This window comes from Bacillus sp. F2HM, assembly GCF_019266135.1.
Lineage (GTDB): Bacteria > Bacillota > Bacilli > Bacillales > Bacillaceae > Bacillus > Bacillus safensis.
In genome coordinates this window covers 57672-113633 of record NZ_LRMO01000026.1, presented here as the reverse complement: position 1 = coordinate 113633, position 55962 = coordinate 57672, and the positions used below count along the sequence as shown (strand labels likewise).

The 55962-nt window shown below is 39.3% G+C and carries 64 protein-coding genes and 3 pseudogenes (2 of these 67 running past the window's edge); 39 read left to right on the top strand and 28 right to left on the bottom strand.

All coding sequences use genetic code 11. The features are described 5' to 3' along the window. On the top strand, nt 1-106 hold the final stretch of the coding sequence (gene ku / locus AWT60_RS16615) for a non-homologous end joining protein Ku (RefSeq protein ID WP_073979997.1). Its footprint begins 743 nt before the window's first position; 106 of the gene's 849 nt are visible here — the last part of the coding sequence; its start codon lies off the left edge, out of view; it ends in the stop codon at nt 104-106. A gap of 23 nt (nt 107-129) precedes the next feature. Here ku and AWT60_RS16610 read toward each other — a convergent pair whose 3' ends face one another. After that, nucleotides 130-573: a DUF2188 domain-containing protein gene (locus AWT60_RS16610; protein ID WP_073979996.1), complete on the bottom strand. Its 444-nt coding sequence runs from the start codon at nt 571-573 to the stop codon at nt 130-132. Nucleotides 574-733: 160 nt separating this feature from the next. Between AWT60_RS16610 and AWT60_RS16605 the strand changes: the two genes are divergently transcribed. The 7 genes from AWT60_RS16605 (at nt 734) to AWT60_RS16575 (ending at nt 6746) form a co-directional block, all read left to right on the top strand. After that, entirely contained in the window at nt 734-1207 is a 474-nt protein-coding gene (locus AWT60_RS16605) for a VOC family protein (protein WP_218677502.1), read from the top strand. Between the two features lie 48 nt (nt 1208-1255). Next, nucleotides 1256-1669 (top strand): Rrf2 family transcriptional regulator, encoded by a 414-nt coding sequence (locus tag AWT60_RS16600; protein ID WP_025093258.1) that lies wholly within the window; start codon nt 1256-1258, stop codon nt 1667-1669. Between the two features lie 101 nt (nt 1670-1770). Then, nucleotides 1771-2622, top strand: a complete 852-nt coding sequence (locus tag AWT60_RS16595; RefSeq protein WP_218677501.1) for an SDR family oxidoreductase — start codon at nt 1771-1773, stop codon at nt 2620-2622. Nucleotides 2623-2811: 189 nt separating this feature from the next. Continuing rightward, nucleotides 2812-3534, top strand: a complete 723-nt coding sequence (locus tag AWT60_RS16590) for a (Fe-S)-binding protein (protein ID WP_041109202.1) — start codon at nt 2812-2814, stop codon at nt 3532-3534. 15 nt (nt 3535-3549) lie between these two features. Further along, nucleotides 3550-4971 (top strand): LutB/LldF family L-lactate oxidation iron-sulfur protein, encoded by a 1422-nt coding sequence (locus AWT60_RS16585; RefSeq protein WP_197202479.1) that lies wholly within the window; start codon nt 3550-3552, stop codon nt 4969-4971. After that, nucleotides 4971-5693 carry a LutC/YkgG family protein gene (locus AWT60_RS16580; protein ID WP_218677500.1) on the top strand — a complete coding sequence of 241 codons (723 nt, stop codon included), beginning with the start codon at nt 4971-4973 and terminating at the stop codon, nt 5691-5693. Before AWT60_RS16585 ends, AWT60_RS16580 begins: the two co-directional genes overlap by 1 nt. A 144-nt stretch (nt 5694-5837) precedes the next feature. Next, nucleotides 5838-6746 (top strand): DMT family transporter, encoded by a 909-nt coding sequence (locus AWT60_RS16575; protein WP_218677499.1) that lies wholly within the window; start codon nt 5838-5840, stop codon nt 6744-6746. A gap of 12 nt (nt 6747-6758) precedes the next feature. Here AWT60_RS16575 and AWT60_RS16570 read toward each other — a convergent pair whose 3' ends face one another. Further along, nucleotides 6759-6950, bottom strand: a complete 192-nt coding sequence (locus AWT60_RS16570; RefSeq protein ID WP_024427071.1) for a hypothetical protein — start codon at nt 6948-6950, stop codon at nt 6759-6761. A gap of 110 nt (nt 6951-7060) precedes the next feature. Here AWT60_RS16570 and AWT60_RS16565 point away from each other — a divergent pair, with 110 nt between their 5' ends. From AWT60_RS16565 to AWT60_RS16535, 7 genes are all read left to right on the top strand, one after another. Further along, nucleotides 7061-9277 carry an RNA ligase gene (locus AWT60_RS16565; RefSeq protein WP_218677498.1) on the top strand — a complete coding sequence of 739 codons (2217 nt, stop codon included), beginning with the start codon at nt 7061-7063 and terminating at the stop codon, nt 9275-9277. Nucleotides 9278-9341: 64 nt separating this feature from the next. Next, complete coding sequence (locus tag AWT60_RS16560; protein ID WP_076839725.1) at nt 9342-10052, top strand: DUF421 domain-containing protein; 711 nt, start codon at nt 9342-9344, stop codon at nt 10050-10052. Nucleotides 10053-10279: 227 nt separating this feature from the next. Next, nucleotides 10280-10858 carry a TetR/AcrR family transcriptional regulator gene (locus AWT60_RS16555; RefSeq protein ID WP_041109214.1) on the top strand — a complete coding sequence of 193 codons (579 nt, stop codon included), beginning with the start codon at nt 10280-10282 and terminating at the stop codon, nt 10856-10858. Nucleotides 10859-10880: 22 nt separating this feature from the next. After that, nucleotides 10881-14024, top strand: a complete 3144-nt coding sequence (locus tag AWT60_RS16550) for a bifunctional cytochrome P450/NADPH--P450 reductase (protein ID WP_076839727.1) — start codon at nt 10881-10883, stop codon at nt 14022-14024. 193 nt (nt 14025-14217) lie between these two features. Next, nucleotides 14218-15126, top strand: coding sequence for a trypsin-like serine peptidase (locus AWT60_RS16545; protein WP_218677497.1), 909 nt, complete (start codon nt 14218-14220; stop codon nt 15124-15126). 258 nt (nt 15127-15384) lie between these two features. Continuing rightward, a complete protein-coding gene (locus tag AWT60_RS16540; RefSeq protein WP_051149980.1) occupies nt 15385-15765 on the top strand; it encodes a NucA/NucB deoxyribonuclease domain-containing protein in 381 nt (126 codons plus the stop codon). 145 nt (nt 15766-15910) lie between these two features. Then, entirely contained in the window at nt 15911-16759 is an 849-nt protein-coding gene (locus tag AWT60_RS16535; RefSeq protein WP_025093249.1) for an STAS domain-containing protein, read from the top strand. Between the two features lie 32 nt (nt 16760-16791). Here the strand turns inward: AWT60_RS16535 and AWT60_RS16530 are convergent, their stop codons facing one another. Continuing rightward, on the bottom strand, nt 16792-17334 hold the full coding sequence (locus AWT60_RS16530; protein WP_218677496.1) for an IseA DL-endopeptidase inhibitor family protein: 543 nt from the start codon (nt 17332-17334) through the stop codon (nt 16792-16794). Between the two features lie 295 nt (nt 17335-17629). On the opposite strand from AWT60_RS16530, the gene AWT60_RS16525 reads away from it, so the two are divergent. After that, nucleotides 17630-18076 (top strand): hypothetical protein, encoded by a 447-nt coding sequence (locus AWT60_RS16525; protein ID WP_024425128.1) that lies wholly within the window; start codon nt 17630-17632, stop codon nt 18074-18076. A gap of 45 nt (nt 18077-18121) precedes the next feature. On the opposite strand, the gene lexA is transcribed toward AWT60_RS16525, so the two are convergent. After that, a complete protein-coding gene (gene lexA / locus AWT60_RS16520; protein ID WP_034283422.1) occupies nt 18122-18742 on the bottom strand; it encodes a transcriptional repressor LexA in 621 nt (206 codons plus the stop codon). Between the two features lie 158 nt (nt 18743-18900). Between lexA and yneA the strand changes: the two genes are divergently transcribed. The 6 genes from yneA to AWT60_RS16490 all read left to right on the top strand — a co-directional run bounded on the left by yneA (nt 18901) and on the right by AWT60_RS16490 (nt 23316). Further along, nucleotides 18901-19212: a cell division suppressor protein YneA gene (gene yneA, locus AWT60_RS16515; protein ID WP_024425130.1), complete on the top strand. Its 312-nt coding sequence runs from the start codon at nt 18901-18903 to the stop codon at nt 19210-19212. 17 nt (nt 19213-19229) lie between these two features. Then, nucleotides 19230-19877, top strand: a complete 648-nt coding sequence (locus AWT60_RS16510) for a YneB family resolvase-like protein (RefSeq protein ID WP_218677495.1) — start codon at nt 19230-19232, stop codon at nt 19875-19877. Between the two features lie 69 nt (nt 19878-19946). Further along, nucleotides 19947-20177 (top strand): DUF896 domain-containing protein, encoded by a 231-nt coding sequence (locus AWT60_RS16505; protein ID WP_024425132.1) that lies wholly within the window; start codon nt 19947-19949, stop codon nt 20175-20177. A 187-nt stretch (nt 20178-20364) separates the two neighbouring features. Further along, nucleotides 20365-22368, top strand: coding sequence for a transketolase (tkt, locus tag AWT60_RS16500; RefSeq protein WP_041085134.1), 2004 nt, complete (start codon nt 20365-20367; stop codon nt 22366-22368). A 198-nt stretch (nt 22369-22566) separates the two neighbouring features. Beyond that, nucleotides 22567-23013, top strand: coding sequence for a sporulation inhibitor of replication protein SirA (gene sirA, locus AWT60_RS16495; protein WP_024425134.1), 447 nt, complete (start codon nt 22567-22569; stop codon nt 23011-23013). An 84-nt stretch (nt 23014-23097) separates the two neighbouring features. Continuing rightward, a complete protein-coding gene (locus AWT60_RS16490) occupies nt 23098-23316 on the top strand; it encodes a YneF family protein (protein ID WP_003212379.1) in 219 nt (72 codons plus the stop codon). A gap of 263 nt (nt 23317-23579) precedes the next feature. Here the strand turns inward: AWT60_RS16490 and AWT60_RS16485 are convergent, their stop codons facing one another. Next, nucleotides 23580-23753, bottom strand: a complete 174-nt coding sequence (locus AWT60_RS16485; RefSeq protein WP_369810454.1) for an aspartyl-phosphate phosphatase Spo0E family protein — start codon at nt 23751-23753, stop codon at nt 23580-23582. A gap of 209 nt (nt 23754-23962) precedes the next feature. On the opposite strand from AWT60_RS16485, the gene AWT60_RS16480 reads away from it, so the two are divergent. Together AWT60_RS16480 and AWT60_RS16475 are read left to right on the top strand one after the other, a co-directional pair. Then, complete coding sequence (locus AWT60_RS16480; protein ID WP_075611440.1) at nt 23963-24670, top strand: cytochrome c biogenesis CcdA family protein; 708 nt, start codon at nt 23963-23965, stop codon at nt 24668-24670. Between the two features lie 94 nt (nt 24671-24764). Then, nucleotides 24765-25247: a CcdC family protein gene (locus AWT60_RS16475; protein WP_024425136.1), complete on the top strand. Its 483-nt coding sequence runs from the start codon at nt 24765-24767 to the stop codon at nt 25245-25247. Between the two features lie 21 nt (nt 25248-25268). On the opposite strand, the gene AWT60_RS16470 is transcribed toward AWT60_RS16475, so the two are convergent. The 4 genes from AWT60_RS16470 to sspO form a co-directional block, all read right to left on the bottom strand. Continuing rightward, nucleotides 25269-25697 (bottom strand): DUF2621 domain-containing protein, encoded by a 429-nt coding sequence (locus AWT60_RS16470; protein ID WP_024427086.1) that lies wholly within the window; start codon nt 25695-25697, stop codon nt 25269-25271. A 262-nt stretch (nt 25698-25959) separates the two neighbouring features. After that, a complete protein-coding gene (locus AWT60_RS16465) occupies nt 25960-26361 on the bottom strand; it encodes an Hsp20/alpha crystallin family protein (protein WP_039178919.1) in 402 nt (133 codons plus the stop codon). Nucleotides 26362-26463: 102 nt separating this feature from the next. Beyond that, nucleotides 26464-26610 (bottom strand): small acid-soluble spore protein P, encoded by a 147-nt coding sequence (locus AWT60_RS16460; protein WP_003211331.1) that lies wholly within the window; start codon nt 26608-26610, stop codon nt 26464-26466. Nucleotides 26611-26626: 16 nt separating this feature from the next. Next, nucleotides 26627-26773, bottom strand: coding sequence for a small acid-soluble spore protein O (gene sspO, locus AWT60_RS16455; protein WP_039178922.1), 147 nt, complete (start codon nt 26771-26773; stop codon nt 26627-26629). A gap of 220 nt (nt 26774-26993) precedes the next feature. On the opposite strand from sspO, the gene acnA reads away from it, so the two are divergent. The 7 genes from acnA (at nt 26994) to AWT60_RS16420 (ending at nt 31791) form a co-directional block, all read left to right on the top strand. Beyond that, on the top strand, nt 26994-29723 hold the full coding sequence (acnA, locus tag AWT60_RS16450; protein ID WP_039178925.1) for an aconitate hydratase AcnA: 2730 nt from the start codon (nt 26994-26996) through the stop codon (nt 29721-29723). 66 nt (nt 29724-29789) lie between these two features. Further along, nucleotides 29790-30293 carry a TlpA family protein disulfide reductase gene (locus AWT60_RS16445; RefSeq protein WP_041085136.1) on the top strand — a complete coding sequence of 168 codons (504 nt, stop codon included), beginning with the start codon at nt 29790-29792 and terminating at the stop codon, nt 30291-30293. 75 nt (nt 30294-30368) lie between these two features. Further along, nucleotides 30369-30494: an FbpB family small basic protein gene (locus AWT60_RS16440; RefSeq protein ID WP_003211002.1), complete on the top strand. Its 126-nt coding sequence runs from the start codon at nt 30369-30371 to the stop codon at nt 30492-30494. 51 nt (nt 30495-30545) lie between these two features. Then, a complete protein-coding gene (locus AWT60_RS16435) occupies nt 30546-30689 on the top strand; it encodes an acid-soluble spore protein N (RefSeq protein ID WP_008357830.1) in 144 nt (47 codons plus the stop codon). 14 nt (nt 30690-30703) lie between these two features. Further along, the gene (tlp, locus tag AWT60_RS16430; protein ID WP_024427090.1) at nt 30704-30946 is read left to right on the top strand and encodes a small acid-soluble spore protein Tlp; all 243 of its coding nucleotides are present in this window, start codon (nt 30704-30706) and stop codon (nt 30944-30946) included. Nucleotides 30947-31053: 107 nt separating this feature from the next. Beyond that, nucleotides 31054-31476: an acyl-CoA thioesterase gene (locus AWT60_RS16425; RefSeq protein ID WP_024425143.1), complete on the top strand. Its 423-nt coding sequence runs from the start codon at nt 31054-31056 to the stop codon at nt 31474-31476. Between the two features lie 3 nt (nt 31477-31479). Then, entirely contained in the window at nt 31480-31791 is a 312-nt protein-coding gene (locus AWT60_RS16420; protein WP_039178934.1) for a hypothetical protein, read from the top strand. 39 nt (nt 31792-31830) lie between these two features. Here AWT60_RS16420 and AWT60_RS16415 read toward each other — a convergent pair whose 3' ends face one another. After that, entirely contained in the window at nt 31831-32118 is a 288-nt protein-coding gene (locus AWT60_RS16415; protein WP_024425145.1) for a HesB/YadR/YfhF family protein, read from the bottom strand. A 98-nt stretch (nt 32119-32216) separates the two neighbouring features. After that, nucleotides 32217-32798, bottom strand: a complete 582-nt coding sequence (plsY, locus tag AWT60_RS16410) for a glycerol-3-phosphate 1-O-acyltransferase PlsY (protein ID WP_024425146.1) — start codon at nt 32796-32798, stop codon at nt 32217-32219. A 155-nt stretch (nt 32799-32953) separates the two neighbouring features. Here plsY and AWT60_RS16405 point away from each other — a divergent pair, with 155 nt between their 5' ends. The 3 genes from AWT60_RS16405 to parC all read left to right on the top strand — a co-directional run bounded on the left by AWT60_RS16405 (nt 32954) and on the right by parC (nt 38193). Next, nucleotides 32954-33367, top strand: coding sequence for a CoA-binding protein (locus tag AWT60_RS16405; RefSeq protein WP_041085137.1), 414 nt, complete (start codon nt 32954-32956; stop codon nt 33365-33367). A gap of 417 nt (nt 33368-33784) precedes the next feature. Next, entirely contained in the window at nt 33785-35752 is a 1968-nt protein-coding gene (gene parE / locus AWT60_RS16400; RefSeq protein WP_039178939.1) for a DNA topoisomerase IV subunit B, read from the top strand. A gap of 2 nt (nt 35753-35754) precedes the next feature. Then, nucleotides 35755-38193, top strand: a complete 2439-nt coding sequence (gene parC, locus AWT60_RS16395; protein ID WP_041085138.1) for a DNA topoisomerase IV subunit A — start codon at nt 35755-35757, stop codon at nt 38191-38193. A 54-nt stretch (nt 38194-38247) separates the two neighbouring features. Here parC and AWT60_RS18585 read toward each other — a convergent pair whose 3' ends face one another. The 3 genes from AWT60_RS18585 to AWT60_RS16385 form a co-directional block, all read right to left on the bottom strand. Further along, on the bottom strand, nt 38248-38373 hold the full coding sequence (locus AWT60_RS18585) for a hypothetical protein (protein WP_254966705.1): 126 nt from the start codon (nt 38371-38373) through the stop codon (nt 38248-38250). A gap of 43 nt (nt 38374-38416) precedes the next feature. Next, nucleotides 38417-38752 carry a hypothetical protein gene (locus AWT60_RS16390; RefSeq protein WP_039178946.1) on the bottom strand — a complete coding sequence of 112 codons (336 nt, stop codon included), beginning with the start codon at nt 38750-38752 and terminating at the stop codon, nt 38417-38419. Nucleotides 38753-38946: 194 nt separating this feature from the next. Then, complete coding sequence (locus AWT60_RS16385; RefSeq protein ID WP_218677494.1) at nt 38947-40119, bottom strand: MFS transporter; 1173 nt, start codon at nt 40117-40119, stop codon at nt 38947-38949. An 848-nt stretch (nt 40120-40967) separates the two neighbouring features. Between AWT60_RS16385 and AWT60_RS16380 the strand changes: the two genes are divergently transcribed. Next, nucleotides 40968-41687 (top strand): DUF421 domain-containing protein, encoded by a 720-nt coding sequence (locus AWT60_RS16380; RefSeq protein WP_073979987.1) that lies wholly within the window; start codon nt 40968-40970, stop codon nt 41685-41687. Nucleotides 41688-41880: 193 nt separating this feature from the next. Here AWT60_RS16380 and AWT60_RS16375 read toward each other — a convergent pair whose 3' ends face one another. Beyond that, a complete protein-coding gene (locus tag AWT60_RS16375) occupies nt 41881-42546 on the bottom strand; it encodes a potassium channel family protein (RefSeq protein WP_035700953.1) in 666 nt (221 codons plus the stop codon). Between the two features lie 130 nt (nt 42547-42676). Here AWT60_RS16375 and AWT60_RS16370 point away from each other — a divergent pair, with 130 nt between their 5' ends. After that, nucleotides 42677-44014 carry a TrkH family potassium uptake protein gene (locus AWT60_RS16370; RefSeq protein WP_218677493.1) on the top strand — a complete coding sequence of 446 codons (1338 nt, stop codon included), beginning with the start codon at nt 42677-42679 and terminating at the stop codon, nt 44012-44014. A 63-nt stretch (nt 44015-44077) separates the two neighbouring features. Here AWT60_RS16370 and arsC read toward each other — a convergent pair whose 3' ends face one another. The 3 genes from arsC to AWT60_RS16355 are packed head-to-tail and all read right to left on the bottom strand — an operon-like array spanning nt 44078 to nt 46137. After that, on the bottom strand, nt 44078-44497 hold the full coding sequence (gene arsC, locus AWT60_RS16365) for an arsenate reductase (thioredoxin) (RefSeq protein ID WP_041085143.1): 420 nt from the start codon (nt 44495-44497) through the stop codon (nt 44078-44080). Nucleotides 44498-44511: 14 nt separating this feature from the next. Further along, nucleotides 44512-45816: an arsenic transporter gene (locus AWT60_RS16360; protein WP_373272925.1), complete on the bottom strand. Its 1305-nt coding sequence runs from the start codon at nt 45814-45816 to the stop codon at nt 44512-44514. A gap of 6 nt (nt 45817-45822) precedes the next feature. Then, entirely contained in the window at nt 45823-46137 is a 315-nt protein-coding gene (locus AWT60_RS16355; RefSeq protein WP_218677512.1) for a metal-responsive transcriptional regulator AseR, read from the bottom strand. Between the two features lie 239 nt (nt 46138-46376). Between AWT60_RS16355 and AWT60_RS16350 the strand changes: the two genes are divergently transcribed. Both AWT60_RS16350 and AWT60_RS16345 read left to right on the top strand, forming a co-directional pair. Continuing rightward, the gene (locus AWT60_RS16350; RefSeq protein ID WP_218677492.1) at nt 46377-46700 is read left to right on the top strand and encodes an ArsR/SmtB family transcription factor; all 324 of its coding nucleotides are present in this window, start codon (nt 46377-46379) and stop codon (nt 46698-46700) included. 64 nt (nt 46701-46764) lie between these two features. Continuing rightward, nucleotides 46765-48063 (top strand): NAD(P)-binding domain-containing protein, encoded by a 1299-nt coding sequence (locus AWT60_RS16345; protein WP_218677491.1) that lies wholly within the window; start codon nt 46765-46767, stop codon nt 48061-48063. A gap of 376 nt (nt 48064-48439) precedes the next feature. Here AWT60_RS16345 and AWT60_RS16340 read toward each other — a convergent pair. Next, a pseudogene (locus AWT60_RS16340) lies at nt 48440-48684 on the bottom strand (aldehyde dehydrogenase family protein); the annotation flags it as partial. 3 nt (nt 48685-48687) lie between these two features. Here AWT60_RS16340 and AWT60_RS16335 point away from each other — a divergent pair. Further along, nucleotides 48688-48951, top strand: a pseudogene (locus tag AWT60_RS16335) (MFS transporter); the annotation flags it as partial. A 116-nt stretch (nt 48952-49067) separates the two neighbouring features. Here the strand turns inward: AWT60_RS16335 and AWT60_RS16330 are convergent. The 9 genes and pseudogenes from AWT60_RS16330 to AWT60_RS16295 all read right to left on the bottom strand — a co-directional run. After that, nucleotides 49068-49781 carry a LutC/YkgG family protein gene (locus tag AWT60_RS16330; protein ID WP_218677490.1) on the bottom strand — a complete coding sequence of 238 codons (714 nt, stop codon included), beginning with the start codon at nt 49779-49781 and terminating at the stop codon, nt 49068-49070. Further along, nucleotides 49781-51205 (bottom strand): LutB/LldF family L-lactate oxidation iron-sulfur protein, encoded by a 1425-nt coding sequence (locus AWT60_RS16325; RefSeq protein ID WP_218677489.1) that lies wholly within the window; start codon nt 51203-51205, stop codon nt 49781-49783. The genes AWT60_RS16330 and AWT60_RS16325 overlap by 1 nt, the downstream gene beginning before the upstream one ends. Nucleotides 51206-51225: 20 nt before the next feature. After that, nucleotides 51226-51942, bottom strand: a complete 717-nt coding sequence (locus tag AWT60_RS16320; protein WP_041085150.1) for a (Fe-S)-binding protein — start codon at nt 51940-51942, stop codon at nt 51226-51228. A gap of 257 nt (nt 51943-52199) precedes the next feature. After that, a pseudogene (locus AWT60_RS16315) lies at nt 52200-52679 on the bottom strand (L-rhamnose isomerase); the annotation flags it as partial. Next, nucleotides 52672-52917, bottom strand: coding sequence for an FGGY family carbohydrate kinase (locus AWT60_RS18670; protein ID WP_041085151.1), 246 nt, complete (start codon nt 52915-52917; stop codon nt 52672-52674). The gene AWT60_RS18670 and the pseudogene AWT60_RS16315, both read right to left, overlap by 8 nt. Nucleotides 52918-52942: 25 nt before the next feature. Continuing rightward, nucleotides 52943-53113: a hypothetical protein gene (locus AWT60_RS18665; protein WP_306299203.1), complete on the bottom strand. Its 171-nt coding sequence runs from the start codon at nt 53111-53113 to the stop codon at nt 52943-52945. A gap of 138 nt (nt 53114-53251) precedes the next feature. Next, nucleotides 53252-54220 carry an AraC family transcriptional regulator gene (locus AWT60_RS16305; RefSeq protein WP_218677488.1) on the bottom strand — a complete coding sequence of 323 codons (969 nt, stop codon included), beginning with the start codon at nt 54218-54220 and terminating at the stop codon, nt 53252-53254. Between the two features lie 281 nt (nt 54221-54501). Further along, entirely contained in the window at nt 54502-55365 is an 864-nt protein-coding gene (locus tag AWT60_RS16300; RefSeq protein ID WP_041085153.1) for a sugar phosphate isomerase/epimerase family protein, read from the bottom strand. 28 nt (nt 55366-55393) lie between these two features. Beyond that, nucleotides 55394-55962: the final stretch of a Gfo/Idh/MocA family protein gene (locus AWT60_RS16295; RefSeq protein WP_073979981.1), read on the bottom strand. The gene runs 601 nt beyond the window's last position; only the last 569 of its 1170 coding nucleotides appear in the window; its start codon lies off the right edge, out of view; the stop codon is at nt 55394-55396.

Here is a 55962-nt window from a genome sequence, read left to right as displayed (position 1 = left end):
AATGGCCGCACTACAGGCATCAATCGACCGATCAAAACCAGCCAAAGCGAAAAAAGCAGCGCCTAAGAAAAGAAAAACACCAACGAAAAAAGAAAAGAATGCATAAAATAAGACCGCTGACGAGCGGTCTTATTGCGGGTTTAACACATCCTGAATCGTCCCATCTTTTCGGTGAATGACAACGGATGTTCCTTTATTAGCTGAAATCTCTTTTGCCCGGTCAATTGCTTCTTGTTTTGTTTCTTTGACCTCACTTGCTCGTTTCGCTTTCTCTGTTTGAACCGCCCAGCCTTCCTCGTGTTTTACTACATGCTGCGCATGATCCATGAGCTCTGGTCTTGCGGAGCTGCTGCCTTCAGAAGGTTTGACAGAACCATGAGATAAGAAATTCTCTACCTCTTTCTCCGTTGCGTTCTTTTTCCACTCTTTCGCTTGACTAATTGCAATTGGAATGGCTCTATTTTCATCATAGCCTTCCTGAATCATTTTATTGGCAATCTCAAGCGCTTTTTTTCGAATGACGTTGTCTAATGATTTAAATGAAGCTGGATAATCGTTCATCGTCCAAGGCATATGGACCGCTCCTTTCTTTTATTTGAACATGTTCCCCCATCTGCAAAGGGTCAAACATACAAGGTCTCTCAAACTAATGTTAGGGATAAAATACATCGTTTTGCTGAGGCAGAATATCATCAACTCCTGCAGAATAGAAGGTAGAAAAGGAGTGATTTTGATGATGATGAAAGGTTTATATGAAGCACATTTACCTGTGAGTGACTTGAAGGCATCTATTGCGTTTTATGAAAAATTGGAATTGACACTTGCTCATGAAAATGAACGAGTTGCTTTTTTATGGATTGAGAAAGGAAAGAGCTGGCTTGGCCTGTGGAAAGTAGATATGAACAATTTTCCATACCATCCCTCGACTCGGCACGTTGCCTTTCAAATTACAACGTCTAGTATTGAACAGATCAAGACTTGGCTGATCGAAAGAGGCATCAGCATTCACCCAATGTTTGGTTTTTCAGAAGAAAAGCAGCCATTAGTTCTCGATAATCCGCCGCAATTTCATGCAGCGATCTATTTTCTTGACCCAGATGAGAATCTGCTTGAATGCATTGCTCCACTTGAACTTGATACAGGAGAAGACTACGATATCATGACATATCAGGATTGGGAACGAAAGAAAAATCCGTTTATTGATTGACAAAATCACTTATTGTAACTATATTGATTACAACGGTGGTGAAAGATTGTGAAACAAATTAGCAGCAGGTATCCAATTGCTGTTCATATTGTGTCATTTATTGCAGGTGTTCCAAAAGAGTGTACTAGTGATTTTATTGCAGAGAGCGTGAATTCAAATCCAGCCATTGTTCGAAAAATGATGGCAATGCTCAAACGGGCGGGTCTCATTGAGATTCGCCGCGGTGTGGGCGGTGCTTATTTAAAAAGACCGGCTGAGGATATTACGCTGTTAGATGTGTACCGCGCTGTGGATGTAAGCGAAGATGAAGAATTATTTAACTTTCATCAGCCCGTCATCGCATGCCCGATTGGTCAAGCGATGGACACGAGACTTCGGCATGAACTAAAAGAAGCACAAGCTGCACTTGAGAATCACCTCAAGCAAGTGACAATTCAGCAATTATTAACAGAGGCGGAATAAAAAAAGCTCGTACTTTGGAGCTTTTTTACACCTTTGTTGTAACCATTTTGATTATAACGAATGTACATCACCGTTGAACGAAAAATGAGGAGGTCAAACAAATGAAATTATTAGTAACAGGTGCAACAGGACAACTTGGATCGCTCGTCGTCAAGCATTTGCTCACAAAAGTACCGGCTGAACAAGTTGCAGTCAGTGTTCGAAATCCGCAAAAAGCAGCACATTTGAAGGATGCTGGGGTGGATGTACGCCGTGGAGATTTTACTCAGCCAGACACCCTGACATCAGCATTTGAGGGCATTGACCGTCTGTTGATCATTTCAACGGCGGATGGAGACCGCGTGCAGCAGCATAAAGCGGCAATCGAAGCGGCGAAAGCAGCAAATGTGAATTTTATTGCTTATACAAGTGTTGTCAATGCAAGAGAGAGTCAGCTTGTCCTTGCAAATGACCATGCCAAAACAGAAGAAGCCATTTTGGCCTCTGGCATTCCTCATGTATTTTTAAGAAATAACTGGTATGTTGAAAACGAAAAAGATACGATTCTGGCGTCAGTCAGCGGCGCACCATTTTTAAGCCCTATTGGCGAAGGAAAGGTTGGCTGGGCAACAAGAAATGACTACGCCGAAGCGGCAGCAAATGCGTTAACACTTCCCGTACATGATCAGGAGATATATGAACTGTCAGGCCCGCTTCGGACACATAGTGAACTTGCACAAATTGTTAGTAAGGTGAGTGGAAAAGAAATCAAAGTAGAAAAAATAGATGTAGACACATTTGGAGACTTTTTAGCTTCAAATGGTGTACCAAAAGAAGCAGTGCCATTTGTCAAAGCCATTCAAAGCGGCATACGCGATGGTGCTTTAGCTGTCGAAAGTGAAGATTTCGAAACATTACTAGGCCGGTCGGTAACACCTATTGAAGAAAGAATTCGTGAATTGATTTCAAAATAAACATCAAAAAACGCCCTACGAAAAGGGCGTTTTTTTCATTTAGTCACACAGCATAAGTACAAATTTTAGACAAATCACTTCGTTGAAATTTCAGAAATTTGGGATTAAAATGAAATTAAGGCCTGTTATTTAATCATCAGATGATCAGAATGATGAATCAAAATGCAGCAATAGAAGGGAAGTTCGCCGATGAAAGTCCATTTATTCGTTACTTGTTTAGTTGACACGATGCAGCCAAATGTAGGAAAGGCGACAGTGGAAGTATTGGAAAGACTCGGTGTTGAAGTGGAATTTCCAGAAGCACAAGTGTGCTGCGGACAGCCAGCCTTTAACAGCGGCTATACAAAAGAGACAATCAAAGCAGCGAAGAACATGATCAAAGCCTTTGAATCAGCTGAATATGTTGTGACACCATCAGGTTCGTGCAAGGCGATGTTTTTAGAATATCCTCATCTTTTAAAAGAAGATCGAGTGTGGTCGGCCAAGGCTGAGGCACTTGCCGCAAAAACATATGAATTAACAGAGTTTATTGTTGATATATTACACGTGACAGATGTAGGGGCAAGCCTGAAAGGAAACGCAGCCTATCACACCTCTTGTCATATGACGAGACTGCTGCGTATTAAGGAGGCGCCTTTTACGCTGTTGTCAAATGTCAAAGATTTGACGATGAAACCATTGCCCCGCGCAGAAAATTGCTGCGGATTTGGAGGAACCTTTTCAGTGAAAATGACTCCTATTTCTGAGCAGATGGTTGACGAAAAAGTACAAAGCATAGAGGAGACAGGCGCTGACTATATCATTGGTGCTGACTGCGGCTGCCTGCTGAATATTGGCGGGAGGCTGAACCGTCTTGATAAACCCATCCAGGTGATGCACATCGCAGAAGTATTAAACAGCCGCGGACTTTAAGAGGGGGAACGGCACATGAGTATGAAAATTGGAGAAAAGGCCTTTAAAGAACGAATCGGGGAAGGTTTAGAAGACGCTGTTATGAGAGGTGCTGTTTCCTCAGCACAGGAACGTCTGTATAAAAGGCGGCTGACTGCAAGCGAGGAGCTTGGCAATTGGGAAAAGTGGCGTGAGCTTGGTGAGGAAATCCGGCAGCATACGCTGAAGCATCTTGATGACTACTTATATCAATTAAGTGAAAGTGTAAGTGCACGCGGAGGTCATGTCTTTTTTGCAAAAACAAAGGAAGAGGCATCAGCATATATTCAAGAGGTGGCACAGAAAAAAGCAGCCAAAAAGGTTGTCAAATCAAAATCAATGGTCACAGAAGAAATCGAGATGAATCAAGCGCTTGAAGAGATCGGCTGTGAGGTGGTAGAGAGCGATCTTGGTGAATATATTCTGCAAGTGGATGACCATGAACCGCCTTCACATATTGTGGCACCTGCTCTTCATATGACGAAAGAGCAAATCCGGGAAGTATTTCATGAGAAGCTAGGGTATGAGATGTCAGAAACACCTGAAGATATGACGAGTTTTGTGAGAGCCATCTTACGTGAAAAATTCCTCGAAGCTGATATTGGTGTGACCGGCTGTAATTTTGCAGTGGCCAACACAGGATCCATCTGCCTTGTGACAAATGAAGGGAATGCGGATCTTGTCACGGCTATACCGAAGACGCATATTGCCGTTATGGGAATGGAGCGGCTTGTCCCAACGATGGAGGAACTGGATGTCCTTGTGGGTCTTTTGTGCAGAAGCGCAGTCGGCCAGAAATTAACTAGTTATATTTCTGTTGTGGGACCAAAAGGAGAAGGTGAAGTGGATGGACCAGAAGAATTCCACTTGATCATTGTGGACAATGGGCGGTCAAATATATTAGGAACCGCCTTTCAGCCTGTTCTCCAATGTATCCGGTGCGCAGCCTGCATCAATGTCTGCCCCGTTTATCGGCATGTTGGTGGACATTCGTACGGTTCAATTTATCCAGGACCAATCGGAGCTGTTCTTTCGCCTCTTCTTGGCGGCTATGATGACTATCAAGAACTCCCCTTTGCATCAAGTTTGTGCGCAGCCTGCACGGATGCTTGTCCAGTGAAGATTCCACTTCATGAGTTATTGATTAAACATAGACAGGTGATCGTTGAAAAAGAGGGGAGAGCGCCTAAAGCTGAAATGATGGCGATGAAAATGTTTGGCATGGGGGCATCGACTCCTGGGGTGTATCAATTTGGAACAAAAGCAGCCCCTGTGCTGATGAATCGGATGGCTTCAAACGGACAAATTTCAAAAGGAATAGGCCCTTTAAAGAATTGGACAGATATTCGTGATCTGCCAGCTCCAAATAAAGAAAGATTCAGGGATTGGTTTAAAAAGAGACAAAAGGAGGAGCAGTGATGAAGGGGACCATTTCTCACCGAGAGTCGTTTTTATCTCATATCCAGCATCAATTAGGTAAAAACTCTTGCCCATCTGCATCTATTCAACGGCCGGCATGGAAGCATCAAGTCCAGTGGGAAACAAACGGAAGTTTGTCTAAAGATGAATTAGTCGAGCAATTGAAAAAGCAATGTCAGCAAATTCATACAAGAGTAGTCGAAACAACACCGGAGAAAGCGCCCTCGGTATTACGATTGTTGATGACAGAATATGGTGAGGGTGCTGTGATGACATCGCGTGATCATCGCTTTGAACAATATGGTTTCCGCTCTATGTTTGACCGTTTGCAACAAGAAGGGATTTCCATCGCCTGCTGGAATACAGATGTATCAAGAGAAGAAAACATAAGGCAGGCAGAACAAGCGAAATATGCAGTTGTGTTCAGTGATTATACCCTTGCAGAATCAGGTACAGTTGTCCTTTCATCCCACCAAGGTCAAGGGAGAGCGCTGCATTTTTTGCCGATGATGTATATCGTGTGTATAGAGAAAAGCTCGATTGTTCCGCGAATGATTCAGGCTGTTTCGGATCTTAATCGCTCAGTAGAAGAGGGGGAGCAGCCGAAAGGCGCCATCCATTTTATATCAGGTCCAAGTAATTCTGCCGATATTGAAATGAATTTAGTGGTAGGGGTTCATGGTCCAGTTCAGGCCGTTTATCTGTTAATAGATGATGAATGAAGGCTTTCGTAATGAAAGCTTTCTTCATCCAATAAGCTGACGCCAGTTTTAAAAAATCATCTTGCCACTAGGTGAATGGACATAGTAAGATGACGACATATAAGATGTACTGCTCATCTACTGCTGATGTAAAGGAAGCTGCTAATGGAACTCAAGACAACTGCTCAAACGAAATCAATTGCACTGCCGCTTGTGATTTCAATTATTGCTATTTCGTTTTCTGCAATCATTGTGAAATGGTCAAATGCACCTGCTGCTATTTTAAGTATGTATCGAATGATTTTTGCGGCGGCTCTCATGCTGCCGTTTATCTTGCCAAGAAAAAAAGAATTTCTCTCGATAAAGCGCAGAGACTGGTTTTTCTTATGTATGTCAGGATTCTTTTTAGGCCTCCATTTTGTGCTGTGGTTTGGCTCCCTGAAGCTGACGACAGTGGCAAGCTCTACCATTATTATCGCCCTTCAGCCGATGGTGTCCTTATTAGGCGGATTCCTCATTTTCCGTGAACGAACGACGATGTCTGCTCTATTGACGATGTGTGCAGCGATTGTTGGTGCCCTCATGATAGGCTGGGGAGATATTGGTCATAGCAAGGAAGCCATCTTAGGAGATATTTTATCCTTTTTAAGTGTGATCGCTGTTGTTTGTTATTTGTTAATAGGCCAACAGGCTGTAAGAAAAATATCTCATTGGATTTATAGTTTTTGTGTATTTGGCTTTGCCGGTCTTTTTTTAATTTTATTCAACCTGCTTCAGCAAACCCCTTTTATAGGCTATCCGGGTAAAGAGTGGGGAATCTTTTTATTGCTCGCTATTATTCCCACGATGTCTCATGTCATTAATAATTGGCTATTAACCTATGTGAATGCGACAACCATTTCAATGAGTATTCTAGGTGAACCTGTTGGGGCAACGATCCTTGCTGTATGGCTGCTTGGAGAGAAAGTCACACTGCTTCAAATGCTTGGCGGTCTGCTTGTTCTTTTAGGCGTCTTTTTCTTTTTGATGCAGCAGCGTCAAGGTATCGTGATGAAAACAAAAAAATCCGGTTAGCTTCCGGATTTTTTACTCTTTTAAATCGTTTTTTTCAATTACTTTGTTTAATCTTGCCTCGATTTTTTTCAATTCCATTCGTTTTCTTCTGATCATGCGAAACGCGATGACAATGATTGTCACAATAAAGGCAATGAATAGAAGAGAGAACACTTGAAATAGAAGATCTCCCATGTTGAATGCCATATTCTTTCCATTAGACATACGTAAAACCTCCTTTTCTACCTATATATTACCATAATCAATAAAAGATTGAGATTTATCCATAATTTATCTATAATAGGTAAAATATCACTCATTAAAGGAGAACCAATATGAGAACTTTAGTCCTTTTACGAGGTCTCCCAGGCGTAGGTAAATCAACATGGATCAAAGAACAAGGCTTAGAGCCTTACACTTTATCAGCGGATCAAATCCGGCTGTTAACTCAGCCGCCGCAGCTATCAGTCAATGGGAAACTAGACATTTCAAGCAAGCATGACCACAAAGTTTGGTCTTTATTATTCGATCTACTCACAGCCCGTATGGAGCGCGGAGACTTTACTGTGATTGATGCGACGCATATTTCAAGTAAATCGATTTCTCAATATAAGTCTTTAGCGACATCTTATCGTTACAGGGTGTATGTGGTCGATTTCACGCAGGTACCCCTTGAAACAGCTCTTTTGCAAAATCGCTCACGTGAATCTCACAAAGTGGTGCGGGAATCTGTTTTGTATCAAATGAACGAGCGGTTAAAAACAGAAAAGGTCCCGTCATGGGTGACTGTTTTGCAGCCGGAGGATTATCCGCAAGTGATGACTTATCAGCCTCGATCCTTTGATCAATATGAGGCCATTCATGTTTTCGGAGATATTCACGGTTGTTACACCGCACTTACCACCTATTTGCAAGGAGACATCAAAGAAAACGAACTTTATATTTTTGCAGGTGACTTGCTTGATAGAGGAATAGAAAACAAAGAAGTATTAGAATGGATGCTCGCCCATAGAGAATGCCGGAATGTCATCGTCATTGAAGGCAATCATGATCAGCATTTATACCGGTTTGCACATGGTGAAAAAGTTAGTAGCAATATGTTTAATCGTCATACTGTGCCTGAAATCGAAGCAGCAAACTTTGATTTGAAGGAAGTACGAAAGTTTGTTAGAACCTTTCATCAGCTTACTTATTTTACGTACCATGATCAGACATTTCTTGTTACACATGGCGGGCTCGCTCATTTGCCAGAAGAACTTCTGCATGTCTCAACACAGCAGCTCATTCACGGCGTAGGAGAATATTCAGATGATATTGATCACTTATTTGTTCAAAATACGGCTGGGCTGGATATCATCCAAATTCACGGGCATCGCAATTTATACAGACTGCCTATTCACGCAGCGGAAAGGTCTTATAACCTAGAAGGTCAGGTTGAATTTGGGGGGCAGCTGCGGGTGTTGAAAATCACAGCTGACGGGATTGAGACTCATGAAATAGACAATCCAGTCTACAGAGCGTCTGAGAAAAAACAATCGGCTGCTGTTCAGCCAGATATTTCACTGGATGATTTTTTAGCTCATTTAGATCAGCATGAATACGTACAGGAATTAAAACTTCCGCACCATATTTCATCTTTTAATTTTACGAAAAAGGCTTTTAGTGAACGGCACTGGGATGATGTGAATGTGAAGGCAAGAGGTTTGTTTGTCAATATGGTTTCTAAGCAGATTGTGTCTAGAAGCTATAATAAATTTTTTAACATTGATGAGCGTCCGGAGACAAGAATGCAGCATTTAGTGAATCATCTTCAATTCCCTGTCACCGTATATGATAAAGCAAATGGATACTTAGGAACTGTTGGGTATAATGAAATGGAAGATGAATTGGTGTTTACATCCAAATCGTATACATCACATGTGAAACAAAATCAGCATTCTTCATGGGTCGAAGAGCTATTTGAAAAGACCTTCAGTGACGTGCAGGCTGATTACATTAAATCATATGTCCGTGAGCACCATGTATCTCTTGTGTTTGAAGTCATTTTGCCAGAAAAAGATCCACATATTATCACATATGAACAAGATCAACTCATTTTACTTGATATTGTGAAGCGGCAGTTAAGCTATGAAAAAGCACCTTTCGCTGAAGTGAAAAGATTAAGTGAACAGCTTGGAATATCCTGCAAGCAGGAAGTGGCTGTTTTCCATGATTGGACGTCTTTTTATAAATGGTATCAGGCAGTCTCTCATGATAACACAATTAAAGAAGAGGGGTATGTCATTGAGGATGCTCGCGGCTTTATGACCAAACTCAAGCTCCCTTATTATCAATTTTGGAAGCAGATGCGCGGGATGAAGCAGCGTGTTGCAGAGAAGCGTTCCTCGCAAAAATATATGCAGGCTTTGCAGACAGCGGAGCAAGCAAGATTTTATACATGGCTTCTTGAGCAAGAAGCAGATCATGTGAGGAATAGCTCAATTATTGAACTGCGATCACAATTTGAACAAAGCGGTACTGCCCAATTGAATAATGATGAAATAAATGCATAGTCTAACAAAGAGTCTTTTCTAAGGAAAAGGCTTTTTTTGATGCAATTGAAAGGTGGACACTTGCATGCCTGACCATATTGAAGTCATTCTTCGGACGATGTTTGCTTTTGCGATTTTATTTGGAGGAGCACGTCTTTTAGGGAAACAAACCATTGCGCAAATGAATATTTTTGATTTTATAGCAGCCATCAGTTTAGGTTCAATTGCAGCGAACCTGGCGTTTAATACAACGCTCCCGCTTCAGCACACAACGATTTCCTTTGTGTCACTTGTCATGATTATTTATGTGATTTCCCTGCTTGCATTAAGAAGCCGGAAGATGAGAGGGTTGATGGCGGGTAAACCAACACTTGTCATACAAAATGGAAAAATTCTTGAAGGAAATATGAAAGGGATGAGATATACCCTTGATTATTTAAATCAGCAGCTGAGAGAAAAAGACATCTTTGATATTAGCGAAGTTGAATTTGCAATGATTGAAACAGATGGGCATATGTCAGTGAAAAAATACCCTTCGTTTGAAAAAGTCACGCGGAAGGACCTTCATTTATTCATGAAGGCAGAGCGTTACATGCCGATTGAAGTCATCATGGACGGGAAACTCATCCAAAAAAACATACAAGAAAATCAATTAACAGAGCAATGGATAGAAGAAGAGCTTAAAAAAAGGCAGCTGTCCTTAAAGGATATTGTTTATGCTGTCCGTTCAAGTAATGGAAGCTTATATATTGATACATATGACGACCATATTCATTCCCCAATCGATCAGGAATGAATGTGTAGTGCTGATGACACCTGCATGACACACATTTGACAATCTTTATAAGTCCTTTGGATGTCATGTGACTAGGTATCATTTCTCAATTATTATTATTTTCAGAAAATGTAGTGACGGAGTAAAATAAGTATGTTTAAGTATAAATAGATGAAATTAAAATATTAATATAATATGCCACAAGCGGAATGAACGTTCATTCCTATATTTTAAAAGGAGGGGATGAAATGCCAGCAGTGACTGATAAACAAGAACAGATTATGAAAGCTTCGCTGGAACTATTTATTGAACGAGGCTTTGATGGCACCACAATGCCGATGATTTCAAAAAGAGCAAACGTCGGAGCGGGCACCATTTACCGTTATTTTGACAGCAAGGAGGCACTCGTCAATATTTTGTACCAGCGCAGCCTCTCGGCATTTATCGAAAAAATGAACACAAACAGTCCAGATCCAAAGTTAAGTATTCGGGCGTACTTTAAGCATGTATTTTATTGCTTGGTTTTGTTTACAAAGGAGAATCCAAGCGGGCTGTATTTCTTAGAGATTGATAAACGGTCCCATTACTTAGACGAGACGAGCAAAGAGAAAATGCAGCATTTGTTACATGAGCTATTCCTTATCTTTGAAGAAGGGAAAAAGGATGGGATTCACCCAAACCTCTCAGGCAGAACCATTTTATCTATTGTATTTGGTGCTTTTGTGCAGCTGCATAAACAAATTCTTGCAGAAGAAATAGAGCCAACGATTGAATTTTTGGAGGAAATTGAGCAATGTTTATGGCGCGCCATCAGCGTTGCATCTTAAAAGAAATAAAGGGAGTGGGCATATGAAGCAAACATCAATCATTCCAAAACCAAAAACATACGGACCTTTTAAAAATATTCCCCATATAAAAAAAGGAGAGCTTTCTCAAACCTTTTGGCGGCTGGCAGATGAATTAGGACCGATCTTTCAGTTTGAATTTTCAAATGCAACAAGTATTTTTGTTTCCAGCCATGAACTTGTCAAAGAAGTATGTGACGAGAGCCGTTTTGATAAATATATTGGTACTAGTCTGAGTAAAGTTAGAGCATTTTCAGGGGATGGACTATTTACAAGCTGGACAGAAGAACCGAACTGGAGAAAGGCTCATCAAATTTTGATGCCTGCATTCAGCCAGCAGGCCATGAAGGGCTATCATGAAATGATGCTCGATATTGCCACACAGCTTGTGCAAAAATGGCAAAGAACAGGCCGTGATGAAGAAATTGAAGTAGCTGAGGATATGACAAAGCTGACTTTAGATACAATAGGCCTTTGCGGTTTTGATTTTCGCTTTAACAGCTTTTATAAAGAAAATCAGCATCCGTTCATCGACAGCATGCTGAAAGGTTTAAATGAAGCAATGGAGCAGTCGAGCCGATTGCCAATTGCAGATAAACTGATGATCAAAAGAAGAAAAGAATTTGACCAGCATGTCGATTTTATGAAGAAATTAGTAGATGACATTATTCAGGAACGAAGAAAACAAGATAAAACGGGCGATGATTTACTGTCTCTTATGCTGCATGCAGAGGACCCTGAAACAGGTGAACGTTTATCCGATGAAAATATCCGTTATCAAATCATCACCTTCTTAATTGCAGGGCACGAAACAACAAGCGGACTGCTATCATTTGCAATTTATTTCTTACTAAAGAATCCAGAGAAATTAAAGAAAGCCGTCCAGGAAGCAGATGAGGTGCTGCAGGGCGGGCTTCCGGCATTTAAACAGGTGCAAAAGCTAAGCTACACTCGTATGGTGTTAAATGAAGCTCTCCGCCTTTGGCCAACAGCGCCTACGTTCTCTCTTTATGCGAAAGAGGACACAGTAATCGGGGGGAAATATCCGATTCAAAAGAATCAAAGTGTCTCTGTTCTTCTCCCTAAATTACACCGTGATCCAGCGGTATGGGGCGAGGATGCTGAAGAATTTAAACCAGAGCGGTTTACACATCCTGAGAAAATCCCGCAGCATGCCTACAAACCTTTTGGGAATGGACAGCGAGCATGTATCGGTATGCAGTTCGCCCTGCATGAAGCTACGATGGTTCTCGCGATGGTCCTGCACAATTTAGAGTTAATTGATCACACATCTTATGAGCTTGATTTAAAAGAATCTCTCACAATTAAACCTAACGATTTTAAAATCAAAGTGCGGCCAAGGAAGCAGCAATTCTTTATGGCACCACCGAAGGAAGAACCGAAGAAAAGCACTAAATCTAGTGAATCAAAAGTGGCGAGTCATGGTACACCACTGTTAGTTTTATATGGCTCAAACCTTGGCACAGCAAAGCAAATAGCGAACGAATTGGCTGAAGACGGGAAAGCAAAAGGGTTTGATGTGACCACTGCGCCGCTTGATGACTTTACACGCCAATTGCCAGATACAGGTGCTGTCCTCATCGTGACCGCTTCATACAACGGACATCCACCTGACAATGCGAAGCAATTCGTGGATTGGCTGGCGCAGGATGAGGAGCAGGATTTATCAAACGTGATATTTGCGGTCTTTGGATGCGGAGATCGAAATTGGGCGAGTACGTACCAGCGGATCCCCCGTCTGATTGATGAAGCTCTAGAAAGAAAAGGAGCCAAACGTGTAGCTGATTTAGGAGAAGGTGATGCAGGCGGTGATATGGATGAGGATAAAGAAATCTTCCAGAAAACAGTCTTCGAACAGCTTGCAAAAGAATTTAAGCTCACCTTCCAAGAAAAGGGGAAGGAAAAACCAAACCTATCAGTTTCTTATACTAATGAGCTAGTGGAACGTCCTGTAGCTAAAATATATGATGCCTTTTCAGCTGTTGTATTGAAAAATGAAGAATTACAATCAGAAACAAGCACGCGGCAGACAAGACATATTGAACTGAAATTGCCTGCTGACAAAGCATACAAAGAAGGGGATCATATCGGGATTGTGCCGAAAAATAGTGATGCACTCGTTCAACGTGTGACCCGCCGCTTTAAACTAGATCCAGAGCAGCGCATTAAGCTTTCATCTGATAAAGAGGCAAGTCATTTACCATTAGATCAGCCGATTCCAATCAAAGAATTACTCGCCTCGCATGTTGAGCTTCAAGAGCCTGCGACACGTACACAGCTAAGAGAGCTTGCAGCACATACGGTATGTCCGCCTCACCGCGTGGAACTTGAACAAATGGCTGGTGAAGCATATCAAGAAGCCATCTTAAAGAAACGAGTAACCATGCTGGATTTATTAGATCAATATGAAGCGTGTGAGCTGCCGTTTGTGCACTTTTTGGCGCTTTTACCAGGTTTGAAGCCACGTTATTATTCGATTTCTAGCTCGCCAAAGGTAGATGAAGAAAAAGTCAGTATCACAGTGGCAGTTGTCAAAGGTATAGCATGGAGCGGCAGCGGAGAATATGCCGGAGTCGCATCAACCTATTTATGTGGTCTGAAAGAAGGGGAAGAAGTAGCCTGCTTCCTGCATGAAGCGCAAGACGGATTCCAGCTGCCCCCTTCCTCAGACATACCGATGATTATGATTGGACCAGGTACAGGAATCGCTCCATTTAGAGGATTTGTTCAGGCAAGAGAAGTGTGGCAGAAGGAAGGGAAGCAGCTAGGCGAAGCCCACCTATATTTTGGCTGCCGTCACCCTCAGGAAGATGATCTGTATTTTGATGAAATGCAGCTTGCAGCGCAAAACGGAGTTGTCCATATCCATCGAGCTTATTCTCGTTACGATGAGCAAAAAGTATATGTCCAGCATTTGTTGAAAGAAGACGGCGGCATGCTGATCGAATTGCTTGATCAAGGTGCTTACCTGTACGTGTGCGGAGACGGAAAAGTCATGGCTCCAGATGTAGAGGCTACACTGATCGATCTCTATCAAAACGAGAAACAATGCTCGAAGGAAACAGCTGAAAATTGGCTGAAAGCCCTCGCAAATGACAATAGATATGTAAAAGATGTGTGGAGCTGACAAAGAGGAAAGACCGCCTATTAGGCGGTTTTTTCTGTTCTCATAGAAAGAGATCGATAGAATGAAGGTTGGGAAGATACAAAACACCTAATTTGGAAATGAAATATTTTGTAAAAAATAAGAATATTCTCTCATTTACTCCAATATGAAACAATCGTATGATTTTTGATATAGGACATAAAGGAGGAATATAATGAAAAAGGTGAAAATGTTACTCCCTTCTCTTCTCGTTTTTGGTGCTTTAAGTGTGCCTAGTTTTGCCCTTGCCGCATCGGATTCAGTACTAACGTCTGATTATGACATGGTGACTTCTGATGGTAAAGTGATTTCTTCAAGTGATTTCCACAATGATACGAAAGCCCCCTCATCCTTTGACAAAGTGGATGATCTTTCTTCTACTGTTGGCGAAAAAGTAAAACCACTATCAAAATATTTAAAAGATTTTCAAACGAAAGTCGTCATTGGAGACGATGGTAGAACCAAAGTAGCAAATACAAGAGTGGCACCATACAATTCGATTGCTTATATTACATTTGGCGGCTCAAGCTGTACGGGAACACTCATTGCTCCTAACAAAATTTTGACAAACGGACACTGTGTGTACAATACGGCATCGAGAAGCTATAGTGAGAAAGGGACTGTATATCCTGGTATGAATGATAGTACTGCGGTGAACGGTTCAGCAAAAATGACTGAGTTCTATGTGCCAAGCGGGTATATTAATACTGGTGCAAGCCAATATGACTTTGCCGTGATTAAAACCGATACGAATATTGGCAATACGGTCGGCTACCGATCCATCCGCCAGGTGACAAACTTGACTGGGACAACCATTAAAATCTCAGGATATCCTGGTGATAAAATGAGATCGACTGGCAAGGTGTCACAATGGGAGATGTCGGGTCCTGTGACGAGAGAAGATACGAATCTAGCATACTATACGATTGATACATTCAGCGGAAATTCAGGTTCTGCCATGCTGGATCAGAACCAGCAAATCGTTGGAGTTCATAACGCTGGGTATTCAAACGGAACGATAAATGGCGGGCCGAAAGCGACAGCTGCCTTTGTTGAGTTTATAAACTATGCGAAAGCGCAATAAAAAATAGAGCTTGTTTCCTTCATAGGGGACAAGCTTTTTTGTATGAATCGATTTGATAGGATTCATATTTCTAACCTGAGAGATTTGAGATTGAGAGCCTCATCATTTTTTTCTCATGTCATCTGCGCACCACTCATACATTAAAATGACACATTTCCTTTAAGTCAAGATGATGCTGAAGATGGATGAGGAGGTCACACGCTTTTGAAGATGAAAAGAGGCTGGATCGCTGCTGTCGCCTTATGTTTTGTGATATGGATGGGCACGTTGTTTGGCGGATTTGGAGAGAAGCAGGCAGCAAAAGGGGCTGATCGATATGATCATGTCGTTCAATTTCCAAAGGAAAGGTACCCTGAAACAGGCAGTCATATTCAAGAAGCCATTCGAAAAGGGCATTCAGATGTGTGTACCATTGACCGAAATGGAGCAGATGCCCGCAGGCAAGAATCATTAAAAGGAATTCCGACAAAACCTGGCTTTGACCGGGATGAATGGCCAATGGCGGTTTGTCTTGAGGGAGGAAAAGGCGCAAGCGTTCAATATGTCAGTCCATCTGATAATAGGGGGGCAGGCTCATGGGTCGGGCATCAAATCAGCGGGTTTCCTGATGGGAAAAGAATATTATTCATTGTGAAATAAATCGGAAAGAGTCTCCCTTGAGTGGGGGGCTCTTTTGTTTATCATCAGAGCCTATTCGAGCTAGCAGGGTCAAAAGATTCAGTGGTACAATCAATCTATAAGGTACAAAGACTGACAAGAAGAAAATGTGAAGGGACATTTGCTTATGGATAAGAACCGTGCATTATACGATTTTTTTATGCAGCATGCAGAGAAGCTGACTGAAACATGGTATGAATCAATTGAGGACGATGATCCAGAATCCATATATCGTTCAACAGATTCCAGCATCATAGCAGAGCTAAAACGGCAGAATCAAGATTATTACCAGCATTTTATACGAGCTATTATTGAAGATAAGACGTATTTACATACTGAATTTAAAAAATGGTCTGAGGATTTAGCCAGTGACCCAAAGCATTTAAATACACCATTAGATTATGTCGTGAGAGAATACATGTCCAATCAAAGAGTGGTTCTGCATTACTTAAAAGAATTTATCAAACAGCGTCAAGATGAAATTGATATTGACCGCATCTTTTATTGGTATGATTTAATTTCCGAAGCGTTTAATATTTCAATCCATGTGTTTATCCAGCAATATGTGAAAAATACAACCGAAAAACTCGTGGCTCAAAGAGATATGATTTACGAATTGAGCTCGCCGGTAATTGTCCTAAAAAGCCAGATTGCGTTATTGCCTTTAGTAGGTGACATTGACACAGCGAGAGCAAAGATTATTTTAGAAAATACGCTAAATCAGTGCTCGCAAAAAGGTGTTCAGCATTTATGTATTGATCTATCGGGTGTGGTCATAATTGATACAATGGTGGCTCATCAAATCTTTGATCTTGTCACGTCACTTCGGTTAATTGGAGTAGAGACGACCATTTCAGGGATTAGACCAGAAATTGCCCAAACAGCAGTGCAGCTTGGGCTTCCTTTTAATGAATTTCGCACGGCATCATCACTTGCTCACGCGCTGGACCGAATGACTGAATTTTCTTCAATATAAAAACCAGGCCGATGAAAGGCCTGGTTTTTTATTTAGATGACAGCGTCAATTTGTGTGACTTTCCAATTTTTTTGTACTTTTTCGTACGTAACAGTTCGTTTTACTTTGCGTCCATCAAGTGTAGGGACAGTAAATTCATATGTGCGGACCGTTTGTTTTTTAGAAACAAGTTTAGGTTTGGCTTTTTCCCAATTGAGCATGTTGTCTCCATCACCGACTGGAACAGCCATTTTGCCTTTATGAACAATGAACTGATAATCTTTTAAACCATGTTTGATGGCATCTGGAGTGAAAACTTGAGATAGGTAGCTGTTTAATTTTTTCTTTGTATCAAATGTTTTAGAAAGATAGTTGTACGTCATATCTTTATAGGTAAATGATTTTAATTTGACATTAGAATGGTCTTTAATTTTGTAGCCTGACATTGCACTCCAAAAATGTTCTCTTGCATCAAGGGCAATATGTAACGCTTCTTTATTTGTTAAAGCGGCTGATTTCTTGGAAGCGGCCAATGTTGTTGTTTGTAATGAGATCATAAGCATAATAGCAGTTAATAAAACAAATAATTTTTTCAAGGCGATTGCCTCCTTTTCTCAATGAAAACTTCTTATGTTACAAATGTTACAATAATTACAGTGATATTACAAGTATTAAATCTAAATGTTTTTTTATTTCTTTTGTTTCTAATTATATAACGTTTGAGGGAGACAAAAAGTTTTCATTTTTTTATTTTTCTTCTTAATCATTATTTAACCGTTCTAAAGAAGAACGAAACGTCTTTTGGAAAAATTTCTATTTAGACGTTTAACACTCTTTTTTATTTAAGACATATACTGTCGTGATGAATGTCTAAAGAAAGTGGTGTTTAATATGTATCATCCGTATGAAGGTATGGGGAATGGTTACTCATATGATAGGCAGATGCAGGGATTGCCATCGATTTCTATTCCTCAAATTGGAGGTTTTCCTGGGTTTCCGATTGGAGGAGGTACTTGGCCAGGTCAAGGGTCAGGCGGACAATCGGCACCGCCAGCACCGCCGCAGCATATGATTTCGCAGTATCAGCAAGCACTCTCTCAGCCTCAAAGTATGCAGTCATTTCTATTTGGGCATGGTGCAGGGGGAGGCCATCAAGCTGTACAATTTGCAGCGGGATGTAATAGAAGATGGACGATTGTGCTTTTGAGAAACGGCCAAGTATTTTTAATGTTCGTTCTTTCCTCACAGCCTTTTGGCCGAACAACTGGCTTTATATGGCCGAACTTTACATTTGGTTCCTTCCCAAGCTCAAGTATTCTTGCCTATTCTTGTGCATAAGAAAAAGCCGGTTTTCATCAGCAGCTGATGAAATACCGGCTTTTTTTAATGAATATTTCGAAATACGCCAATCACTTTACCTAGTATACTCACATTCTGTAAAATAATCGGTTCCATTGATGGATTCTCTGGCTGTAATCTAAAGTGTGTATTTTCTTTATAGAAACGTTTCACTGTCGCTTCATCTTCCTCTGTCATGGCGACCACAATATCTCCATTGTTAGCGGTGCTTTGCTGGCGCACAATGACATAGTCCTTGTCCAAAATACCTGCATCAATCATACTTTCTCCCATAATTTCAAGCATAAACACTTGTTCGTCTGGTGCTGCAAAAGTCTCTGGAAGAGGGAAGTATTCTTCTACATTCTCAACAGCTGTGATAGGAAGGCCGGCGGTTACTTTTCCGATGACTGGAACGTTCATTACAGCACTCTTTGGAATATTCATTTCCTCTTCATCTAGTACTTCGATCGCTCTAGGTTTTGTCGGGTCTCTTCTTATTAAGCCCTTTGTTTCTAGTCTAGCTAAATGTCCATGGACCGTTGAACTGGATGCTAGACCGACAGCTTCTCCAATTTCACGGACGGATGGGGGATAACCCTTGCTTTTTACTTCATCTTTGATGAATTTCAGGATATCGAGTTGTCTTTTTGATAGCTTCGTCATCTTTTGCACCTCAAAACGTCAATTTTAAAGAAATTATAGCATGTTTTTCCTAACAGTACAAACATAGGTTCGAAAAAACGTTTGACAGAAACGTTTGTTCGTATTTATAATGAGAGACAGAAAGAACGAACACACATTCTATTAGGAGAGATGACATTATGAGGTTAAAAGAATCTATTATTTTTATTGGGGTATTCTCATTCATCGTTGGCATATTTCTCTCACTTATTGCAGTCACAAGCCATAATGATTCAAATCAATATGTTAAAATAGAGGTTCAATCAGGAGATACTCTGTGGGGGTTAGCTGATCAAGTAAATGACAGCAAATCAATCGACAAAAATGCATTTATTGACTGGGTAACAGAACACAATGATCTTGCTTCAACAGAAATCCAGCCTGGAGACATTCTTGTCATACCCGTGAAAAAAGAGCATCCAGTCGTATATCAGCTTGCAACAGTACAGTAGAAAGGTCGATTGAAGACATGAACGCAATCATTTATGCGAGAGTAAGCACTGTGAAAGAAGAGCAGGAAACCTCGCTGAAAAGACAAGAAGAAGAACTGCTGGCTTTAGCTGCCATGCACAAGATGAATGTGGTCAAAGTCATCAAAGAAAAAGCAAGTGGATATGAGCTAGATCGTGATGGCGTGTTTGAAATGCTTGCTGCACTGAAGGAAGAGTCGATCGATGCCGTTCTTATCCAAGATGAAACACGTCTTGGAAGAGGACAAGCAAAAATTGCGCTTCTTCATTGTCTATTTAAAGAGAAGGTAAAGGTATACAGCGTGTTTCATAGAGGAGAGCTTGAGCTTTCAGAAGCAGATGAAATGGTCATTGAGATTGTAGGAGTCGTCGAAGAATACCAACGGAAAATTCATAACCTGAAAATCAAGCGGGGAATGAAAAGGGCAGTTGAGCGCGGATATCAGCCTGAACTGAATTTAAGGCAGCAGGACCATGCACCTGGCCGTGAGCGTATTGAAGTGCCGATTTCAGAAATTGTTCGATTAAGAAAAAACAATATGACATTCGCCGAAATTGCCGTAACTCTTCAGGCATTAGGTTTTGACATTTCAAAAGCAACGGTGCATAGAAGGTATCAAGAATATGAAAAAGACCTTACCACCTAAAGCGTGATTTGTTGTCAAAATGATTGATATTTAGTAGTATGTAGAGAAAATGCTTTAAAGGAGTTTGTCATGATTTCTAAAGAACAGCTTGCAAGAATAAATGAGCTTTCAAAAAAGTCGAAAGAGACCGGTTTATCAGACGCTGAAAAAACAGAACAAAAGCAGTTGAGAGAAGAGTATTTGAAAGCTTTTCGTTCTTCTATGAAAAATACACTTAAAACCGTCAAAATCGTTGATCCTGAAGGAAACGATGTCACACCAGAAAAATTAAAAAGAGAAAAAGATCAGAACCTTCATTAAGGCTTTGATTTCTTGAATTTTGAAAAGATGGGAAGATTATTCTCGTCTTTTTTCATATTTGCATAACTTTTTAGGTGATCGATAAACTAAATGTGACAAAATCCTTCTTTTTCAGCGTGAAATAGTTGTGAAAAAAGGACAGTAGATTTATGATAATGGTGTACACAAGATACGGAAGGGGATTTATATGGAAACGATTGAATTGAAATCTATTGCAACAATACGTACTCTCTCCATAGACGCAATTGAAAAAGCGAATTCCGGTCACCCTGGAATGCCGATGGGTGCTGCACCAATGGCGTACGCTTTATGGACGAATCACTTAAACGTAAGTCCGCAAAATCCAAATTGGTTTAACAGAGACCGCTTTGTTTTATCTGCGGGACATGGTTCTATGCTTCTATACAGCATGCTTCATTTAAGCGGATACAATCTGAGCATCGATGATCTAAAACAATTCCGCCAATGGGGAAGCAAAACACCTGGACATCCTGAATTTGGACACACAGAAGGCGTAGATGCCACAACAGGTCCTTTAGGCCAGGGAATTGCTATGGCAGTAGGGATGGCACTTGCAGAAAGACATCTTGCGGAAACGTATAACAAAGACAACTTTCAGGTTGTAGATCACTATACATACAGCATTTGCGGAGATGGAGACTTAATGGAGGGGATTTCCTCTGAAGCTGCTTCACTTGCTGGTCATTTAGGCTTAGGCCGTTTAATCGTTCTTTACGATTCAAATGACATTTCTTTAGATGGCGACTTAGATCGTTCATTCTCTGAAAATGTGAAGAATCGTTTTGAAGCGATGAACTGGGAAGTTCTTTACGTGAAAGACGGTAACAACATCGAAGAAGTAACAGCTGCTATTGAAAAGGCGAAACAAAGCACAGATAGACCTACATTAATCGAAGTGAAGACAACGATCGGTTTCGGATCGCCAAACCGTGCGGGAACGTCTGGTGTGCATGGTGCACCGCTTGGCAGCGAGGAAGCAAAGCTTACGAAGGATGCTTACTCTTGGACGTTTGAAGAAGATTTCCATGTACCTTCTGAAGTGTACGATCATTTCAAAGAAGCTGTCAAAGACGCTGGACAGAAAAAAGAAGCAGCTTGGAATGAGCTGTTTGCGCAATACGAAAAAGAATATCCAGAGCTGGCAGCACAGCTGAAGCTTGCGATTGAAGGAGAGCTTCCTGAGAATTGGGATCAAGAGGTTCCAGTTTATGAAGCAGGTTCAAGCCTTGCCTCCCGCGCATCTTCAGGTGAAGTGTTAAATGGCATTGCGAAGCAAGTACCTTTCTTTATTGGCGGATCTGCTGACCTTGCTGGATCAAATAAAACAACGATTAAAAACACGGATGATTTCGGAAAAAATAATTATGCCGGCAAAAACATTTGGTTCGGTGTCAGAGAATTTGCAATGGGTGCGGCGCTCAATGGTATGGCACTTCACGGCGGTCTTCGTGTATTCGGCGGAACATTCTTTGTTTTCTCAGATTACTTAAGACCAGCGATTCGTCTTGCTGCCTTAATGGGACTTCCAGTCACTTACGTCTTTACTCATGATAGTATTGCTGTTGGTGAAGATGGTCCAACACATGAACCGGTTGAACAGCTTGCTTCACTGCGTGCGATGCCTAACCTTTCCGTTATTCGCCCAGCAGATGGAAATGAAACAGCTGCAGCGTGGAAACTAGCTGTATCTTCAACGGATAAACCGACTGCACTAGTTCTTACTCGTCAAAACCTTCCAACGATTGACCAGGCACCAGAGAAGGCATATGAGGGAGTAGAAAAGGGTGGATACGTTGTGGTTGAAGCAGCTGATGCACAGCCAGAAGCACTTCTACTCGCTTCAGGATCTGAGGTTGGTTTAGCCATTGAAGCGCAAAAGGCACTTGAAAAAGAGGGCATCCGCGCATCTGTTGTCAGCCTTCCTGCATGGGATCGCTTCGATCAGCAGTCAGACGAATACAAAGAATCCGTTCTTCCTAAAGCAGTACGTGCACGTATTGCAATTGAAATGGGTGCTTCACTTGGCTGGGAGCGTTACACTGGTCTTGATGGTGACGTGATTGCAATTGATAAATTTGGCGCTTCTGCACCAGGTGAAACCATTATCGAGAAATACGGATTTACTGTCAGCAATGTAGTCAGCCGTGTGAAAGCGAAGCTGAATAAATAAACGAACTCCAAGCATCATGCTTTTTTGCTAGCTGTTTGCAGAGCATTTTCATCCGCTCTGCAAACTTTTTTCTTTTTTCTTGTTTTTTTGACAAAACTAGTTTCTTCTTGCTTCATATATAGACAATTCTTTCTTTCACATTTTTGTATAATACAAGCAATAAACGAGATTGACGAAATGTGAAAGGAAGGGATAGACATGGAACGCCATTATTATATTTATTGGATTGAGGATGAATTTGCACATCACTATTTTGGCAGAGAATCGATTTTGTTTCATTTGTTTGAGTCGTTACACTGGACGAATCGCACCGACGATGAGTTAGTTATGCTTGTGAAGCAAGTGGATTATGTGACGAAACGAATCCCTGCTTTTCATATGCACCAGCGTCTCATGAATAACTTAACGAACATTCACTATACACAAATAGGCTCGATTTACAGCGCTTCCTTACCAGATGGAAAAGGAACCGCAGCATTTATTATAAAAGACCGGTATATCCAAATGTCTGCCACTGGCAGTTATGAGGCAGAAGCGGTGTTTTTTGAAGTGCTGAGAAAAATCAGCCCTTGTTTTCTTGCGATGGACTTTAGTTCAAAGAAGCACGGGTGGCTTAATCCAGTAAAAGTGAGGAATTTTGTTTAAAAAAATAAAATTGAACGTGAAATGTTGTATAATAGCCTTTTGTTTAGTACACTTTATACGAGACAACATGAAGGAGGAAGAATTATGGATTTATGGGTTGTCATCCTTGTAGGCGTTGTTGCACTGCTTGCAGGAGTTGCACTCGGATTCTTTATTGCTCGTAAGTATATGATGAGCTATTTGAAAAAGAATCCACCGATTAATGAACAAATGCTTCGAATGATGATGATGCAAATGGGCATGAAACCGTCCCAGAAGAAAATCAATCAAATGATGAAAGCCATGAACAACCAAGCGAAATAATACGTACGATATTATGATCATAGATGGAACATGGTTATAAAGGATGGACAAGCGTTGTCCTTTCTTTATTCAATTCACCTTCATCAGACGCTTAAAACCACTGTACTTGCATGAATGAAGCAGGGAAAGTGGTTTTTATTATGGCGTCAAGCAGCATGTGAAAAAACAAAAAACCCCTATCTCAGAGGTTTTTGTTTCGTTTATGGTCACACATATCAACTGTTCTAAAAATGGTGCGGCATGATTGATATCATGAAGTATGATTAGTTGGCTGAGTTTGAGTGTAAGTGTCGTTGATATTGTAAGAGGAGATGATCTAGCTGCTGGCTATGTTCGATGGTCACTGTTGATGTCATCCCATTATGCAAGACAACTTTCATCAGCTCTTCTCTTTTTTCTTCAATTTGAGTTAATAATGATGTTTTTACCAAAGTCATGTTCCTTTCATGCAAATCTTGATAAAAAGAATCGATTCTATTATATCCATTTTAAGGTTTATTTTCAAATTTAAAGGATTCATTTATCTTGATGTCAAATTAAATTATATAAGGTTTTAAGAGAATAGACCATCTTTATTGAGGTGATGTAAAAAAAATGAAATGATTTTGTCATCTCTTATTGTATATTGTAAGAAGGGGGTGTTCTTTTGACAGATTTGAATTACTTTTTAGCATTTGGAGCAGGATTTCTTTCTTTTATTTCACCTTGCTGTCTGCCGCTTTATCCAGCGTTTTTATCGTATATTACGGGCGTTAGTATAGATGAAGTGAAATCTGAGAAGGTGATGCTGAGAAGAAGAAGTCTGCTTCACACATTATTCTTTTTAGTTGGGTTCTCTATTATATTTATTGCGATAGGCTTTGGGACATCGTTTGTCGGGAAGTTTTTTAATGATTATCATCAAGCGATTCGTCAAATTGGAGCCATCCTTATTATTTTCTTTGGTTTTATGACTCTTGGCGTATTTAAGCCCTCTTTCCTCATGGGCGAAAAGAGAATACAGCTCAAAAATCGTCCTGCTGGTTTTTTTGGATCCATTCTCATCGGAATGGGCTTTGCCGCTGGATGGACACCTTGTACTGGACCTATTTTATCCGCTGTCATCACACTGGCAAGTAACAATCCTGAGTCGGCGGTCATGTATATGATTGCGTATATATTGGGATTTGCCGTCCCGTTTTTTATTCTCTCCTTTTTCATTACGAAAATGGGGTGGATCAAAAAGCGTCAGCAGCTAATCATGCGAATTGGCGGAATCATTATGATTGTGGTAGGGATTTTGCTGTTCTTTGATCTTCTCACATGGATTATCATCATGTTCTCATCATTGTTTGGCGGCTTTACAGGCTTTTGAAATCGGTTTCTACAGTCGCGGCGAATGGTTTTTTTTCGTCAATTGGAGTATATTATACATAGGCTGACCTTAAAGAATAAAGGAATGATTTGATATGATGATCTTAATCTCTTCTATAATTGCGGTATGTATGGCGGTAGCCGTCATGTTTATTCGCATTAAGTCATCTGCAAAACCTGCAACGGCGAAAAAAATTATTTTACCTCCTATTTTCATGAGCACTGGCGCACTGATGTTTTTTGTTCCTATGTTTCGGGTAACTGGAGCTGAATTTCTAGAAGCGATCACAGTGGGGATGTTTTTCTCCATATTTTTAATCAAAACATCGAAGTTTGAAATCAGGGGCAATGACATCTACTTAAAACGGTCAAAAGCATTCGTGTTCATTCTCATTGGACTTCTTGTCCTTCGTATCGGGATGAAGACCATCCTAAGTTCTTCTATTGATTATGGTTCATTAAGTGGGATGTTTTGGATTCTTGCCTTTGGCATGATCGTGCCTTGGCGGGTTGCCATGTATTTGTCGTTTAGAAAGCTGTCTAAACAATTAGATCCGCAGCAGATTCAAATGAATTAAACCTCCTTTTAATAAAGGAGGTTATTTTAATAACGATTCATATGGCGAGTGATCAATGTTTTTTTCTTGAAGGCGCTTCAATAAAAACTTATGATCCCGCTTTGGTGTAGCCATAATGTAGCCGCGAATGATTAAGTCTAAATTAATGCTGGCAGCCTGTTCTTTTAATGCCAACTCACCAATTTTACCTGCAATTTTTTCTTTGGCAACATCTCTAAACAGCTCTGGAACAGGTAATACGAGTTCATTTAACAGCTGTTTGTCCTCATCCCGCCATAGGTGAAGGCTCTTTTGAATATATTCATCCTGCCAATCAAGCTCTGATTTCCCATCTTCCTTTGGCAATCGTTTTAAAAATTTGCGAAACATAAAAAAGCCACCGATTGCGAGTAATCCGATCATCACTGTACCCCAAAATAAAATGAACCACAAAAACCAGCCGCTTAACATGTTCTCACTCCTTATACCCCTTATCTCTCTATTTTATATTACATGAAGAGAGGATAGAAGAAAATAACAAAAATGTATGTCTATTATCTCTATAAACGCCCTTTTTCATTAATAGCCGCCCATTTACTAGAATGACCCAAACCGATTAGTAGAAATAGAATACATTATCATATAGCGACTCTACTATTTGGCCATGGTGGTTCGCAAAAGGTATGGACTTGAAACGAACGGGAAGAGAGCCCACCTATATGAAGGTGGGCTCTTAATGTTTGAAGTGCGGGATTTGAAAGGAAAATGCACCGCTTGGATGGTCGGAACATTTTTTAATTTTTATCGATATGATTTGGTTTTCATAATCTGTTGCAATGTCTTTGTCGTTTAAATAAAAAGGAAGCATCACGCTTTTTTCAATTGGCTGTTCGCCTTCACCTTTTGGCTTTTGTACTGTGTAAGTCAACGTCAGCTCATGTCCAGCAAAGGTCAGCTTTACATCAGTGATCGATAAGGTGGAGACATCGATTTCAATAATATAATCACGGCTTGTTTCATAAAGATCAATTGGGAGGTGTTCATCATACCAGGCAAATGGATCATCCATTAAAACATTGAGCCAATCATCTATTTCAAGGAAATCAGAGGAATTCGATTGCTTTTCATTCTCCATAAACACTCCTCCATCACATCTCATAATAAATCATATGATGAAAATGGAAATGTGTGAAAGACCTAAAACATCCCGTGTGGTCACGGGATGAGAGGGGAATGATTACATATCATGATGAGAATTGTGCTTTTGTCTTGTATGGTTGCGGTTTTTCACTTTTTTACTGCCTGATAACGGCTCAGGCTGACCGCCTTGATGCTCCTTAGGAGAGTTTTGACGGATGTCTTTCCCTGTGTTTTTATTCGTCATGATGTTTGGCTCCTTCTTATTGATTCTTTTTGCGTTTTTTATTGTTTTGTCTTTGTTCTTCTGTTAAAACGAGTTGATCATCTTCCGTATAGCCTGCGCCATTACCTTGGCTTTTGGCTGCGTTCATGCCGTCAATGACATGATTTGCTTTGCGTTTTGTCATGTTCTTTCACCTCATTTATAGTATGAACCCGATGCGCTTCGTTTATGAAGAGTAATCATTTCCTAATGATAAGTTAAACTTATTGAATTTAATAAAAGCATTGTTATTTACTTATGTATGAATTTGTTTTAAGATGAAATTGTGAGAAAATTGTGGTGAAATACGACGATTTTTCTGAGAATTGAAATTGATCTTGATCATCAAAAGGGGGATTTTGGACATGTCGAAACAGCAGCAAGTCGCTAAACAAGACGCTTTTCAATCTAGAAAAACGTTTTCGACAAATGGGAAAACGTATCACTATTATTCGTTAGAAGCACTAGAGAAACAAGGAATCGGAAATGTTTCTAAGCTGCCTTATTCCATTAAGGTACTTTTAGAATCAGTGCTTCGCCAAGTAGACGGTAGAGTGATCAAGAAGGAACACGTTGAAAACTTGGCAAAATGGGGAACTGCCGAGGTAAAAGAAATTGATGTTCCATTTAAACCTTCTCGTGTTATTTTACAAGACTTCACCGGTGTACCAGCCGTCGTTGACCTTGCTTCTTTAAGAAAAGCAATGGCAGATGTAGGCGGGGATCCGGATAAAATCAACCCTGAAATTCCAGTTGACCTTGTTATTGACCACTCAGTACAGGTTGATAAAGCTGGAACTGAAGATGCATTAAACATTAACATGGATTTAGAATTTGAACGTAACGCAGAGCGTTATAATTTCCTTAGCTGGGCAAAGAAAGCGTTTAACAACTACCAAGCTGTTCCGCCCGCAACAGGAATTGTTCACCAAGTGAACTTAGAGTATCTTGCAAGTGTTGTTCATGCGATTGAAGAAGATGGCGAGATTATCACTTACCCAGATACATTAGTTGGAACTGACTCTCATACAACGATGATTAACGGTATCGGTGTACTTGGATGGGGCGTTGGCGGTATCGAAGCGGAAGCTGGTATGCTTGGTCAGCCTTCATACTTCCCAGTACCAGAAGTGATTGGTGCTAAATTAGTTGGAGAGCTTCCAAACGGAACGACTGCAACTGACCTTGCATTAAAAGTCACACAAGTCCTTCGTGAAAAAGGCGTAGTGAACAAGTTCGTTGAGTTCTTCGGACCTGGTGTTGCTCAATTGCCATTAGCAGATCGTGCAACAATTGCGAACATGGCGCCAGAATACGGTGCTACTTGTGGATTCTTCCCAGTAGATGAAGAAGCGCTTGCTTACCTTCGCCTTACTGGACGTGATGAAGAGCAAATTAATATCGTTGAAGAATATTCTCGTGCAAATGGCTTATTCTATACGCCAGATGCAGAAGAACCAATTTTTACTGATGTTGTGGAAATTGATCTTTCTAAAATTGAGTCAAACTTATCTGGTCCTAAACGTCCACAAGATTTGATTCCACTTTCTCAAATGAAAGAGACGTTCCATAAACACATCGAAAGCCCAGCTGGTAACCAAGGGTTTGGCTTAGATAAATCAGAGCTTGATAAACAAATCGAATTTGATCTTGCAAACGGTGAAAAAGCCGTGATGAAGACAGGTGCGATTGCGATTGCAGCGATTACGAGCTGTACGAATACATCGAACCCATACGTGTTAATCGGAGCAGGTCTTGTTGCGAAGAAAGCTAGTGAGCTCGGTATGAAAGTGCCAAACTACGTGAAAACGTCACTAGCGCCAGGTTCTAAAGTTGTAACAGGATACCTTGTGAATTCAGGACTTCTTCCATATTTAAGAGACCTCGGATTTAACATTGTAGGTTATGGCTGTACAACTTGTATCGGAAACTCAGGACCGCTTGAGAAAGAAATTGAAGATGCTGTCTCTGAAAATGATCTGCTGATCACTTCTGTTTTATCAGGTAACCGTAACTTTGAAGGTCGTATCCATCCACTTGTGAAAGGGAACTACCTTGCATCTCCACCATTAGTTGTGGCTTATGCACTTGCTGGTACGGTAAATATTGATTTAACAAAAGATCCTATCGGTGTCGATAAAAATGGCGAGAACGTTTATTTCAATGACATTTGGCCATCAATGGACGAAATCAACAGCGTTGTTAAAAGCACTGTCACACCTGAGCTATTCCGTTCAGAGTATGAAACTGTTTTTGACAACAATGACCGCTGGAATGAAATTAAAACGACGGATGATGCATTGTACAAATGGGATGAAAATTCCACATACATTGATAACCCGCCATTCTTTGAAAACCTATCAGTTGAACCTGGTAAAGTTGAACCGCTTAAAGGCTTGCGCGTAGTTGCGAAGTTCGGTGACTCTGTCACAACTGACCATATTTCTCCTGCTGGAGCGATTGGTAAGGACACACCTGCGGGCAAATACTTGCAAGAAAGAGGCGTGTCGCCTAGAGACTTTAACTCATATGGATCTCGCCGTGGTAACCACCATGTCATGATGAGAGGTACTTTTGCAAACATCCGTATTAAGAACCAAATTGCACCAGGAACAGAAGGCGGTTATACAACTTACTGGCCAACTGGTGAAGTGACATCCATTTATGATGCATGCATGCGCTATAAAGAAGATGGAACAGGTCTTGCGATCTTAGCAGGTAAAGATTACGGAATGGGTTCTTCACGTGACTGGGCTGCAAAAGGAACAAACCTTCTTGGAATTAAATTTGTTCTAGCTGAAAGCTTTGAGCGTATCCACAGAAGTAACCTTGTCTTCATGGGCGTACTTCCTTTGCAGTTTAAAGACGGAGAAAGTGCAGAAACTCATGGTCTAACAGGAACAGAAACATTTGAAGTTCATGTTGACGAAACAGTTCGTCCGCGTGATCTCGTCACTGTGAAAGCAATTGACACAGATGGCAACGAGAAAACATTTGAAGTGGTCGTTCGCTTTGACAGTGAAGTTGAAATTGACTACTATCGTCATGGCGGTATCCTTCAAATGGTACTTCGCGAAAAATTGGCAAGCAACTAATACAGCAAAGAAGAGAAGGCGATTCAACAGCTTTCTCTTCTTTTTTAAAATAGTGGAGGATCAATCATGTGGAAAAAAGGAATGGCAAGCGCTGTTTTACTTGTGTTGATTGGTTTACTTGCATGGAATTTATTTGGGCCAAAAGAGCCCGCAATCGGTCTTGAAAAAGGAGATCAAGCCCCTGATTTCGAACTAAAAACCCTTGACGGCAAAACCGCCTCGTTATCTGATTACCGAGGGAAAAAGGTGCTCGTCAATTTCTGGGCGACATGGTGTAAGCCGTGCAGGACAGAAATGCCGGATCTAGACGCAATCAGGAGCGAAAATGACGAAGTTGAAGTACTAGCGGTGAATTTGACGACCACTGAAAAGAGTGTGGATCATGTGGCAGCATTCACAAAAGAATTAAAGCTGAGCTTTCCTGTTTTATTGGACCAAAAAGGCATTCAAGCAAGATATCAGGTGCTTTCATACCCAACGACCTACATATTAGATGAAAAAGGACGCATCATGTCTGTGAAGCATCAAATGCTGACTAAAAAAGAAATTGAAAAAGAGCTGGATCTATAATTGATTCAGCTCTTTTTGCTTATTTTCCAAATGTTTTGGCGAAAATGTAATCATACATATATGGAGGTGAGTGGAATGAGAAGAAGAAAACGACGCACATTTGAAGAGCTTGTGCTTGAAAATAAAAAAGAATTATTAAGCAATGAGGAATTTTTAAACCAGCTCGAAGAAAAGTTGGAAGAACGATTTAGACAAAAATAAGTCATGAATTATCCGTTTTCGTTCATCCTAAAGAAGAGGGAGGGATGAATAATGGGTAGAGAGCATGATAAACAAGCGCAGTTTACACCAGACCATTTAGGGACAAAACCTGTAGCATACAAACGGAATAAAGGTAAAAAGATGCATAATAAATCAAATGAACAGCCTGATGTGATACAGACGAAGGGCGAATAAGGAGGGGAATCATCATGAATAACGAGTCATATCAATCCAATCCAGATGATCGTTCTGATAATGTTGAAAAGCTGCAAGATATGATCGAGAACACACTTGACAATATCGATGAATCTGAAGCAGCGATGTCCGTTTCGACAGAGACAGAAAAGCAAATGATCAAACAAAAAAACGAAAACCGCAAAATGAGTATTGACGCGATGCGTTCTGAGATCAAGGACGAAGAAGCAGCAAGAAAGAATGGCTATACCGAATAAACCAGGGATTCCTGGTTTATTTTATTGCCTCTTTTTAGAAGAACCATTTGGAATGTGGTAAAATGGCAGAGACAGACCTTAGGTTTTGATAGGAGAGCGATGAAAACGTGTATGTATCCAAAAAAGAAATAGAAGTCCGTTATGCAGAAACAGATCAAATGGGCATCGTATATCATGCCAATTATTTAATCTGGATGGAAGTCGGCAGAACAGCATTGATTAAAGAATTAGGGTTTTCCTATGCGCAACTAGAAGCAGACGGTGCTCTTGCACCTGTTATAGACTTGCAGGTTCAATATAAAAAACCATTGCTGTATGGTGAAACAGCAACCGTTCATACATGGATTGAAGAATATAATGGTGTCAAAACGGTGTATGGCTATGAAATTCAAAAACCTGATGGACAAACAGCGATTACAGGGACAACCTCGCATATTTGTGTAGATAAAGACACCTTTAGACCTATTCAATTTAGAAAAGCCTTTCCTGCTTGGCATAAAGTATATGAACAGTCGAAGAAGCAGGTTTAATTTATGGCTTTTGGTATTAAACGAAGCGATTTAAACGCTTGGAAAACAGCTGTCCAGGAAGGAAAAGTTGCTTTTTTAACACACTACTGGCTCGATGACCGTTTTCCAAATGCCAATACCGTCACAAAAGCAGCCTGTCAGGATATGAAGCGGTTAGTTGAGTGGGGAGAAAGACATGGACTAAAAAAAGAATGGATTCATGACCGGGAAGGGTTTCCTCATTTTGACTTGATCGGTGAGCCGCAAAAAAGAATTCTGCAAAAGGAACGGTCTTTAGGAAACATTCAAGAGTATGGGCTGTATATTGAGGTTTAAAACAAAAAAGATACCCGAGGGATGAGGTATCTTTTTTGTTTATTCATAATGAAATTCTGGTTCTTTCACGGACTCGTTATAATCAATATGCAGATCATGGTTGTCAAAGTACCAAATATCACTTTCCTCAATAAAGAAAGTAATACCTTCTATTTCAGCAGTTGCGCCGGCATTTTGAGGTTCATCTTTTGCGACGCCGAGAGAAAAGCCTTTTTGAACATTACTGCACCCGCCATATCTCACAAAAAAGCGAACTTGATCACCTTTTTCTAAATCTAATTCATCCTTGTACCAATTGAGTGCATCTTCTTTTATTGTTAATTTCAATGTGATCGCCCCTTTTTGAAGTCATGCTGTTTTTTAAAATGCAGGATGCAAAAACAGCTTTTCTTTACTTTTACCACATATTTAAATGAATGAAACGGCTAGAGCCATTTGATTTTAGGTTCAGTTTTGTTGAGAATTCGTTTGAGGTTGGCGATGTGTCTGTAAATCACAAAGCCAGCAAGAACGGCAACAACAATGATTAAGAATAGGTCTTTGGTGAATATGCTGTAAATGAATGTATAGATACCGGTCAGCATAGATGATAGTGAAACATATTTACTAATGTATAAAAATAAGAAAAAAGCAGCGATCATCGTGATAAATAGGAATGGGGCATAAAATAGCAGCACACCGCCTGATGTAGCGACTGCCTTTCCCCCTTTAAATTTTGCAAAGACAGGAAAGCTGTGACCGATAACAGCAGCAACTCCTGCTAATAAGGGATGGATGTCCAGCTGCATGAAAAACGGTAAAGCTGAAGCAAGCGTCCCTTTTAGGATATCAGCAGTAATCACAATAGATCCTGCTTTTACGCCAAGTGTACGAAATGCATTCGTCGCACCTAGGTTTCCGCTGCCGTGTTCACGAATATCGATTCCCTTTGCAGCTTTCCCGACAATGAGACCGGATGGAATACTGCCGAGAAGATAAGCCAAAATAAACATCAAAGCAATTAACATCTGCATAACTCCTTTATATTCTCCCTCTTGTCTTACATTTTAACATGATCTTGTGAAAAACATGGGGAACTTTTTTTGAAAAAATCGAAAGCAGATGGATTCAGCTTTGTTTTTAAGCATAAATTCGCTAAAATAGAGGAAAAGGGAGTGTCTGGATGAACAATCCTACGAAAGAAGAAATTGGCCGTATATTAAAGAGCAGTAAACGAATTGCTGTTGTTGGATTATCAGATCAACCGCACCGGACGTCTTATATGGTGTCTAAAGCGATGCAGGATGCCGGTTATGAAATCATCCCAGTGAATCCAACAATCGATGAAGCACTCGGTGTGAAAGCAGTCGCTTCTTTAAAAGACATAAAAGAGCCTGTTGATATCGTCAATGTCTTTAGACGTTCAGAGTTTTTGCCAGAGGTGGCAGAAGAGTTTCTCCAAATAGACGCACCTGTTTTTTGGGCGCAGCAAGGCATATATCACGATGAAGCGAAAAGGCTGATTGAGGAAAATGGCAAGGTCGCCATCATGGATTTATGTATCAAGGTGGCTCATGCGATGACAAAAACTCATTAATTCGTCAAAAATCCTTGGTTTTTCAAGGATTTTTGCTTTTTTGTTGCAGAAATATATTTGCGATTCTAGAAGAAAGCGATAAAATAAGGCGACAGGGACATATCGGCGGCCTTGCATATCGAGAAAAAGAGCGATAAGATAAAAATAGAACATTTGTTCTGTTTTGCTAAAACCATCATATGATTGCATTTGGCTTATGAAACAGTCTTGTTTATAATGGACTTCTAGTTCTGATTGCAGAATGTAGAATGATTCTCATAGCTGTGCAAAAGAGCATGTATTGGTGAATCCCACATGCATGGTGATGATGCAGCTTATTAAAGTGGACAGTAATGAGCAGCATGATCATCATTAAAATCTAGAGAGATCATTTGATGATTAGCCGGTTATGTTTGTTAGTGAAAGGGGATTAAGCATTTGGTTAAAAAGCAGCAAGTAGATTATAACGATGATTCTATTCAGGTGCTAGAGGGGCTTGAAGCGGTCCGTAAACGTCCAGGGATGTATATTGGATCTACGGATTCACGCGGTCTTCATCACCTTGTCTATGAGATTGTAGACAACTCTGTCGATGAAGTGCTCGCTGGCCATGGAGATCATATCATTGTCAAAATACATAAAGATAACAGCATTTCCGTCCAAGATAAAGGTCGGGGAATGCCTACTGGTATGCATAAGCTTGGAAAACCGACACCTGAGATCATTTTAACGGTCCTGCACGCAGGCGGAAAATTTGGTCAAGGTGGATATAAAACAAGTGGTGGACTTCACGGAGTTGGGGCATCGGTTGTGAACGCGCTGTCAGAATGGCTTACTGTCACAATTGAACGGGACGGATTTATTTATCATCAGCGCTTTGAAAACGGCGGTAAACCTGTCACATCACTTGAAAAAGTCGGAAAATCGAAAAAAACGGGAACACTGATTCATTTTAAGCCGGACCCAACCATGTTCAGTGTTACGACCTATAATTTCGATACATTATCAGAGCGTTTAAGAGAATCTGCCTTTTTATTAAAAGGGTTAAAAATAGAGCTGATCGATGAACGGCATGATGTACAAGAGACGTTTTATTATGAGACAGGCATTGAAGCCTTTGTCGCTTATCTAAATGAAGAAAAAGATGTTCTAAGTGAAGTCGTCTCATTTGAAGGAGAGCATCAGTCCATTGAAGTAGATTTTGCTTTTCAATTTAACGATGGCTACTCGGAGAATATCCTTTCCTTCGTCAATAACGTCAGAACAAAAGATGGCGGAACACATGAGTCTGGTGCCAAAACGGCCATGACGAGAGCCTTTAACGAATATGCACGCAAAGTGGCCCTTTTAAAAGAAAAAGACAAAAATTTAGAAGGCACTGATATTCGCGAAGGACTATCTGCTATTATTTCTGTCAGAATTCCTGAAGAGTTGCTTCAATTCGAAGGGCAGACAAAAGGAAAGCTTGGGACAAGTGAGGCTCGTTCAGCTGTTGATGCTGTTATTTCTGAAAAGCTTGCGTATTTCCTTGAAGAAAACCGGGAAACAGCCACTCTTCTTGTGAAAAAGGCGATTAAAGCGCAGCAGGCAAGAGAGGCTGCTAGAAAAGCCCGTGAAGAAGCGAGGAGCGGCAAGAAACGTAAAAAATCTGAAGCAACGCTGAGTGGAAAATTAACACCAGCCCAATCTAGAAACCCAGCAAGAAACGAACTATATCTAGTAGAGGGTGACTCAGCGGGCGGGTCAGCAAAACAGGGACGTGACCGTAAATTCCAAGCGGTTCTGCCACTGCGCGGAAAGGTCATCAATACTGAAAAAGCAAAGCTTGCTGATATTTTCAAAAACGAAGAAATCAACACCATTATTCATGCAATTGGTGGAGGCGTCGGTGTCGATTTTAATGTGGAAGACATCAATTATGACAAAATCGTCATCATGACAGATGCGGATACGGATGGAGCGCATATTCAAGTGCTTCTCTTAACATTCTTCTACCGCTATATGAAGCCGCTGATTGAGCATGGCAAAGTGTTTATTGCACTCCCGCCTTTATATAAAGTCAGCAAAGGCTCAGGGAAAAAAGAAATTATTGAGTACGCATGGTCTGATGAAGAAATGGATGACGTATTGAAGAAAGTTGGAAAAGGGTACACGATTCAGCGCTACAAAGGGTTAGGTGAAATGAATGCCGACCAGCTATGGGAAACGACAATGAATCCAGAATCGAGAACACTTGTCAGGGTCAAAATTGATGATGCTGCACGTGTGGAACGCCGCGTCACAACTTTAATGGGTGACAAAGTAGAACCACGCCGTAAATGGATTGAAAAGAATGTCGCCTTTGGACTTGATGAGGAAAGCAACATTCTTGAAAATGAAAACTTGTCGCTAGCTGAGGAGGTTTAAACATGGCACAACAAGAACGATTTCATGATTTACCATTAGAAGAAGTAATCGGCGACCGGTTTGGGCGCTATAGTAAATATATTATCCAAGACCGTGCGCTTCCAGATGCACGTGATGGTCTAAAACCTGTACAACGAAGAATTTTATATGCGATGTACGCAGAAGGAAATACGCAAGATAAAAACTTCCGTAAAGCCGCTAAAACAGTCGGTAACGTGATTGGTAACTATCACCCACACGGAGACTCATCTGTTTATGAAGCGATGGTAAGAATGAGTCAGGAGTGGAAAGTACGAAATGTGCTGATTGAAATGCACGGAAATAACGGGAGTATTGATGGAGATCCGCCTGCTGCCATGCGTTATACGGAAGCAAGGCTGTCTGCCATTGCTTCAGAGCTTTTAAAGGACCTAGACAAGGAAACGGTCGAATTTGTTGCAAACTTTGATGATACAAGCAAAGAGCCAGTTGTATTACCAGCGATGTTCCCAAACCTTCTCGTGAATGGATCAACAGGGATTTCAGCTGGGTATGCCACAGATATCCCGCCGCATCACTTGGGAGAAGTCATTGATGGCGTTATTAAACGAATCGAACAGCCGCATTGTACGGTTGAGGATTTAATGACGGTCATCAAAGGGCCAGATTTCCCAACAGGCGGTATCATTCAAGGTGTAGACGGTATTAAGAAGGCGTATGAAACAGGAAAAGGGAAGATCATGATTCGCGGCAAAGCGGAGATTGAAACCATCCGCGGCGGACGCCAGCAAATCGTGATCACAGAAATTCCTTACGAAGTGAATAAAGCCAACCTTGTCAAAAAGATGGACGAGTTCCGAATTGAGAGAAAAGTAGAAGGTATTTCAGAGGTCCGAGATGAAACAGACCGTACTGGGCTTCGAATCGTAGTAGAGCTGAAAAAAGAAGCAGATGCAAATGGTGTGCTGAATTTCTTATATAAAAACTCAGATCTGCAAATCCCATATAACTTTAATATGGTAGCGATACATAACCGAAGACCGACCTTAATGACGCTGACAACTGTACTTGATGCATATATTGCCCATCAAAAAGAAGTGGTGACGAACCGCTCAGCGTACGAGCTTCGAAAAGCGAAGGAACGCCACCATATTGTCGACGGCTTAATTAAGGCACTTTCCATCTTAGATGAAGTCATTGCCACAATCCGTTCCTCTAATGATAAGCGAGATGCAAAGAACAACTTGATGGCGAAATATGACTTTACAGAAGCACAATCAGAAGCGATTGTTTCACTCCAGTTATATCGTTTAACGAATACAGATATTACGCAATTAAGAGACGAAGCAAGAGAGCTTGATGTGCGCATCGCAGAGCTTGAAGACATTTTAGCGAACGAGAAAAAGCTGCTGAAGGTCATTACAAACAGCCTGAAAAAGCTCAAAAAGACATATGCTGATGAGAGAAGATCCGTCATTGAGGAAAAAATCGAAGAAATTAAGATTAACCTTGAAGTGATGATTGCATCTGAGGATGTTTACGTGACAGTCACGAAGGATGGTTACATCAAACGAACAAGCCAGCGCTCCTATGCTGCCTCTAACGGTAAGGACTTTGGTATGAAGGATACTGACCGTTTGATTCATCAGTTTGAAATGAATACAACGGATGTACTTCTGCTGTTTACGAATAAAGGAAGCTACATTTATTGTCCTGTTCACCAGCTGCCAGATATACGCTGGAAAGACATGGGGCAGCATATTACGAATATCATTTCGATTGATCGCGAGGAATCAATCCAAAAAGCCATTCCAATAAAAGAATTTGATGAAACGTCATATCTTTTATTCTTTACTAAAGGCGGAATGGTGAAGAAAACAGAGCTTCTTCAATATAAAGCGCAGCGTTATTCGAAACCGCTTGTCGCCTTGAATCTAAAAGGTGACGATGAACTCGTAGATGTTCATGTCACATCAGGACAGCAGGAATTGTTTATTGCAACGAAAAATGGTTACGGTTTATGGTTTGATGAAGAAGAAGTAAGTGTTGTTGGACCGAGAGCGGCAGGTGTCAAAGGTATCAACTTGAAGGAAGGGGACGAGGTAGTCTCTGGCCAGATCATTGATCCGAAGAACGATGTCCTTGTGCTCACAACACAAAGAGGGGCAGTAAAGCGAATGAACCTCTCTGAATTTGATAAAACATCAAGAGCGAAACGCGGAGTTCTTATGCTGAGAGAATTAAAGAAAAACCCGCACCGTATTGTAGCTGTGATCGCTGCAGCGCTGCACGATACACTTGAGATAGATACCGAAAAAGGTACAACGATTCCACTTGATATTTCTACTTTAAGAGCAAATGACCGCTATAGCAATGGATCATTTATTGTAGATGAGGAAGAGCAGGGAGAAGTGACTCATGTCCTTCTGACACCTGAACGTGCACCAGATGACAATAAATAAGCAAACGAAAACCCCCTGCGACTGGCAGGGGGTTTCTTTTTATATACAGGTCAATTAGCTCTCGTGGTTGCCAAACATGCTTGTAATAGCGTGCACTACTTCGATTCCTTGGTAGACGAAAAGAGAAAGTGAAGTGACAGAGAATAGACCTAGAATGAAAATTCTTAAGAAAAATAACATCGTGTAAAACCTCCCAATTTTTGTTTTGATTTAGATGGTTGGGTTAAACACGAGCTTGTCGGAAATAAGAAGATTGATAGAACACTGCAAGTAAATGCTTCTTTTTCCGGTCAAATCGATCAGTATGAGTGATGCGTGCAAATCCAGCTGTCATACTGCCAATAATCAGCAGTGCTGTAAATGCGGCAAATACTGCGCTCACATGTTTTTGTTTCTTTTCATCGCCCATTGTCTGGACGATTTTCATTTCATGTGATTCTTGATCGGCAACCACCTTCGCATGATGGTATACCTGAACGGAATGAGGCATTGAGAACAAATGAAAACTTGCAAGTGCTATGCATAAAACACCTAATTTTAATAGCATATTTTTTTTCATTTTTCTCACCCCTTCCTGGTTATTTTCATGATCTTACCACGTTTTCAGTTATTTGAAAAGTCTTATTTTTTTACTTTCCCTCTTTAAAAAAGCGATAAACATCACGACATCTATAGGACTGTTTCACTTCATGAAAGGTTTCAATTTTATTTTTTAAATTTAAAAAAAGTGCCATGATCAAGGATCAGACACTTTTATTGAGCTTGTAATGAATGTGGTTTTGCTACAGCTTTAGTAAAGATTCCTGCAATACATATGGCAAATAGAACAAAGATAAAGGCATGAAGCAGTCCAACTTGATTAGCAAGTAGCCCTAAAATAGGAGGGCCGGAAAGGGAGGCTGTGTAACCTGATAAGGTCACAATACTAACACGTTTGACAGCGTACCGGCTATCATCGCCAGCTGCAGAAATGGTCAGCGGAAAGCCTAAAGATGCGCCAAGTCCCCATAAAAAGATCGATATCATACATACAACAAGTGAAATCTTTAAAATGACTAAGAATAGTCCGGCAGCTGCTGATAAAATGGCCACTCTTAGCAATAACACTCTGCCAAAACGATCAATCAATCGTCCGCTGATCAGTCTGCCGCTAATCATGCCGCATAAAAACAAAGCATAGATGACCGTACTCATGGAATGTGAAACTTGGTAGCCATCCACCATTGCAAGTGGAATCCAATCATTGGCCGAGCCTTCGACAAACGCAAGACATAAGGCAATCATCGCAAGAGATATCGTACGTTTGTTCAGCCATGCTGTTTGAGCAGGCTCAACTGTATCTGACTGCTTCTCATGCTGATCTTTTCCTGTCCCATGCGGGATAAATCGTGTACAAATCAACATGCTGAGGAAGAATAGAAGGGCAATAGCGAGAAGGTGCATCAATACAGAAACCCCTAGATGGATAAAAAGAATACCAGCACCTGCTCCAATTAACGTCCCAATGCTAAAGGAAGCGTGCAATATTGGCAGAATGGTTTTCTTGATGCTGTACTCAATCTCTGTTCCTTCTAAGTTCATCGCTACATTACACATACCAGAGCCTGCTCCAAAAAGAAAAAGACCAGAAGTGACGACAAAGATAGAAGAGAAGGTTGAACCAATGGCAAGGGTAGTAAATCCAAGGAACATCAAAAAAGCACTGATCACAATCGCCACTCGGCCGCCTTTTTTTCGGACGAATACATTTGAAAGAACAAGCCCAACAATTGAACCAACAGATAAACCGAGTAAAATAAGTCCCATTGTTCCTGTGTTTGCTTGTAATAAATCTCTAACTTCCGGTGTCCGTGAAAACCATGTAGAAATGGAGATTCCAGACATCGTAAAGATCACAATAATTGCTTTATACCACTTTAATTCCATCTAATCCCTCACATTTAAAGATATATATGTTATTGAACAAATCTACTCGATTATAAATGAGACTTGCTGATTCGTAAATAACAGGAGGGAGGAACGTGATGAAAAAATGTTGGCCAAAAGAAATTTCTTTTAGTGAGAGGAGTGAAATTGATGGATACACTGATTAATGAGCATTTTTCAGATGTTTTGACATATTAGAACGTTAAAAAGCATTGATTTGGTAAACACAATCCAACATCGACCGGAGCTATAATGAACGATTGATAGCAAAGCTCATAGCATCTGGCGCTGTTGTGACAAAAAACGTTACTGAGCAATGGTTTATCACTGTGAAATCCTGTGAATATTATCAAAGCATGTTATCAGATGAATTAATAAAAAAATGGATTTTTTCTTTCTTGTCTCAATAAGATAAGTATACTTAGTTTTGAGACAAAGGAAATCCATTTTTAGTTTAACTTCCTAGAATATATATTATGTAAACTAAAAAGAAAATATAAAGGTGAATTTAGATCAATTATTTTATACCCTTCTTTCTTTCTATACATGTTTCCAATGATAATTACGCCTTTTACTTGTTTGAACAGCTTCCTTGTCTCTATGACAAAAATTCAGTCATGTTCTTTCGTCCCATCAGTGGTCTTCATTATCAAAGTTTATTTACATGAAATCTGTATCAATTTACCATGATAAAAAAACGTTCTAACCATAAAATAAGAACTCTCCTTATCATCATCCAAAAAAAGAAAGGTTGTTGAGTGATTGAAGATGAAAAACAAATTGATCATTCCAAATATCGCCTCATCTACTAGAGAATTGGGGCTTAGATACAATGGTGATAATAAATAATGGAAACATTAATGGAAATCTTAAAGGTGTATGGAAGGATCATTACTATCATCCCCTGTCTTTTAATTATGACATTGTTTATGGGAAAACGGGCCATCGGAGAAGTGCCTGTATTTGATTTCTTGATCATTATTGTACTTGGTGCCGTGGCAGGGGCAGATATCGCTGATCCGGATATTCCTCATGTGTATACATTTTTATCAATAATAGCTATAGGGGTCTTACAAATTATTGTATCAAAATTGAAATTAAAACACCGAGCTTTTGGACGAATGATAACATTTGAACCAACTATTGTTATCCGAAATGGTGTTTTTATTGTAGGAAATCTAAAAAAAATCCGATATTCCTTAGATAATGTCTTACAAATGTTAAGAGAAAAAGATATTTTTGATGTAAATGATGTAGAGATAGCCTTAATCGAACCAAATGGGAAACTAACGGCTTTTAAAAAACCACATAAATTGACTATTACTGCAGAGGATTTAGGAATTAAAAAAGCATCTGATAATATTGCTTATCCTGTTATTATTGAAGGTAACATAGAAAATCAGATTCTCACTCAATTACATTTAAATGAACAGTGGCTTATTCAGGAGTTACAGAAGAAAGATCTGAAAATGAGTGATATTTTTTATGCATCTGTTAATGCGAACCATGAATTGCACGTATCATTAAATAGTCACCACAAATCCTTTAAGCCTGAGATAAATCATTAGTCTAACTTTTTTGTATATCCAGTACTGCTTGTAGAAATTCTCCAATAGCAATTAATCATCACTCCCCTTCACCCTGTAAACGTTTAAAAGAGCGATGTGCAATGTCGTATGCTACGACATCATAAGTCCTCCAAATAGGCTTTAGGCGAACTCCATCGCCCCGTTCACAGATGTATTGGACTTAGGGTGATAATTAACCTTGTAATTCATTTCTTTCAAAACGAGCGATATCTTTCATTGCTCCAATTACAATTAAGATATCGTTTTTCTGAATTTGTTCATGAGCAAGCGGGGAAATAATCACTTCTTTCCCTCGTTTGATAGCTACAATATTGATTTGATATCTTGCTCTAATATCAAGGTCAAGTAATGACTGATTTTCTAAATGGCCGTTTGCTTCAACCTCAATTAGTCCATATTCATCAGATAACTCCAAGTATTCGATGACATTATTTGTAATGATTTTATGCGCGATTCTTTTCCCCATATCTCTTTCTGGATGAACAACTCGATCGGCCCCAATTTTATTTAGTAACTTTTCATGGTAGTCGTTTTGTGCTTTTACCGTTACCAGCTTAACACCAAGTTCCTTTAATATAATGGTTGTTAAAATACTAGCCTGAATGTTTTCACCTATAGCCACTATGACATGATCAAAGTTTCGCATTCCTAAGTTTTTCAATACGGCTTCATCTGTTGAATCGCCAATGACTGCATGCGAAGCGATTTGCGCATATTCGTTTACACGATCTTCATTTAGATCTATAGCTAGCACTTCAAGTCCCTCTTCACTTAATGCTTTACATATACTTCCCCCGAAACGACCTAACCCGATAACAGCAAATTCTTTTTTTGGCATTTTAATGACTCCTTTTGTTGTCGATCAAATCTTTTCTCTATTTAAATAAAAACATCATAGATAAACATTTCTATCCCTATTCGTTATATAATAACATTAAAATTTCAAGTGAGTGAAAGTAGGATAGGACATGTTTAAATACGATCATTTTTTAAAAAAACCAGTAAAATTAACGCCTCCTCAAATTTTATTGTTTGGATTTTTGACGGTCATAGTGATAGGGGCATTTATTTTAACTCTACCAATCTCCACTGTTGAATCCATCTCAATCATTGATGCTTTCTTCACAGCTGTTTCCGCTACAACGGTTACAGGTTTAGCTGTGGTTGATACTGGAACAACCTTTACTTTATTCGGACAAATTATCATTATGCTGATGATACAAATTGGTGGGCTTGGTTTTCTAACTTTAGCTGTCATGGTCATTTTGTTATTTGGTAAAAAGGTAGGTTTACGAGAGAGATTATTGGTTCAAGAGGCTTTTAATCTGACAAATATAGGCGGTATTGTACGTCTTATAAAGGTTTTGTTTATCTTTTCAATAACATTCGAGTTAATGGCTACGTGTATATTATCATTTCGGTGGATACCGGAATATGGTTTTTTTAAAGGGATGTACATCAGTTTATTTCATGCCATTTCTGCTTTTAATAACGCTGGTTTTTCTCTTTTTTCAAATAGTTTGATGGACTATGTACATGATCCACTGATTAATTTGACCATCACCTTCCTGTTTATCATTGGTGGTCTTGGATTTACAGTGATATTTGACATTTGGAATAAGCGGAGATTTAAATTGTTATCAATCCATTCGAAACTGATGATCATAGGAACCCTCATAACAAATGGTGTTGCGCTTTTACTCATCTTTTTAATGGAATTTGGAAACCCACATACTCTAGGTTCTATGAATCTTCTTGATAAATTTTGGGCCTCTTATTTTCAAGCTGTAACACCAAGAACTGCGGGTTTTAATTCGCTTGATATAGCACATATGCATGAAAGCTCTTTAACTCTTATGATGCTTCTTATGTTTATTGGTGCGGGAAGTGCGTCCACAGGAAGCGGGATTAAGTTAACAACGATGATGATCATTTTGATCTCTGTCCTGCATTTTCTGAAAGGGAATAAAGAACCGGTTATCTATAGACGTACAATAAAACATGATGTAGTTATTAAGGCATTATCTATTAGTTTTATCAGTTTATGTTTTGTGTTTATCACTATTTTTTTATTGACTATGACTGAAAAAGCTCCTTTTATTGATATTGTCTTTGAAACTTTCTCAGCATTTGGTACGGTAGGTCTTTCAATGGGGTTGACTCCGGATTTAACGTTTTTAGGTAAGGTTATTCTGGCGATCCTTATGTTTATTGGTAGAGTAGGTTCTCTCACCATCGTATTTATCTTTATGAAACGAACGAGAAGCCCAATACGTTATCCTGAGGGAGAAGTATTTGTCGGTTAAAGTTAAAATAAACTTTAATGGATTCACCATGCTGAAGGTGAATCCATTTTTCATTATAAGAAGTTACTTTCCAGTCTCGGCAAACTGTTTCAATCGATCTCCAATTTCATCTCTTACCCTTTGGAAAAATGACCACTTCTCTTCTTCTGTTCCTTCTGCTTTTGCTGGATCATCAAAGCCCCAATGGACACGTTTGACATGAGGTGGAGTCATCGGGCATTTATCAGCTGCGTCACCGCATAGTGTTACGACCAAGTCAGCGTCATTTAATATCTTCTGATCAATCAGGTCAGACGTTTGATGAGAAATATCAATCCCTATTTCATTCATTGCTTTTACAGCATTCGGGTTTAATCCATGAGCTTCAATACCAGCGCTATAGACCTTCCACTCATCTCCAAGATGTTTTTTAGCCCAACCTTCAGCCATTTGACTGCGGCAAGAATTACCGGTACATAAAAAGTAAATTGTTTTCTTTGACATGTTGATCGTCTCCTTTAATGTATAATCAATAGCCAGAAATACAAAGCTAAAAGTGTAATGAATAGTGTTGGTACAGTTAAAATGACCCCTATTCTGAAATATGTCCCCCAGGAAATCTTCACACCTTTTTGAGAAAGAACATGAAGCCACAGTAGTGTTGCTAAGGAGCCAATGGGCGTAATTTTTGGTCCTAAATCAGAACCAATGACATTTGCGTATATTAACGCTTCTCTCATCATTCCCTGTGTATCGGTACCGGATATAGCTAATGCATCGATCATGACCGTCGGCATATTATTCATGACAGATGAAAGAATCGCTGCGATAAATCCCATACCAAGAGTTCCTGCAAATAAACCTTGATCTGCTACAGCTTGAATCACGCTTGAAAGAGCATCAGTAAGCCCTGCATTTCGCATGCCATAGACAACAACGTACATACCTATGGAAAAGAAAACGATCGCCCACGGTGCTTCTTTTAAAACGCTTTTTGTTTGAACAGCAGGGCTTTTTTGTGCAATGGCCAAAAATAAAATGGCAATCACACCAGCTATGACCGATACAGGTATAGATAAAAATTCGCTTGTAAAATAACCAATCAACAAAAAAGCTAATATATACCAAGATAATCTAAACATCTTTGGATCTTTTATTGCTTCACTCGGGTGTTTTAAATCATTCATATCATAGCGTTTAGGTATACTCTTTCTAAAGAAAAGGTACAGTACAGTGATACTCGCAAGCAATGAAAAAAGGTTTGGAACAACCATTCTGTATGCATATTCAATAAACGTAATGTTAAAATAGTCGGCTGTTACAATGTTCACTAAATTACTAACGACAAGGGGCAGCGAAGTTGTGTCTGCAATAAACCCACTCGCGATAATAAAAGGGAATACTATTTTTTCATTGAAGTTTAATGCTCTGACCATGGCTAAAACAATGGGTGTCAAAATAAGTGCTGCACCATCGTTTGCAAATAAAGCAGCGACGATTGCACCAAGGATGGTCACATACACAAACATACGCAGCCCACTGCCTTTTGCAGCTTTTGCCATATGCAATGCTGCCCATTCAAAAAAGCCAATTCGATCAAGTATGAGTGAAATGACGATAATGGCGACAAAAGCTAAAGTCGCATTCCAAACAATGCCAGTCACGGTGATCACATCGTCAACATTCACAACACCTACGATTAATGCTAAAATAGCTCCTCCACAAGCGGACCACCCTATGGATAAATTTTTTGGCTGCCAAATAACCAATACCAAAGTTAACAAAAATATGATTAATGATAAAACGGCAAAACTCAAACCCATCCCTCCTTACGAACAAGAAATGTTTGTTGCTTTATGTTGTATACTTTTTAAAAGGTCATCTTCTTTATCAATTTGATTTAAGATGATACGAAGCATCTCAAATTCTGGACACAGTGTATTGATTGAATAATAACGCCACTGCTCTTTTCTGTTTTCATGAACAAATCCAGCTTTTTTTAATTTTCGTAAATGCTGACTAATCGCTGGTTGACTCATTTCGAACATATCTACCAGTTCACAAACACAATATTCTTTCTCCAAAAACAATTTCATCATGATCAGTCTTGTTTGATCACTGAGTATTTTTAAACAATTCGACATATGTGTCACACCAATTGAAACATCTGCAGTCACAATGATTACCCCCTCTTTTCAACTATTGGTGTCGGTCCCTGTTATCAACTCCTTCAACAGTATATAACTGAAAACTTATATAATCAATTGATTATATGAATTTAAACAAAAATTTATTCTCGTGAAAATTATCGATTGATTTTCTTTTTAATTTATTTTATGATTTATTCATCAAAAAAAATTGATTAATGAAAAAGGAGAATTCTATGTCCCTTTCCTTTCCCTTAGAAAATAAACAGCTAGTGGATACATTTGAGTATTACGAACTGAAGTTCAAAGCATTATCTGATAAAAAAAGGCTGCATTTATTAAACGTTCTTTGCGAAAACGGCCCTACTTGTGTTTGTGATCTAATTGAGCAATTTCAGATGACACAATCTAAATTGTCATATCATTTAAAAATCTTATTAGATGCAGATTTAATCACAAAAGAAACAAGAGGTACATGGAGCTATTATTCATTAAATGAAAAAGAAGTGAATCATTTACTTTCACCAGAGCTATGTTGCTTATTTCGCCCTTCTTGCTAGGAAGGGAATTATTTTTAATTAATTAATTAATCAAAAAAATTTGATTTATAAGGAGCTACATAAAATGAAAGAAAATTTACCAGTAGTTATTATTGGCGGCGGCCCAGTTGGTATTGCCGCAGCTGCACATCTTATTAAAAGAAATGAATCATTCCTCTTATTTGAATCAGGCAAACAAATTGGGAATCATTTTTTAGATTATGGACATGTACGCCTGTTTTCATCATGGGAGTTTAATATTGATCAAGCTGCAAGGGAATTGCTAGAAAAACACCAGATCCCCCTTCCTTGTAAAGATGAACTCCCATTAGGAAAAGAAATTGTTACCCAATATCTAAGACCACTAACTGAACTACCAGAAATGAAGCCACATATTTATTTAAATAGCCCAGTTCTCCATGTTGGCAAAAAAGGTGTTGATAAAGTCAAAACAAAAGACAGAGATCTAGTGCCTTTTATCATTCGAGTGAAATTAAATAATCAAGAAGAAAAAACTTACGAGGCAAAGGCAGTTATAGATGCCACTGGTACGTGGAAAAACCCTAACCCAATAAATGCTGAAGGGATTATGACAGAAAATGAAAAAAGAGTTGCTGATCGAATTTATTATGGCATTCCTGATATTTTAAATCGCGATCTGATTCGGTATCAGAATAAAACAGTTGCAGTGGTTGGCAGTGGGCATTCTGCTGTTAACTCTTTGCTCGAGCTGGCAGAGCTAAAAGAGACATCAAAAAACACAGAAATCATATGGATTTTAAGAAAGCGGGATATTAGTGAGGTATTTGGAGGAGAAAACAATGATCAATTGCCTGCAAGAGGTCAATTAGGTATTAGATTGAGACATATTTTAGATAATGGATTAGTAAGGGTATTCCCTTCAATGTTGATTCAAAATATTGAACAAACTTATAATAGCAAATTAAAAATCATTGGCATCCAGAATAAAGAAGAAATAACAATTGATAATATAGATGAAGTGATTGCGAATACTGGAGCAAGACCTGACTTTAAATTCCTAAGAGAAATTCGCCATACATTTGATTCAGCATTAGAGTGCGTGCCGGATCTAGCTGACCTTATTGATCCTAACATACACAGTTGTGGCACTGTACGACCACATGGTGAAAAAGAACTGAGACAACCAGAAACAAACTTTTATATCATTGGTTCCAAAAGTTATGGAAGAGCACCTACATTTTTATTAGCCACCGGTTATGAGCAGGCTCGATCTGTTGTTGCTTATATGACTGGTGATAAAGAATCTGCTGAGCGTGTAGAACTTAAGTTACCTGAAACGGGTGTTTGTAAAGTTGCTTTAAAACCTAAAGTTGTGAAAACGTCTTGTTGTATTGATGGATAAATAAAAAGCAGGTAATATTTTTTCCATCGCCATTACATCAACATAATGATTATCGATTCTCCCTTGTTCTTTGAATATGCTACCCCATCGATTTATATAAACTTTGTCCTAATTCATTTAATGGGAAGTTGAATAAAACAATTTTATGTATTTGAGATTTAACTGCTTCTTTATATTAGATAAGAGTCCTTTACCAATCCCTTTCCCCCTTTGATTACGGCTGATATATAGATAAATCAGCAACCCCCACTTTCACTTAGGGATGAAAAAGACCAAAAGAGTTTAATCTTTTGGTCTTTAATACGCGTCTCATTAAATGATAAAACAGCTGTTTATTGATAAATCCTATGGAATATTAAGTTATCTTTCTCTTATCTTATTTTTTGTTTGGGTTATGCTGCATATAAACAACATGAGTTTGTAAAAATTCTTCTAAACCGTGTTTACCATCTGCTCCGCTAATTCCAGATTCTTACGACCCGCGTGGAATCCCTGAATGGCTTCAAAGTTTTCACGGTTAATGTATGTTTCACCGAATAGTAACTCATTTGCAGCACGCATCGCTGTATCTAAATTCTGTGTAAAGATAGATGATGTTAGTCCGTATTGGCAATCATTCGCAGGACTGCAGCTGGTTTTGGTGCTCAAGCATTTTATGGTCTTTGGTCAAGTGAGTTATTTCATACAAAATACCGTGCAAAGGCACAAGGATTCCTTTTTTGTACAGCGCGTGTAGCCGTCGGCCTTATATCACTTGTAATTCCAACGATGATTTCTACATTTATGATTGGGTTCCTAGTAATTGCTGCAATTATTGGATTAGTAATGGCACCAGAAACAAGAAGAAAGTCATTAAAAGAAATTGAAAAGGAACGATACAGCGCTTAAGAGAATATACTAAAATAAGAAAATAGCCAAGCTTTCTTTGAGAAGCTTGGCTATTTTTTTCTGCTCTCCCCTGCTTTAATTAAACCAACAACTTTTATCTTTTTCTCCAACCATCCTCAGACAATTAAATAAAAAGCTTTTAAAGGTCCATGCACACCCACGACCAAATTCATTTCGATATCTGCAGAATTGCTTGGTCCCGAAATAAAGTGAATACAAGAAGCAACAGCTTCTCCCTTTTCCACACGTTGGTTTAGGTCAAAGACAGCCTGTGTAATACGTGCCACAATCGTTTCACGCGGGATAATTGTGACATAGACAGTTGGCAAAAAGTGAAGTGCTCGCCCTTGTCCCTCATGAGTTTTTACAACAATTGTTCCTGACTCCGCAAGTGCATAGTCACTGAATGTAATACCAAAATTGGCTTTTTCGGCGAGGGAATGATTCGCTTCACGTCTTTTTTTTGAATCCCATACATTTACCTCTATATTTTCTGCCGGCCATTCTTTTTCAAGTAAATCTGTTAAGCCATATTCTTTAAAACGTGAGTCCTGGGCTATCATCACAGGCCCCCCGCCATGTTCAGAAACAATTTTCTTTAAAGATTCAGCTAAGTGATCTTTTGTTGTTTCAAAAACAGTAGTATGAATTTTGCTGCAGTGCTCTGTGAATGCAGCGATTAACTCTTTTTCTGTATAACCTTTCATTACATCCCAGTTTACGTTATTCTTCCATTCTGGTCGTACAACACCACTTATTCGTCTTTCACGTCCCAGTTGTTTAGCCACATGATTTAAAAAAACTTCCTGATTTTGAGCTGTTCCTCTCATTATTTTCCCCCACCTTTTTTATGATCATCAAACCAGTCTCGAAAACGTTCTTTACTTGGTGCTGGAAATTCTCGAATTTCAGTCCAATTTTTTAATGGGCCAATTCCTTTGGAGACGCGATCTCCAGATACAATGGGCATCATAGCTGTAGGTGCCATTTTTGTACCTAGTTTGTATAGAGCAGCAGATGATGCTCCCATTCCAAACATTTTCATCGCGAGTTTCTCAGCAAGAGGAGCACGTCCTTCTTTTTCAACAATTACTTGACGATGTTTTAAAAGTAGTTCGTGTAGCGGAATTTTAACTGGACAAGCATCAGTACATGCTGCACAAAGAGTTGATGCATATGGCAGTTCTTTATAATCGTCATATCCACCTAATAGTGGACTTAATACTGCACCAATTGGCCCCGGATAGATAGAGCCATAAGAATGTCCTCCGACATGACGATATACTGGACATACATTAATACATGCTGCGCAGCGGATGCATTGTAATACTTGCTGGAACTCAGACCCTAAGATTTCAGAACGGCCGTTATCAACAACAACAAGGTGAAAGTCTTCTGGACCATCTGCCTCTTCTTCATATTTAGGCCCTACTGTCGTAATGTAACTAGTTAGTTTTTGCCCTACTGCACTTCTGCAAAGCAATCCAACGAGTACATCCAGCTCCTCCATTGTTGGTACAAGACGTTCCATTCCCATTACAGCAATTTGTGTTTTAGGAATGGCCGTTACAAGGTCTGCATTTCCTTCATTGGTCACTAAACAAATTGACCCTGTATTTGCAACGGCAAAGTTACAACCGGTGACACCGATTTCTGCTTCAAGAAATTTTTCGCGCAGGATTTTACGAACAAATTTTGTCATCTCGTAAGGATCCTCCGACTTTCCATAACCCAGCTTTTCTTGAAATACATCACGAATTTGTTCTTTTTTCATATGAAGAGCTGGCGCTACGATGTGGGAAGGTGGTTCATGATCATCAACTTGCAAAATGTATTCGCCTAGGTCACTTTCTACTACTTCACAACCTATGTCTTCTAAAGTTTTATTCATTTCGATTTCTTCGGTTACCATTGATTTGGATTTAACGACTTTCTTGGCTTGTTTTTTTTCTGCAACTTCCTTAATGTATTGAGCAGCGTCCTCTTTTGTTTTCGCAAAAAAGACATGTCCCCCACGTTTTGTAACATTTTCACTTAATTGCATTAAGTAATAATCTAAGTTCTCCAGCGTGTGTTGACGGATTTGCTCGCCTAAATCGCGCCATTCTTCCCAGTTCCCAAGCTCTTCACTAGCTGCCAAACGACGTGTATACAGGCGTTCTTGAGCTGTAGACACAGCTTCACGCATTGTAGAATCTTGGATTCCTTTATCAATACGTTCATTAAATTTTTTATCACTAATTTTCATGCTCATGCCTTGTTCCCCCCCTTGAATTAACGGCTATTTAATACCTCTGCAATATGCAGTACTCGCGCTGCTTTTCCTAAACGTTCTATTCGTCCTCCAATATTCATCAAACATCCACAATCTGCACTAATTAAATAGTCCGCACCTGTCTGCTCAACACTTTCTACTTTTTCGTCTACCATTTGTTCAGATATTGGCATCATTTTCACAGAAAAAGTTCCACCAAATCCACAGCAATTTTGGGCGTTAGGAAGGTGCTCAACTTCTAATCCTTTTACATTAGAAAGCAGCGTAAAAGGTGCTTCCTTTACACCTAACAAACGTGTCATATGACAAGATGTATGATAGGTCGCTTTCCCTTTTAAACGTGCCCCTACATCTGTAACTTTTAAAACCTCTACAATAAATTGAGTTAGTTCATACGTTTTCTCAGCAAGACGTCTAGCTCGCTCCTCCCATTGAACATCTCCTTTGAATATATGTGGATATTCGTGGAACATCGTTGCACAAGAACCAGAGGGAGTCACTACATACTCTACATCTTCAAACGTTTGAATCATATTTTTTGCTGCTTGCTTGGCTTCGGCAACATAGCCACTATTATAGGCGGGCTGACCACAACATACTTGTGATGTAGGAAATGATACTTCACAACCAAGACGTTCAAGTATCTCAACTGTTGCCTTACCGACATGCGGCTGGAAAGTATCAATTAAACATGTAATAAATAAGCTCACTTTCATTTTCGAACCTCCTCTTAACTAATATTTAGATTTACCTGGTCGGCTGATGACTGAAAAGTAAAAGCAGGTCCCTCTCTGTTTTGTATGTGAGATTGAATAGGCCCCTTCTCATTGTCGCATTTCAATTAACCCCATAGCACATATATACTAGAAAATAACCTATTAATCCTTGTAATATAAACAGGGGAATTGATCTATTAGACCCTCCCCCTGACTGAATCTCTTTGTAAATTTACTAGTTAGCTCTTCATGATTTTTTAGGCTAAAACAGAGTTTCTTTTTGTTAATACATCTTGCTCATATTGTTTCACTTCTTCCAGCCATGTTTCTTTTACAGGCACGTCCATTTTTTCACAATAGTAATCCCAGATTGCACCAAAAGGATACGTTTTGAATTCCTCTATTAATGCTAATCTTTCTGTAAAGTTTCCATCTACCTGTAACTGTTTTAAATGTTCATTTGGTATTAACATTGCATATAGTAAATATTTAATCATGTTTCTTGTTCCAATTGTCCATGCTGCAACTCGGTTAATACTTGCATCAAAGAAATCAAGGCCAATCATCACTTTATCCAATGCTTGATTTCGAACAATTTCGAGACCAATTTCACGTAACTCATCATCCAGCGTCACAACATGATCACTGTCCCAGCGAACAGGACGAGAAACATGAAGGGCAAGCTTGTCACTGTAAAGCAGCATAGAGGAAATTTTGTTTGATACAGTTTCAGTCGGCCGGATGATTTTGTTTGATTGAATAAAGTTGATAAATCGTATTAAATTTTTGAAATTGAATTCCTGTCTCTAGATACAGACGTTCCTTCATGAATGTTTTAAAAACCTCATCCATCATCCCGTCTGTTCTCGAATCGCGATAGGCGACAAAATCTGTTAAAGGTTTGTTCCATTCATCTAGTAAAACAAAGTCTACTGCCCATGTATCAATACCGATACTTTCTGGAGATAACCCCATTTCACTACATTGATGAATTCCCTTTTTATTTCTTCAAATAATCGATCATGCTCCCAGCAAAACTGTCCATTTTTATAACCATTTTATTCTCGAAACGGTGGATTTCTTTTAGATTTAAAAGTCCATCTTTAAGATGACCCGCTATTAATCTTCCACTAGAAGCACCAATATCAACCGCTAAACAACATTTCTTCATTTTAATGACCCTTTTATAAAAGCGTTTGCTTACGTATTTATAATAAGCCAGCTAAAAGGAGAAAATAATGTCTAAAATTAATTATTTATTGTCCTTATTTGCAATTGTTTAAAATAAAAAAGAACTCTTAGCAGCATCTTATTTTTTTGCTAAATGTTCTCTAAATAGCTTTGGTGTCTGATGATATTTGTTTTTAAAAATCCGATAGAAATAACTTACATTATCATATCCAACTTGATCTATAACAGAGGCAATTGGCATATCTGTACTTTCAAGTAACTCTTTCGCTTTATTTAAACGTTTTTCTTGAAGTAATTCTTTAAATGTATAGTTGGTAGCCTTTTTAATCTCTTTACTTAAAGCATAATCGGGCTGTCTTAATTTTGAGGCTAATTCATTCAGTGATGCACTCTGGAAATGTTCATCAATATACTTTAATGATTCAACAATTAAATAATGTTGTATAGGATAGTCTTCTGTATGTTCGGCCTTATCAGCGTGTTTAATTAACTCCACAATTAAAAGACCCATATACAATTTAATGGTGGATTCAGACATAAAAGCAGGAGACATAATTTCAATCATCATTTTTTTTATTAATTCTTGAATGCTTTCTACTTCTGAAACTTTAAAGTAAAGGAATTGTCCATTTTGAGTACTGTTATATAAACTATTAATTAAGAAGTTACTAATTCTATTTTCAGTCGTTAAAAACGAAAAGATAAAATCGAAAAAATTAGGTAAAATGATAAAATTAATAATAATGTCTTCTTCTGCACAAGCTTGAGTTTCATGCTCAATATGCTGGTTTAAAAATAACAGCTCCCCTTGTTGCAAATTTATTCTTTGATTCCCTATTTTTTGGTTATACTCTCCATTGTAAACATAATTAATCTCAATGTAGTCGTGTTTATGTTTAGGAAAATCCACAAAGCGTGTATGTTTTCGAACCGTAATCATACTCTCTTTATTGAGAAATTTTTGACTTTCTATAATAAAATTAGACTGATTGGTATAAATGTCATTATTTATCTCTCTTCTGTTTTGTAGAATCAGTTCCTCTTCATCTGTTATCTTTAATAATTGATTTAGAAGATCATGTTGCATAGGTTTCTCCTTTGTTTATAATCTTACTTCATTGTTTATTAGACTTCTTCACCCAAAGCCCACATACCTTTTTTCTTTTATAGAGTCTAACTCCTTGCTTATTAAAAAAAGACTACTTGAAGTAGTCTCCGTCTCAGCTTGTAGACTTTATCTACAAGCTGAAAGGAAGGACATTTCGTCCTTCCTTTCTTTTACCTGTTTGAGGTTATGTTTTTGCACCATCAATATATAGCTTATTCGGTAAATTATCAATGAACTTTAACGGTCTTATAATCCTTACTTTAAATATGCAAACCTTGTTTAATCGATTTTAAAGTGATCTCATTCGACCATTCAGGACGGTCTGGATAAGCAAAAACCGCATTTGTGACAATTCCATCAAATTTCATTTCTCTTAATTTACGATACAAAGCGTCGAAGTTAATTTCCCCTTCCCCAGGGTTTAAGTGTTGATGAATGGTTACATTTGCATCAGGTGGATTTATGATATAGCGCAATCCAAAAGCTGCTTTATGATTGAGGGTATCCGCAATTAATACGTGAGCAAGAAGATCTCCAGCTTCCTCTAAATGTTTTGCGACATCACCGATCCCATCATCATAGAAAAAAGCATGGGGAACAGAATAGACTAGCTTAATCCAGTCTTTATCTAATGCTCTAATCATACGAATGGCTTCAGTGTTTAGTTCGATAAAATCATTAGGATGAGATTGGATGTTTAACTTGATGCCCTCTTGTTCAAATATAGGCATCAGCTCATCCATCGATTTCAAAAAAGCTGCTTCACTTTCAACAGGTCTGCTTTTATCACCACTGAACTCACTATTCATTAGATCCACTTCTAATTCTGAAGTAATCTCAATGCATCTTTTCCAATTCTTCACTGCTGCTTGTCGTTCTTGTTCATTTGGTGAAGACCATTGCTGGACAGGTAAAACAGAGGATATTTTCACCCCCGCATCTTTGCAGAACTTTTTTAAATCTTTGATCAGTTGTTTGTTCACCTTTGGATACTCATAAAACCAAATGAAGTCTTTACGAGGAGATAGCTCCACATATTCATAACCTAGTCGTGCTACTGTATCAATGGTGTCTTTTAGATTTGTATTGTCTCGATAATGTGATGGATCATAAACCAATCGCAATGATAAAACTCCTTTCTATGATATGAATTTAAATATAGTCAACCCAAACAGCGCCATTATTTGCTGAGCGCACGCAATTTTCTACCCATCTTACTCCCTCTACGCCCGCTCGGATATGTGGAAACCATATTTCGCTTGTACCTTTAATACCTAGTCGTGTATTATCCATCGCTTTTGCGAATCTTGCATATAAATTTGACCAAGCTTCGAATAACCCTTCAGGATGTCCACCACCAATACGATCCTCTTCTAAGGCTAGTGGGTGCAGGTAAGGCATACCTCTTTCTAATATTTGTGCCGGTTCTCCTTGAATTTCGTATCGAAGCTGGTTAGGTTGTTCACTCCACCATTCAATGCTCGCTTTGGAGCCTACAATTCTAATCTTTTGACCGTGCATAGATCCTGCATTTATCGCTGAAGACCATACCGTTCCAACCGCTCCATTGTCATATTTCATGATTGTATAGGCATTATCTTCTAAAGGAGCACGCTCTTTGATAAAGCTTTGCCTTGTACACATTAACTTTTCTATTTTTAAGTTTGGTAACATAATTTCAGATAAAAACAGCGGGTGGGTACCTAAGTCTCCTAAAACAT

Excerpts from the sequence above, each read along its gene's own strand:
- sspO (WP_039178922.1), bottom strand. The coding sequence starts at position 26,773 with ATGACAAAACGCAAAGCAAATCATGTCATTGACGGCATGAACGCAGCC.
- tkt (WP_041085134.1), top strand. The coding sequence starts at position 20,365 with ATGGAAACGATTGAATTGAAATCTATTGCAACAATACGTACTCTCTCC.
- AWT60_RS16330 (WP_218677490.1), bottom strand. The coding sequence starts at position 49,781 with ATGAGAGGAACAGCTCAAAATCAGGAAGTTTTTTTAAATCATGTGGCT.
- lexA (WP_034283422.1), bottom strand. The coding sequence starts at position 18,742 with ATGACGAAGCTATCAAAAAGACAACTCGATATCCTGAAATTCATCAAA.
- AWT60_RS16485 (WP_369810454.1), bottom strand. The coding sequence starts at position 23,753 with ATGACTTTGGTAAAAACATCATTATTAACTCAAATTGAAGAAAAAAGA.
- plsY (WP_024425146.1), bottom strand. The coding sequence starts at position 32,798 with ATGTTAATTGCTTTGATGTTTATTTTGGCTTATCTTCTCGGCAGTATT.
- AWT60_RS16385 (WP_218677494.1), bottom strand. The coding sequence starts at position 40,119 with ATGGAATTAAAGTGGTATAAAGCAATTATTGTGATCTTTACGATGTCT.
- AWT60_RS16420 (WP_039178934.1), top strand. The coding sequence starts at position 31,480 with ATGGCTTTTGGTATTAAACGAAGCGATTTAAACGCTTGGAAAACAGCT.
- AWT60_RS16355 (WP_218677512.1), bottom strand. The coding sequence starts at position 46,137 with ATGTCGAATTGTTTAAAAATACTCAGTGATCAAACAAGACTGATCATG.
- AWT60_RS18665 (WP_306299203.1), bottom strand. The coding sequence starts at position 53,113 with ATGAAGAAATGTTGTTTAGCGGTTGATATTGGTGCTTCTAGTGGAAGA.
- AWT60_RS16435 (WP_008357830.1), top strand. The coding sequence starts at position 30,546 with ATGGGTAGAGAGCATGATAAACAAGCGCAGTTTACACCAGACCATTTA.
- arsC (WP_041085143.1), bottom strand. The coding sequence starts at position 44,497 with ATGTCAAAGAAAACAATTTACTTTTTATGTACCGGTAATTCTTGCCGC.
- AWT60_RS16580 (WP_218677500.1), top strand. The coding sequence starts at position 4,971 with ATGAAGGGGACCATTTCTCACCGAGAGTCGTTTTTATCTCATATCCAG.
- acnA (WP_039178925.1), top strand. The coding sequence starts at position 26,994 with ATGTCGAAACAGCAGCAAGTCGCTAAACAAGACGCTTTTCAATCTAGA.
- AWT60_RS16595 (WP_218677501.1), top strand. The coding sequence starts at position 1,771 with ATGAAATTATTAGTAACAGGTGCAACAGGACAACTTGGATCGCTCGTC.
- AWT60_RS16540 (WP_051149980.1), top strand. The coding sequence starts at position 15,385 with ATGGGCACGTTGTTTGGCGGATTTGGAGAGAAGCAGGCAGCAAAAGGG.
- AWT60_RS16380 (WP_073979987.1), top strand. The coding sequence starts at position 40,968 with ATGGAAACATTAATGGAAATCTTAAAGGTGTATGGAAGGATCATTACT.
- AWT60_RS16445 (WP_041085136.1), top strand. The coding sequence starts at position 29,790 with ATGTGGAAAAAAGGAATGGCAAGCGCTGTTTTACTTGTGTTGATTGGT.
- AWT60_RS16490 (WP_003212379.1), top strand. The coding sequence starts at position 23,098 with ATGGATTTATGGGTTGTCATCCTTGTAGGCGTTGTTGCACTGCTTGCA.
- AWT60_RS16390 (WP_039178946.1), bottom strand. The coding sequence starts at position 38,752 with ATGAAAAAAAATATGCTATTAAAATTAGGTGTTTTATGCATAGCACTT.
- sirA (WP_024425134.1), top strand. The coding sequence starts at position 22,567 with ATGGAACGCCATTATTATATTTATTGGATTGAGGATGAATTTGCACAT.
- AWT60_RS16610 (WP_073979996.1), bottom strand. The coding sequence starts at position 573 with ATGCCTTGGACGATGAACGATTATCCAGCTTCATTTAAATCATTAGAC.
- AWT60_RS16325 (WP_218677489.1), bottom strand. The coding sequence starts at position 51,205 with ATGAGCATGAAAATTAGTGATAAAAAATTTAATGAACGTATTGATAAA.
- AWT60_RS16345 (WP_218677491.1), top strand. The coding sequence starts at position 46,765 with ATGAAAGAAAATTTACCAGTAGTTATTATTGGCGGCGGCCCAGTTGGT.
- AWT60_RS16505 (WP_024425132.1), top strand. The coding sequence starts at position 19,947 with ATGATTTCTAAAGAACAGCTTGCAAGAATAAATGAGCTTTCAAAAAAG.
- tlp (WP_024427090.1), top strand. The coding sequence starts at position 30,704 with ATGAATAACGAGTCATATCAATCCAATCCAGATGATCGTTCTGATAAT.
- AWT60_RS16350 (WP_218677492.1), top strand. The coding sequence starts at position 46,377 with ATGTCCCTTTCCTTTCCCTTAGAAAATAAACAGCTAGTGGATACATTT.
- AWT60_RS16570 (WP_024427071.1), bottom strand. The coding sequence starts at position 6,950 with ATGTCTAATGGAAAGAATATGGCATTCAACATGGGAGATCTTCTATTT.
- AWT60_RS16465 (WP_039178919.1), bottom strand. The coding sequence starts at position 26,361 with ATGGAGAATGAAAAGCAATCGAATTCCTCTGATTTCCTTGAAATAGAT.
- AWT60_RS16440 (WP_003211002.1), top strand. The coding sequence starts at position 30,369 with ATGAGAAGAAGAAAACGACGCACATTTGAAGAGCTTGTGCTTGAAAAT.
- AWT60_RS16585 (WP_197202479.1), top strand. The coding sequence starts at position 3,550 with ATGAGTATGAAAATTGGAGAAAAGGCCTTTAAAGAACGAATCGGGGAA.
- AWT60_RS16555 (WP_041109214.1), top strand. The coding sequence starts at position 10,280 with ATGCCAGCAGTGACTGATAAACAAGAACAGATTATGAAAGCTTCGCTG.
- AWT60_RS16605 (WP_218677502.1), top strand. The coding sequence starts at position 734 with ATGATGATGAAAGGTTTATATGAAGCACATTTACCTGTGAGTGACTTG.
- parC (WP_041085138.1), top strand. The coding sequence starts at position 35,755 with ATGGCACAACAAGAACGATTTCATGATTTACCATTAGAAGAAGTAATC.
- AWT60_RS16545 (WP_218677497.1), top strand. The coding sequence starts at position 14,218 with ATGAAAAAGGTGAAAATGTTACTCCCTTCTCTTCTCGTTTTTGGTGCT.
- AWT60_RS16370 (WP_218677493.1), top strand. The coding sequence starts at position 42,677 with ATGTTTAAATACGATCATTTTTTAAAAAAACCAGTAAAATTAACGCCT.
- AWT60_RS16560 (WP_076839725.1), top strand. The coding sequence starts at position 9,342 with ATGCCTGACCATATTGAAGTCATTCTTCGGACGATGTTTGCTTTTGCG.
- yneA (WP_024425130.1), top strand. The coding sequence starts at position 18,901 with ATGAGGTTAAAAGAATCTATTATTTTTATTGGGGTATTCTCATTCATC.
- AWT60_RS18670 (WP_041085151.1), bottom strand. The coding sequence starts at position 52,917 with ATGGGGTTATCTCCAGAAAGTATCGGTATTGATACATGGGCAGTAGAC.
- AWT60_RS16475 (WP_024425136.1), top strand. The coding sequence starts at position 24,765 with ATGATGATCTTAATCTCTTCTATAATTGCGGTATGTATGGCGGTAGCC.
- AWT60_RS16470 (WP_024427086.1), bottom strand. The coding sequence starts at position 25,697 with ATGTTAAGCGGCTGGTTTTTGTGGTTCATTTTATTTTGGGGTACAGTG.
- AWT60_RS18585 (WP_254966705.1), bottom strand. The coding sequence starts at position 38,373 with ATGTTATTTTTCTTAAGAATTTTCATTCTAGGTCTATTCTCTGTCACT.
- AWT60_RS16320 (WP_041085150.1), bottom strand. The coding sequence starts at position 51,942 with ATGAAAGTGAGCTTATTTATTACATGTTTAATTGATACTTTCCAGCCG.
- AWT60_RS16535 (WP_025093249.1), top strand. The coding sequence starts at position 15,911 with ATGGATAAGAACCGTGCATTATACGATTTTTTTATGCAGCATGCAGAG.
- AWT60_RS16305 (WP_218677488.1), bottom strand. The coding sequence starts at position 54,220 with ATGCAACATGATCTTCTAAATCAATTATTAAAGATAACAGATGAAGAG.
- AWT60_RS16525 (WP_024425128.1), top strand. The coding sequence starts at position 17,630 with ATGTATCATCCGTATGAAGGTATGGGGAATGGTTACTCATATGATAGG.
- AWT60_RS16405 (WP_041085137.1), top strand. The coding sequence starts at position 32,954 with ATGAACAATCCTACGAAAGAAGAAATTGGCCGTATATTAAAGAGCAGT.
- AWT60_RS16565 (WP_218677498.1), top strand. The coding sequence starts at position 7,061 with ATGAGAACTTTAGTCCTTTTACGAGGTCTCCCAGGCGTAGGTAAATCA.
- AWT60_RS16360 (WP_373272925.1), bottom strand. The coding sequence starts at position 45,816 with ATGGGTTTGAGTTTTGCCGTTTTATCATTAATCATATTTTTGTTAACT.
- AWT60_RS16575 (WP_218677499.1), top strand. The coding sequence starts at position 5,838 with ATGGAACTCAAGACAACTGCTCAAACGAAATCAATTGCACTGCCGCTT.
- AWT60_RS16590 (WP_041109202.1), top strand. The coding sequence starts at position 2,812 with ATGAAAGTCCATTTATTCGTTACTTGTTTAGTTGACACGATGCAGCCA.
- AWT60_RS16510 (WP_218677495.1), top strand. The coding sequence starts at position 19,230 with ATGAACGCAATCATTTATGCGAGAGTAAGCACTGTGAAAGAAGAGCAG.
- AWT60_RS16375 (WP_035700953.1), bottom strand. The coding sequence starts at position 42,546 with ATGCCAAAAAAAGAATTTGCTGTTATCGGGTTAGGTCGTTTCGGGGGA.
- AWT60_RS16550 (WP_076839727.1), top strand. The coding sequence starts at position 10,881 with ATGAAGCAAACATCAATCATTCCAAAACCAAAAACATACGGACCTTTT.
- AWT60_RS16460 (WP_003211331.1), bottom strand. The coding sequence starts at position 26,610 with ATGACGAATAAAAACACAGGGAAAGACATCCGTCAAAACTCTCCTAAG.